Origin of the sequence: Nonomuraea sp. NPDC049309, assembly GCF_043196965.1 — a bacterium.
Classification (GTDB): Bacteria; Actinomycetota; Actinomycetes; order Streptosporangiales; family Streptosporangiaceae; genus Nonomuraea; species Nonomuraea fastidiosa.
In genome coordinates, this window is record NZ_JBICSH010000006.1 from 55,452 (window position 1) to 111,334 (window position 55,883).

General features: G+C 70.8%; 54 protein-coding genes (2 of these 54 cut by a window edge). 31 read left to right on the plus strand and 23 right to left on the minus strand.

From position 1 onward, the window contains the following. Positions 1-1,062: the 5' portion of a trypsin-like serine peptidase gene (locus ACGFIM_RS31970; protein ID WP_393207953.1), read on the minus strand. It extends 117 nt beyond the left edge of the window; 1,062 of the gene's 1,179 nt are visible here — the first part of the coding sequence; its start codon is at positions 1,060-1,062; its stop codon lies beyond the left edge, outside the window. 294 nt (positions 1,063-1,356) lie between these two features. On the opposite strand from ACGFIM_RS31970, the gene ACGFIM_RS31975 reads away from it, so the two are divergent. Together ACGFIM_RS31975 and ACGFIM_RS31980 are read left to right on the plus strand one after the other, a co-directional pair. Next, the gene (locus ACGFIM_RS31975) at positions 1,357-2,721 is read left to right on the plus strand and encodes a hypothetical protein (RefSeq protein WP_393207956.1); all 1,365 of its coding nucleotides are present in this window, start codon (positions 1,357-1,359) and stop codon (positions 2,719-2,721) included. 213 nt (positions 2,722-2,934) lie between these two features. After that, positions 2,935-3,891, plus strand: coding sequence for a zinc-binding dehydrogenase (locus ACGFIM_RS31980; protein WP_393207959.1), 957 nt, complete (start codon positions 2,935-2,937; stop codon positions 3,889-3,891). Between the two features lie 313 nt (positions 3,892-4,204). Here the strand turns inward: ACGFIM_RS31980 and ACGFIM_RS31985 are convergent, their stop codons facing one another. From ACGFIM_RS31985 to ACGFIM_RS32005, 5 genes are all read right to left on the minus strand, one after another. Further along, positions 4,205-4,957: a helix-turn-helix transcriptional regulator gene (locus tag ACGFIM_RS31985; RefSeq protein WP_393207962.1), complete on the minus strand. Its 753-nt coding sequence runs from the start codon at positions 4,955-4,957 to the stop codon at positions 4,205-4,207. Then, entirely contained in the window at positions 4,954-5,757 is an 804-nt protein-coding gene (locus ACGFIM_RS31990) for a DUF4097 domain-containing protein (protein WP_393207965.1), read from the minus strand. Before ACGFIM_RS31990 ends, ACGFIM_RS31985 begins: the two co-directional genes overlap by 4 nt. A 121-nt stretch (positions 5,758-5,878) precedes the next feature. Then, positions 5,879-6,058 carry a DUF6104 family protein gene (locus ACGFIM_RS31995; protein ID WP_364059351.1) on the minus strand — a complete coding sequence of 60 codons (180 nt, stop codon included), beginning with the start codon at positions 6,056-6,058 and terminating at the stop codon, positions 5,879-5,881. A 119-nt stretch (positions 6,059-6,177) separates the two neighbouring features. Then, entirely contained in the window at positions 6,178-9,804 is a 3,627-nt protein-coding gene (locus ACGFIM_RS32000) for a multifunctional oxoglutarate decarboxylase/oxoglutarate dehydrogenase thiamine pyrophosphate-binding subunit/dihydrolipoyllysine-residue succinyltransferase subunit (protein WP_393207968.1), read from the minus strand. A gap of 204 nt (positions 9,805-10,008) precedes the next feature. Then, the gene (locus ACGFIM_RS32005) at positions 10,009-10,653 is read right to left on the minus strand and encodes a B3/4 domain-containing protein (protein WP_393207971.1); all 645 of its coding nucleotides are present in this window, start codon (positions 10,651-10,653) and stop codon (positions 10,009-10,011) included. A gap of 74 nt (positions 10,654-10,727) precedes the next feature. Here ACGFIM_RS32005 and ACGFIM_RS32010 point away from each other — a divergent pair, with 74 nt between their 5' ends. From ACGFIM_RS32010 to ACGFIM_RS32020, 3 genes are all read left to right on the plus strand, one after another. Next, a complete protein-coding gene (locus tag ACGFIM_RS32010; protein WP_393207974.1) occupies positions 10,728-11,357 on the plus strand; it encodes a winged helix-turn-helix domain-containing protein in 630 nt (209 codons plus the stop codon). Beyond that, the gene (locus ACGFIM_RS32015; RefSeq protein WP_393207977.1) at positions 11,354-12,244 is read left to right on the plus strand and encodes an MFS transporter; all 891 of its coding nucleotides are present in this window, start codon (positions 11,354-11,356) and stop codon (positions 12,242-12,244) included. The genes ACGFIM_RS32010 and ACGFIM_RS32015 overlap by 4 nt, the downstream gene beginning before the upstream one ends. Before the next feature lie 109 nt (positions 12,245-12,353). Beyond that, entirely contained in the window at positions 12,354-12,512 is a 159-nt protein-coding gene (locus tag ACGFIM_RS32020) for a hypothetical protein (protein ID WP_393207980.1), read from the plus strand. A 136-nt stretch (positions 12,513-12,648) separates the two neighbouring features. On the opposite strand, the gene ACGFIM_RS32025 is transcribed toward ACGFIM_RS32020, so the two are convergent. Continuing rightward, on the minus strand, positions 12,649-13,494 hold the full coding sequence (locus tag ACGFIM_RS32025) for a glutathione S-transferase family protein (protein ID WP_393207983.1): 846 nt from the start codon (positions 13,492-13,494) through the stop codon (positions 12,649-12,651). A 46-nt stretch (positions 13,495-13,540) separates the two neighbouring features. Between ACGFIM_RS32025 and ACGFIM_RS32030 the strand changes: the two genes are divergently transcribed. From ACGFIM_RS32030 to ACGFIM_RS32065, 8 genes are all read left to right on the plus strand, one after another. Then, positions 13,541-14,599, plus strand: a complete 1,059-nt coding sequence (locus tag ACGFIM_RS32030) for an MBL fold metallo-hydrolase (protein WP_393207986.1) — start codon at positions 13,541-13,543, stop codon at positions 14,597-14,599. Positions 14,600-14,695: 96 nt separating this feature from the next. After that, positions 14,696-15,568, plus strand: a complete 873-nt coding sequence (locus ACGFIM_RS32035) for an SDR family oxidoreductase (RefSeq protein ID WP_393207989.1) — start codon at positions 14,696-14,698, stop codon at positions 15,566-15,568. Positions 15,569-15,802: 234 nt separating this feature from the next. Then, positions 15,803-16,960, plus strand: a complete 1,158-nt coding sequence (locus ACGFIM_RS32040; protein WP_393207992.1) for an ROK family transcriptional regulator — start codon at positions 15,803-15,805, stop codon at positions 16,958-16,960. Positions 16,961-16,972: 12 nt separating this feature from the next. After that, on the plus strand, positions 16,973-18,457 hold the full coding sequence (locus ACGFIM_RS32045) for a sugar ABC transporter ATP-binding protein (RefSeq protein WP_393207996.1): 1,485 nt from the start codon (positions 16,973-16,975) through the stop codon (positions 18,455-18,457). Next, on the plus strand, positions 18,457-19,464 hold the full coding sequence (locus ACGFIM_RS32050) for an ABC transporter permease (RefSeq protein WP_393207999.1): 1,008 nt from the start codon (positions 18,457-18,459) through the stop codon (positions 19,462-19,464). Before ACGFIM_RS32045 ends, ACGFIM_RS32050 begins: the two co-directional genes overlap by 1 nt. Continuing rightward, positions 19,461-20,510 carry an ABC transporter substrate-binding protein gene (locus ACGFIM_RS32055; RefSeq protein ID WP_393208002.1) on the plus strand — a complete coding sequence of 350 codons (1,050 nt, stop codon included), beginning with the start codon at positions 19,461-19,463 and terminating at the stop codon, positions 20,508-20,510. The genes ACGFIM_RS32050 and ACGFIM_RS32055 overlap by 4 nt, the downstream gene beginning before the upstream one ends. A 17-nt stretch (positions 20,511-20,527) precedes the next feature. Then, the gene (locus tag ACGFIM_RS32060; protein WP_393208005.1) at positions 20,528-21,679 is read left to right on the plus strand and encodes a Gfo/Idh/MocA family protein; all 1,152 of its coding nucleotides are present in this window, start codon (positions 20,528-20,530) and stop codon (positions 21,677-21,679) included. After that, entirely contained in the window at positions 21,676-22,683 is a 1,008-nt protein-coding gene (locus ACGFIM_RS32065; RefSeq protein ID WP_393209239.1) for a sugar phosphate isomerase/epimerase family protein, read from the plus strand. The genes ACGFIM_RS32060 and ACGFIM_RS32065 overlap by 4 nt, the downstream gene beginning before the upstream one ends. Positions 22,684-22,910: 227 nt before the next feature. Here the strand turns inward: ACGFIM_RS32065 and ACGFIM_RS32070 are convergent, their stop codons facing one another. The 3 genes from ACGFIM_RS32070 to ACGFIM_RS32080 all read right to left on the minus strand — a co-directional run bounded on the left by ACGFIM_RS32070 (position 22,911) and on the right by ACGFIM_RS32080 (position 24,713). Next, positions 22,911-24,002 carry a Zn-dependent alcohol dehydrogenase gene (locus tag ACGFIM_RS32070; protein WP_393208008.1) on the minus strand — a complete coding sequence of 364 codons (1,092 nt, stop codon included), beginning with the start codon at positions 24,000-24,002 and terminating at the stop codon, positions 22,911-22,913. Between the two features lie 70 nt (positions 24,003-24,072). Beyond that, positions 24,073-24,264: a ferredoxin gene (locus ACGFIM_RS32075; protein ID WP_138716482.1), complete on the minus strand. Its 192-nt coding sequence runs from the start codon at positions 24,262-24,264 to the stop codon at positions 24,073-24,075. Then, positions 24,261-24,713 carry a pyridoxamine 5'-phosphate oxidase family protein gene (locus ACGFIM_RS32080; RefSeq protein ID WP_393208013.1) on the minus strand — a complete coding sequence of 151 codons (453 nt, stop codon included), beginning with the start codon at positions 24,711-24,713 and terminating at the stop codon, positions 24,261-24,263. The genes ACGFIM_RS32075 and ACGFIM_RS32080 overlap by 4 nt, the downstream gene beginning before the upstream one ends. Positions 24,714-24,792: 79 nt before the next feature. On the opposite strand from ACGFIM_RS32080, the gene ACGFIM_RS32085 reads away from it, so the two are divergent. Beyond that, entirely contained in the window at positions 24,793-25,440 is a 648-nt protein-coding gene (locus ACGFIM_RS32085) for a class I SAM-dependent methyltransferase (RefSeq protein ID WP_393208016.1), read from the plus strand. 39 nt (positions 25,441-25,479) lie between these two features. On the opposite strand, the gene ACGFIM_RS32090 is transcribed toward ACGFIM_RS32085, so the two are convergent. The 4 genes from ACGFIM_RS32090 to ACGFIM_RS32105 all read right to left on the minus strand — a co-directional run bounded on the left by ACGFIM_RS32090 (position 25,480) and on the right by ACGFIM_RS32105 (position 29,653). Continuing rightward, positions 25,480-26,460 (minus strand): DUF1702 family protein, encoded by a 981-nt coding sequence (locus tag ACGFIM_RS32090; RefSeq protein WP_393208019.1) that lies wholly within the window; start codon positions 26,458-26,460, stop codon positions 25,480-25,482. 183 nt (positions 26,461-26,643) lie between these two features. Continuing rightward, on the minus strand, positions 26,644-27,693 hold the full coding sequence (locus ACGFIM_RS32095; RefSeq protein ID WP_393208022.1) for a prenyltransferase: 1,050 nt from the start codon (positions 27,691-27,693) through the stop codon (positions 26,644-26,646). Then, complete coding sequence (locus ACGFIM_RS32100) at positions 27,690-28,400, minus strand: class I SAM-dependent methyltransferase (RefSeq protein ID WP_393208025.1); 711 nt, start codon at positions 28,398-28,400, stop codon at positions 27,690-27,692. The genes ACGFIM_RS32095 and ACGFIM_RS32100 overlap by 4 nt, the downstream gene beginning before the upstream one ends. Further along, positions 28,400-29,653, minus strand: a complete 1,254-nt coding sequence (locus ACGFIM_RS32105; RefSeq protein ID WP_393208028.1) for a glycosyltransferase family 4 protein — start codon at positions 29,651-29,653, stop codon at positions 28,400-28,402. Before ACGFIM_RS32105 ends, ACGFIM_RS32100 begins: the two co-directional genes overlap by 1 nt. Positions 29,654-29,903: 250 nt before the next feature. Between ACGFIM_RS32105 and ACGFIM_RS32110 the strand changes: the two genes are divergently transcribed. Further along, the gene (locus ACGFIM_RS32110) at positions 29,904-30,929 is read left to right on the plus strand and encodes a GDP-mannose 4,6-dehydratase (RefSeq protein ID WP_393208031.1); all 1,026 of its coding nucleotides are present in this window, start codon (positions 29,904-29,906) and stop codon (positions 30,927-30,929) included. Between the two features lie 242 nt (positions 30,930-31,171). On the opposite strand, the gene ACGFIM_RS32115 is transcribed toward ACGFIM_RS32110, so the two are convergent. After that, positions 31,172-32,005: an AraC family ligand binding domain-containing protein gene (locus ACGFIM_RS32115; protein WP_393208033.1), complete on the minus strand. Its 834-nt coding sequence runs from the start codon at positions 32,003-32,005 to the stop codon at positions 31,172-31,174. Positions 32,006-32,057: 52 nt separating this feature from the next. On the opposite strand from ACGFIM_RS32115, the gene ACGFIM_RS32120 reads away from it, so the two are divergent. From ACGFIM_RS32120 to ACGFIM_RS32130, 3 genes are all read left to right on the plus strand, one after another. After that, positions 32,058-32,636 carry an ArsR/SmtB family transcription factor gene (locus ACGFIM_RS32120; protein WP_393208036.1) on the plus strand — a complete coding sequence of 193 codons (579 nt, stop codon included), beginning with the start codon at positions 32,058-32,060 and terminating at the stop codon, positions 32,634-32,636. Next, the gene (locus ACGFIM_RS32125; protein ID WP_393208039.1) at positions 32,629-33,465 is read left to right on the plus strand and encodes an SRPBCC domain-containing protein; all 837 of its coding nucleotides are present in this window, start codon (positions 32,629-32,631) and stop codon (positions 33,463-33,465) included. Before ACGFIM_RS32120 ends, ACGFIM_RS32125 begins: the two co-directional genes overlap by 8 nt. 193 nt (positions 33,466-33,658) lie before the next feature. Beyond that, the gene (locus ACGFIM_RS32130; RefSeq protein ID WP_393208042.1) at positions 33,659-34,069 is read left to right on the plus strand and encodes a DUF2000 family protein; all 411 of its coding nucleotides are present in this window, start codon (positions 33,659-33,661) and stop codon (positions 34,067-34,069) included. A 460-nt stretch (positions 34,070-34,529) separates the two neighbouring features. On the opposite strand, the gene ACGFIM_RS32135 is transcribed toward ACGFIM_RS32130, so the two are convergent. Beyond that, the gene (locus ACGFIM_RS32135; protein WP_393208045.1) at positions 34,530-35,129 is read right to left on the minus strand and encodes a hypothetical protein; all 600 of its coding nucleotides are present in this window, start codon (positions 35,127-35,129) and stop codon (positions 34,530-34,532) included. A 58-nt stretch (positions 35,130-35,187) separates the two neighbouring features. Between ACGFIM_RS32135 and ACGFIM_RS32140 the strand changes: the two genes are divergently transcribed. Next, positions 35,188-35,889 (plus strand): DUF559 domain-containing protein, encoded by a 702-nt coding sequence (locus ACGFIM_RS32140; protein WP_393208048.1) that lies wholly within the window; start codon positions 35,188-35,190, stop codon positions 35,887-35,889. A gap of 497 nt (positions 35,890-36,386) precedes the next feature. Here the strand turns inward: ACGFIM_RS32140 and ACGFIM_RS32145 are convergent, their stop codons facing one another. Then, a complete protein-coding gene (locus ACGFIM_RS32145) occupies positions 36,387-37,571 on the minus strand; it encodes a cytochrome P450 (protein WP_393208051.1) in 1,185 nt (394 codons plus the stop codon). A gap of 421 nt (positions 37,572-37,992) precedes the next feature. On the opposite strand from ACGFIM_RS32145, the gene ACGFIM_RS32150 reads away from it, so the two are divergent. From ACGFIM_RS32150 to ACGFIM_RS32180, 7 genes are all read left to right on the plus strand, one after another. Beyond that, a complete protein-coding gene (locus ACGFIM_RS32150; protein WP_393208054.1) occupies positions 37,993-38,838 on the plus strand; it encodes a fumarylacetoacetate hydrolase family protein in 846 nt (281 codons plus the stop codon). Then, positions 38,835-40,157 (plus strand): enolase C-terminal domain-like protein, encoded by a 1,323-nt coding sequence (locus tag ACGFIM_RS32155; protein WP_393208057.1) that lies wholly within the window; start codon positions 38,835-38,837, stop codon positions 40,155-40,157. The genes ACGFIM_RS32150 and ACGFIM_RS32155 overlap by 4 nt, the downstream gene beginning before the upstream one ends. Then, positions 40,154-40,894 (plus strand): SDR family NAD(P)-dependent oxidoreductase, encoded by a 741-nt coding sequence (locus ACGFIM_RS32160; protein WP_393208060.1) that lies wholly within the window; start codon positions 40,154-40,156, stop codon positions 40,892-40,894. Before ACGFIM_RS32155 ends, ACGFIM_RS32160 begins: the two co-directional genes overlap by 4 nt. Positions 40,895-41,109: 215 nt before the next feature. Next, on the plus strand, positions 41,110-42,132 hold the full coding sequence (locus tag ACGFIM_RS32165) for a sugar ABC transporter substrate-binding protein (RefSeq protein ID WP_393208063.1): 1,023 nt from the start codon (positions 41,110-41,112) through the stop codon (positions 42,130-42,132). Next, a complete protein-coding gene (locus tag ACGFIM_RS32170) occupies positions 42,132-43,610 on the plus strand; it encodes a sugar ABC transporter ATP-binding protein (protein WP_393208066.1) in 1,479 nt (492 codons plus the stop codon). The genes ACGFIM_RS32165 and ACGFIM_RS32170 overlap by 1 nt, the downstream gene beginning before the upstream one ends. Further along, on the plus strand, positions 43,607-44,596 hold the full coding sequence (locus ACGFIM_RS32175; RefSeq protein WP_393208069.1) for an ABC transporter permease: 990 nt from the start codon (positions 43,607-43,609) through the stop codon (positions 44,594-44,596). Before ACGFIM_RS32170 ends, ACGFIM_RS32175 begins: the two co-directional genes overlap by 4 nt. Beyond that, positions 44,596-45,537: an aldo/keto reductase gene (locus ACGFIM_RS32180; RefSeq protein ID WP_393208072.1), complete on the plus strand. Its 942-nt coding sequence runs from the start codon at positions 44,596-44,598 to the stop codon at positions 45,535-45,537. Before ACGFIM_RS32175 ends, ACGFIM_RS32180 begins: the two co-directional genes overlap by 1 nt. Before the next feature lie 15 nt (positions 45,538-45,552). Here the strand turns inward: ACGFIM_RS32180 and ACGFIM_RS32185 are convergent, their stop codons facing one another. From ACGFIM_RS32185 to ACGFIM_RS32210, 6 genes are all read right to left on the minus strand, one after another. Continuing rightward, a complete protein-coding gene (locus ACGFIM_RS32185; RefSeq protein WP_393208075.1) occupies positions 45,553-46,500 on the minus strand; it encodes a DNA polymerase ligase N-terminal domain-containing protein in 948 nt (315 codons plus the stop codon). Between the two features lie 420 nt (positions 46,501-46,920). Then, positions 46,921-47,601: a FadR/GntR family transcriptional regulator gene (locus ACGFIM_RS32190; RefSeq protein WP_393208078.1), complete on the minus strand. Its 681-nt coding sequence runs from the start codon at positions 47,599-47,601 to the stop codon at positions 46,921-46,923. 25 nt (positions 47,602-47,626) lie between these two features. Further along, positions 47,627-48,661: an MBL fold metallo-hydrolase gene (locus tag ACGFIM_RS32195; protein WP_393208081.1), complete on the minus strand. Its 1,035-nt coding sequence runs from the start codon at positions 48,659-48,661 to the stop codon at positions 47,627-47,629. Positions 48,662-48,709: 48 nt separating this feature from the next. After that, complete coding sequence (locus tag ACGFIM_RS32200) at positions 48,710-49,825, minus strand: steroid 3-ketoacyl-CoA thiolase (RefSeq protein WP_393208084.1); 1,116 nt, start codon at positions 49,823-49,825, stop codon at positions 48,710-48,712. 42 nt (positions 49,826-49,867) lie between these two features. Continuing rightward, positions 49,868-50,857, minus strand: a complete 990-nt coding sequence (locus ACGFIM_RS32205) for a sigma-70 family RNA polymerase sigma factor (RefSeq protein WP_393208087.1) — start codon at positions 50,855-50,857, stop codon at positions 49,868-49,870. A gap of 322 nt (positions 50,858-51,179) precedes the next feature. Next, on the minus strand, positions 51,180-51,830 hold the full coding sequence (locus ACGFIM_RS32210; protein ID WP_393208090.1) for a TetR family transcriptional regulator: 651 nt from the start codon (positions 51,828-51,830) through the stop codon (positions 51,180-51,182). Between the two features lie 350 nt (positions 51,831-52,180). Here ACGFIM_RS32210 and ACGFIM_RS32215 point away from each other — a divergent pair, with 350 nt between their 5' ends. The 5 genes in view from ACGFIM_RS32215 to ACGFIM_RS32235 are tightly spaced (each overlapping or abutting the next) and all read left to right on the plus strand, a layout consistent with a single transcriptional unit that may run on beyond the window. Continuing rightward, positions 52,181-53,158, plus strand: coding sequence for an acyl-CoA dehydrogenase family protein (locus ACGFIM_RS32215; RefSeq protein WP_393208093.1), 978 nt, complete (start codon positions 52,181-52,183; stop codon positions 53,156-53,158). Next, on the plus strand, positions 53,158-54,312 hold the full coding sequence (locus tag ACGFIM_RS32220; RefSeq protein ID WP_393208096.1) for an acyl-CoA dehydrogenase family protein: 1,155 nt from the start codon (positions 53,158-53,160) through the stop codon (positions 54,310-54,312). The genes ACGFIM_RS32215 and ACGFIM_RS32220 overlap by 1 nt, the downstream gene beginning before the upstream one ends. Further along, positions 54,309-55,211: a bifunctional MaoC family dehydratase N-terminal/OB-fold nucleic acid binding domain-containing protein gene (locus ACGFIM_RS32225; protein WP_393208099.1), complete on the plus strand. Its 903-nt coding sequence runs from the start codon at positions 54,309-54,311 to the stop codon at positions 55,209-55,211. The genes ACGFIM_RS32220 and ACGFIM_RS32225 overlap by 4 nt, the downstream gene beginning before the upstream one ends. Then, a complete protein-coding gene (locus tag ACGFIM_RS32230; protein WP_393208102.1) occupies positions 55,208-55,594 on the plus strand; it encodes a MaoC/PaaZ C-terminal domain-containing protein in 387 nt (128 codons plus the stop codon). Before ACGFIM_RS32225 ends, ACGFIM_RS32230 begins: the two co-directional genes overlap by 4 nt. Continuing rightward, positions 55,591-55,883, plus strand: partial view of a lipid-transfer protein gene (locus ACGFIM_RS32235; RefSeq protein WP_393208105.1) — the beginning only. It continues 865 nt past the right edge of the window; 293 of the gene's 1,158 nt are visible here — the first part of the coding sequence; the start codon lies at positions 55,591-55,593; the stop codon falls past the right edge of the window. Before ACGFIM_RS32230 ends, ACGFIM_RS32235 begins: the two co-directional genes overlap by 4 nt.

The following is a 55,883-nucleotide window of genomic DNA, read 5'->3' on the forward strand; positions in this document are numbered from 1 at the left end:
CGCGACGCTGTTGACGCCGGCGAGGTAGCCGGTGCGTGCGGCGCTGCTGTAGCCGACCAGCAGCGGGCCGCCGCTCGCGCCCGCGGTGAAGGCGCACTTGACGCCGACGTGTCCCTGGAGGTCGTACGCCGTGGACTCCGGCATCGGCCTGGTCCTGCCGTAGCACCACTTCATGGTCCGCCCGCTGTACGGCTTGTCGCCGTCGGGATGCGGGCCCGCCGGGTAGCCGAACGAGAACACGGTCAGCTTGGTGCTCCTGTTCCACGTGAAGCCCTGGCCGCCGACGTTGTCGCCGAGCCTGCCGACGTTCTCGACCGTCCAGCGCCAGCGCTTGCCGGTCTTCTGCCAGTCGACCTTGATGCCGTTGTAGACGTTGACGAACGCGTAGTCGTAGTCGTAGTCCGCCTTCACCACGAAGTCGTCGTGGGCGTTGAAGGTCTTCGCGGCGTAGATGCCGTAGGGGGCCTTGCCGGTCCAGGCGGTGTCGCCGTCCCAGTACGACGGGATGAAGATCCAGTTGTCGTAGAAGGTGTCGTGCTCGGTGTCGTACACGCAGTGGGCCGAGGTCGCCACGAGGTTGCGGTACGTGCCCTGCACGGACGTGGCCGAGCAGTAGCGCCAGTTCTTGGGGGCGCGCGGGTCGGCCTTCGGCAGTGTGAAGAACACCCGGCCCACGGTGGTGGGCAGGTCGACCTGTCTGCTCTTCGTGCTCTCGGCCTTCTCCGCGCCGATGGGCGGGACGGAGCCGGCCGGGCCGTCGGGGGCCTTGCCGGCGCGCTTGAGTCCCTTGGTGGTGAGGTCGAGGCCGTTGTCGTGGTCGGTGGCCCGCTTGACGCGGTCGGGGGTCCAGAACCGGACGGCCTGTTCGGCGGGGGTGGCCGCGTTCCTGGAGACGACCCTGGAGGCGACCCTGGAGACGGCGCCGGAACGCGCCGTGCCGCTGCTCGTGGTGCTCGTCGCGAGGGTGGTGCCGGCCGCGGCGCTGTCGATCGTCCCCGCCGTGAGCCCGATGGCCATCAGGCCGGCGAGGGGGATCGCGATGCGCCTTGCTCGGGAAGACATGGAGCTCCTCTCAGCTTTCGGCGGCCCAGAGCGGGATGCTGCGCCCCGGTGGGCCAGGAAAACGCTCGGAACGCTAATGAATGGCTGGAACGGGCTGCCGGAAAGCGGCGAGAAAAAGCATGAAGCGGTCCCGTACTGTTATCTGAATAGCGAATCCGTATGTATTCATGATGGGCATCACCGCTGGTCGAAGCCGGGTTTTATGATCGACGGCAGTGTCGGTAACGAGCTTTGCCGTGCGCCACTCGATATGCGGTGCTTATCGACAGAGCGATGTTCTGGTTAGTTGTGCTCATGGATTCATGCACCCCCTGTCTCATCGGCATCGCGCAGCGCACCATTCGCGAGCAGCCCGGCCCGGAACCGCTCGATCTGTGGGAGTCGGTCGCGCGCGAGGCCGCCGAGGACGCGCGGCTGCCCCTTCACCGGCTCGGCTCGATCCAGATCGTCTGGACCGACTCGTGGCAGTACGACTCGCCCGTCGGCCGCCTCGCCGAGCGCCTCGGAGCCCACCCGCGGCACCGCGCCTACTCGGCCGTCGGCGGCACCGCCCCCCAGCGGCTCATCGGGGAGGCGGCGGCCGGGATCGCGGCGGGCCGGTTCGACGCCGCGCTCGTCACCGGGGCCGAGGCGCTGGCCACGCGGCGGGCGTACCGGAAAGCGGGGGAGCACGCGCCGTGGAGCCACCCCGCCGACCCCAAGCCGCCGTACGGATGGGAGCGCCCGCCCCACCCGTCGGCGCTCGCGCACGGGCTGTTCCTGCCCGTGCACACGTACCCGATCATGGAGACCGCCCGCAGGGCCCGGCTCGGCCGCACCATCGAAGAGGAGGTGAGCGAGCGGGCCCGGATCATGGCGCCCATGACCGAGGTGGCCGCCGCCAACCCGTACGCCTGGCGCAGGACCGCGCGGACCGCCGGCGAGCTCGCCGCCGACCGGCGCTACGTCGGCTGGCCGTACACGCGCTCCGCGCCCAACGTCCTCATCGCGAAACCCGTCCGCAAGGGCGGCGACGAGGTGCTCAAGGTCGTCTTCCCCGACGGCACCCGCGCCCAGGTGCGCTACCCGGCCAAGCTGGGGCTCGCGAAGATGGGGTCGCGGCCGCTCTGGGGTGCCTGGGTGGACGGCCGGTTCCGGCAGTTCGTCGCCCCTTACGCCGGGGAGATCGAAATCACCCGGGGCGGGAAGCCGATCAGGCACTTCACGCCCAACGTCACCCTCTGGCCGCGCCCTGCGGGCAGCGGGACGCGCGGGCAGGTGCTGCTGTTCGCCTTCGGGCCGTGGCGGCTGGCCGTGTACGACGTGGGGCAGGGGCTGACGTTCGAGCAGCGGATGACGATGGCCCGCCAGGTGAAGGGGCGGGTGACCGAGGACGGCTACCTCGTGCTCTCGGCGGGCGAGGGCGTCCGGGCGGCGCCGCCGGGCACGGTCGTGCAGGACCGTCCCGCGGGGCCGCAGCTCTGGTTCGGCGGTCTGGGGAAGCAGCGGGTGGCGCTCGTTCCGACGCCTCACTGCGCCGGCAAGGCGCGGATGCCGGCGATCGACGGGCCGGGGCGGCGCGGCGAGATGGTGTGCCGGGGCGACGTCCTGGTCGCGGTCACCGGACCTCCCGAGTTCCGGCGCATGGTGCTCGACAAGCTCCGCGTCACGCTCACCTGAACGCATGTGGCGACGAGGGGTGCTCACCTGGGTTTGCTCACGCGGGCGCGGGCGGGTGGCCGCCAGGATGCGGGGCCGGGCGGGCGGCTCATGAGCGCGCTCACATGGGCATGGTCGCGGGCGCGGCGGTGCGGGTCTGTTCCAGGACGCGGTCCGGCCTGGCGCGGCGGTGCGGGGCTGGGGTGACGGGATGGGCTGAAGTAGGGTGCGGCCATGTTCGCCGTTACCGCCACACAGATCGATCCCGACAATCCGCTCACCGGGCTGACGCTGGGCGAGCACCCCGAGCCGAAGGTGCCGGACGGGTGGACGACCGTCACCGTACGCGCCGCCGCGCTCAACCACCACGACCTGTGGACGCTCAAGGGCGTCGGCATCACGCAGGACCGCCTGCCGATCGTGCTGGGCTGCGACGCCGCCGGCGTGGACGAGGACGGCAACGAGGTCATCGTGCACTCCGTGATCGGCTCGGGCCCCGACGAGACGCTCGACCCGAAGCGGTCGCTGCTGTCGGAGGTGCACGACGGCACGTTCGCGGACCGGGTGGCGGTGCCGCGCCGCAACCTGGTGCCCAAGCCCGCCGCACTGAGCTTCGAGCACGCCGCCTGCCTGCCGACGGCGTGGCTGACCGCGTACCGGATGCTGTTCGACAAGGCCGGGCTGCAGCCCGGCGCGACGGTGCTCGTGCAGGGCGCGGGCGGCGGCGTGGCGACGGCGCTGATCGCCCTCGGCCGGGCGGCCGGCTACCGCATCTGGGCCACCAGCCGCTCGGAGAGCAAGCGGCAGCGGGCCCTGGAGCTGGGCGCCGACCAGGTGTTCGAGCCGGGAGCGCGGCTGCCCGAGCGGGTGGACGCGGTGATGGAGACCGTCGGCCAGGCCACCTGGAGCCACTCGCTCAAGTCGCTCAAGCCGGGCGGGCGCATCGTGGTGTCCGGGGCGACCAGCGGCGCGGTGCCGCCGGCCGACCTGCAGCGGGTCTTCTTCCTGCAGCTGTCGGTGGTCGGCTCGACGATGGGCACGCTGGAGCAGCTGCGGCGGCTCGCGGTGTTCCTGGAGCAGACCGGGGTGCGGCCGGTGATCGACCGGGTGATGCCGATGACGCAGGCGCGCGACGGCTTCGCCGCCATGGCGTCGGGGGAGATCTTCGGGAAGATCGTCTTCACCCGGTGAGACAAGGGGTGGCTTCTCGCGTCGCCCGCTCGCGCGCCGTCCGCCTCCGGGCGGACGGCGCGGGCGGACGCGGGCGGGCGGCTTGCGGCGCGTCCCCGGCGGTCAGCGGGGCGCGAGCGGCCCTGGCCTGTAGTGAGTGGTGCTTCGCGCGCCGATCGCTCGTGCGCCGACCGGTCGCACGCTGACCTCGCGGGCCGATCGCTCGTGCGCTGACCGCTCGTGCGCTGACCGCTCGTGCGCTGACCGCTCGTGCGCTGACCTCGCGGGCCGATCGCTCGTGCGCCGACCACCCGGGGCGGAGCGGGTCCGACGGTCAGCGTTCGAGGATTTCCTTGACGTTGCGGGAGGCGGCGTCGAGGGCGGAACGGAGGTCGGCGAGCTTCTGCGGGGTCAGCCGGGCCTGCGAGGCCTCGCGGCGGGCCTGCCCGACGAAGTCGGCGAGGAGCTCGCCCAGCTCGGCGTCCAGGGCGGCGCGGTTGGCGGGGCCACCGGACGGCGGGCCGCCGAGGAGGCTCCACGTCTCCTGCCAGATCCTGCGCCACTCCCTGCTGAGCCGCTCGCCCTCGTCCTGCCAGTGCGCGGCGTGCTCCATCCACTGCCGCTTCTGCTCGTCGCGCAGCCGCTTGAGCGCCTCCTTCTGCCGCTGGCGCTGCCGGCGGGCGTCGTCGGCGGTCTCGGTGCGCACGTCCCGCGCCATCCGGGTCAGCTCTTCGCGCAGCGACTTGACGGTGTCGCGGACGTCCTCCTTGACCTCGCGGGCGATGTCGCGGACGGAGGCGGAGATCTCCTGTTCGAGGTCGGCGAGTTCGTCGAGCCGGTCGTTGAGCTCGTCGCGCCCCTTGTCGGTGATGGAGAAGACCTTCTTGCCGGAGACCACCTCGTGGGTCACCAGGCCCTCTTCCTCCAGCCGGGCCAGGCGCGGGTAGATGGTGCCGGGAGAGGGCGAGTAGACGCCTAGGAAGCGGTCTTGGAGCAGCCGGATGACCTCGTAGCCATGGCGAGGGCTCTCGCTCAGCAGCTTCAGCAGGTACAGCCGGAGCCGGCCGTGACCGAAGACAGGGCTCATGACCTCTCTCCCTTGAGCAGCGCGACCTCGCCGTTGACCGTGATGGCGGACAACGAGGCCATGCCGCCGCCGAGCCGTCCCGACATCGACTTGCCGCCGGGAGTGCTCTTGGTGGACAGTTCCTCGAACGTGCTGACGAGTCGCCCGGAGGTGGACTTGACGCTGACGTCCGCCTCCACGTTCTTGGGCAGCCGGACCAGGATGTCACCGGAGACGCTGTTGAGCGTCACGTACCCGGTGGGGCGGAGCTCGAGGTCGGCGGTGATGCGGCCGGAGACGGTGTTGGCCTTCAGCCGCCGTGGCGTGCCCTTGGCCACGGTGAGGTCGCCCGAGACGCTGATGAACGACAGGTCGCCCTCCATGGCCCGGCTCTCGACCGCGCCGGAGACGGTGTTGGCCAGCACCTCGCCGCTGACGCCGTCGAGCACGATGTCGCCGGAGACGCTCTTGACGTTCGTGACCCGCTCGAATCCGGCGACCACGGCCGGGGCCGTCACGACGCCCGCCTTGACCCGGCAGGTCCTGGGGACGGCGATGGACAGCACGGTTCTGCGTTTGTCGCGGCGCAGCCAGCCGAGCAGGCCGTCCCAGGTGAGGTCGCGGTAGGCGACGGTGAGGCTGCGGGTCTCCTCGTCGTAGGTGACGAGCAGCGGGGATGCCGAGTCGATCTCGGCGACCTCCAGGGTGGAGGAGCCGTCGCTGGCCAGGACGTCGAGCCGGCCGGCGACGATGCGTACGTCGAGGTTGTCGACCTGGTCGAACGTGAGCCGGTCAGGCGCGTCGATCGTCCATTGCGGCATGCTTCCCACCCCTTCTCCACGGGCATCGCCTCTATACGAAACACGATATGTCGCGTCCGCGGCAAACTCAAGATGTATCGCGTTCTGCTTCGAGGCTACCGCCCAGGCCCCCGGCGTGCGGTCACTCGTCCTCGTCGTCGTCCAGCCGCGCCAGCCACGTGGCCAGCCGCTCGATCGGCGTCTCGAACTCGGGGTTGAGGTCGACGAACTCGCGCAGCCGCTCGCCCAGCCACAGCAGGCTGACCTCTTCCTCGCCGCGCCGCTCGACCAGCTCTTCGATCCCCCGATCGGTGAAGTACATCGTCCTCCCTCGCATCTTCCCGGGGCGCGCCCCGGCGCCCCGCCTGACTTTAGCCTGCCGTGACAGCAGTGAGCCCCCGGCCACGAGGGCAGGGGGCTCACATGCGGTCACGCGAGTGATCAGCCGAAGATCTGGCGCAGGATCTCCTCGGACTCACGGTCGTGCTGCTTGTGCGAACCGGTCGCCGGCGAGCTGTTGGGCGTGCGCGACACCCGCCGGATCGCCCGGCCGCCCAGCGTCTGCGGGTCCTCGGCCAGCTTGAGCGTGAGGTACGGCCACGGGCCCATGTTGACCGGCTCGTCCTGAGCCCAGACCAGCTCGGCCTGCGCGCCGTAACGGCCCAGCTCGGCGGCCAGCTCCTCGGACGGGAACGGGTAGAGCCGCTCCAGCCTGACCAGCGCCACGTCGTCGCGCTCGAGCTTCTCGCGCTGCGCCAGCATCTCGTAGTAGATCTTGCCGGAGCAGAGCACCACCTTGGTCACCTTCGCCGGGTCGACGATGGTGTCGCCGAGGACCGGCTGGAAGGTGCCCGAGGTGAAGTCGGACGCCTTGGACGTGGCCGCCTTGTGACGCAGCAGCCACTTCGGCGTGAAGACCACCAGCGGCTTGCGCCGGCCCGACTGCACCTGCCAGCGCAGCAGGTGGAAGTAGTTGGCCGGCGTGGTGGGCTGGGCGACGGTCATGTTGTCGAGCGCGCAGACCTGCAGGAAACGCTCGATGCGGGCCGAGGAGTGGTCGGGGCCCTGACCCTCGTAGCCGTGCGGCAGCAGCAGCACGACCGAGGACTTCTGGCCCCACTTCTGCTCGCCCGAGGCGATGAACTCGTCGATGATCGTCTGGGCGCCGTTGACGAAGTCGCCGAACTGCGCCTCCCAGCAGACCAGGGCGTCGGGCCTGACCACGCTGTAGCCGTACTCGAAGCCCAGCGCCGCGAACTCGCTGAGCAGCGAGTCGTAGACGTAGAACTTCGTGGTGCCCTGGTTGAACGCCTTGAGCGGGGTGTGCTCGGCCCCGGTCATGCGGTCGACGAGGACGGCGTGGCGCTGGGTGAACGTGCCGCGCCGGGAGTCCTGGCCGACCAGGCGCACCGGGTGGCCGTCGATGAGCAGCGAGCCGAAGGCCAGCGTCTCGCCCATCGCCCAGTCGATCGCGTCCTGCTCCACCATCTGGCCGCGGCGCTGCAGCACCGGCGCGAGGCGCGGGTGCGGCGTGAAGCCCTCGGGCAGGTTGAGCTGGGTGTCGACGATGCGCTTGAGCGTCTCGTCGGTGATCGCCGTGTGGGTGTCGGCGTGGGACCACTTGACGACCTCGGCCGGCGGCACCCGCATGGCGGCCGCCTCCTGAGGCTTCTTCGCCGCCTCGCGGACCTCGGTGAACGCCTGCTCCAGCTTGGCCTGGTAGTCGCGCAGCGCCTGCTCGGCCTCCTCGACCGTGATGTCGCCGCGGCCGATCAGGGCCTCGGTGTAGAGCTTGCGGGTCGAGCGCTTGGCGTCGATGAGGTCGTACATCAGCGGCTGGGTGAAGGCGGGGTTGTCGCCCTCGTTGTGGCCGCGGCGGCGGTAGCAGATGAGGTCGATGACGACGTCCTTGCGGAACGCCTGCCGGTACTCGTAGGCGAGCCGGCCCACGCGCACCACGGCCTCGGGGTCGTCGCCGTTGACGTGGAAGATCGGCGCCTGGATCATCCGCGCGACGTCGGTCGCGTAGACCGACGAGCGGGACGAGGCGGGCGAGGTGGTGAAGCCGACCTGGTTGTTGACCACGATGTGGACGGTGCCGCCGGTGCGGTAGCCGCGCAGCTGCGACAGGTTGAGCGTCTCGGCCACGACGCCCTGGCCGGCGAAGGCGGCGTCGCCGTGGACGAGGACGGGAAGGACGGTGAAGCCCTCCTCGCCGCGCTCCAGGAGGTCCTGCTTGGCGCGGACGACGCCCTCCAGCACCGGGTCGACCGCCTCCAGGTGGGAGGGGTTGGCGACCACGGACGCGGTGATGGTCTTGCCGCTCGGCGCGGTGAACGTGCCGGTGGCGCCCAGGTGGTACTTCACGTCGCCGGAGCCGTGGGCGGTGCGCGGGTCGATGTTGCCCTCGAACTCGCCGAAGATCTGCGCGTAGGACTTGCCCACGATGTTGGCCAGCACGTTGAGGCGGCCGCGGTGGGCCATGCCGATGACGACCTCGTCGAGGTCCTCGTCGGCGGCCTTGCTGATCACCGAGTCGAGCAGCGGGATGAGGGACTCGCCGCCCTCCAGCGAGAAGCGCTTCTGGCCGACGAACTTCGTCTGCAGGAAGGTCTCGAACGCCTCGGCGGTGTTGAGCCGCGACAGGATGTTGAGCTGCTCGTCACGCTCGGGCGACTTGTGCGGCTTCTCCACCCGCTCCTGAATCCAGGCCCGCTCCTCGGGGTTCTGGATGTGCATGTACTCGATGCCGACCGTACGGCAGTAGGAGTCGCGCAGCACGCCCAGGATGTCGCGCAGCTTCATCAGCGGACGGCCGCCGAAACCGCCCGTGGCGAACTCGCGCTCCAGGTCCCACAGCGTCAGGCCGTGGCTCTGGATGTCGAGGTCGGGGTGCTTGCGCTGCTTGTACTCCAGCGGGTCGGTCTCGGCCATCAGGTGGCCGCGCACGCGGTAGGCGTGGATCAGCTCCAGCACGCGGGCGGACTTGGCCACGTCGTCGTCGTGGGAGGCCGAGATGTCCTGGACCCAGCGGACCGGCTCGTACGGGATCCGCAGAGCCTCGAAGATCTCGTCGTAGAAGCCGTCCTCGCCGAGCAGCAGCCGGTGGATCTGGCGCAGGAAGTCGCCCGACTGGGCGCCCTGGATGATCCGGTGGTCGTAGGTGCTGGTGAGCGTCATGACCTTGGAGACGGCCAGGCGCGACAGCGTGTCGGGCGATGCGCCCTGGTACTCGGCCGGGTACTCCATGGCGCCGACGCCGATGATGGTGCCCTGTCCGGGCATCAGGCGGGGGACGGAGTGGACGGTGCCGATGGTGCCGGGGTTGGTCAGCGAGATGGTGGTGCCGGTGAAGTCGTCGACCCCGAGCTTGCCCGCCCGGGCCTTGCGCACGATCTCCTCGTAGGCCATCCAGAACTGCCGGAAGTCCATCTGCTCGGCGGCCTTGATGGAGGGCACGAGGAGCTGGCGCTCGCCGTTGCTCTTCTGGACGTCGATCGCCAGGCCGAACCCGACGTGCTCGGGCTTGACCAGGGTGGGCTTGCCGTCGATCTCCGCGTAGGAGTAGTTCATCTCCGGCATGGTCTTCAGCGCCTTGACGATCGCGAACCCGATCAGGTGCGTGAAGGAGACCTTGCCTCCGCGACCCCGCCTGAGGTGATTGTTGATCACGATGCGGTTGTCGATGAGCAGCTTGGCCGGGATGGCCCGGACGCTGGTCGCGGTCGGCACCGACAGCGAGGCGTCCATGTTGGCGGCCGTGCGCGCCGCCGCGCCGCGCAGCCTGACCTCTTCGGCGCCCTGGGGCACCGGCGTGGCCGGCTGCTTCGGCTTCTCGGCCGGTGGCGCCTTCGGCGCCTGGGGAGGCGCGGTCGCACTGCCGTTCGCCGCCTCCCTGGCCGGGGATCGGCCCGGTCCATAGTCAGGGTTGTAGTCAGCGAAGAAGTTCCACCAGGCCTTGTCGACAGACTCAGGATCTTGGAGGTACTTCTGGTACAGCTCGTCGACAAGCCATTCGTTCTGACCAAAGCTTGCCAGCGGGTTTGTCCGCGACGACTCAGACGACACGGCGGAAATCGCCCTCTTCCGCAGATCGGCGTTGATGTTAGAGAACCTGTCCAAGGCTACTCGCCCAGACCGGTAGCGCGCGCCCAGGAGGGCGTGCCGCCTCGAACGATCGTCTCAGGACCGCCCACGGACGTCACGCCCCCCTCGTCGATCTGGGTGGTGCAGCCTTTATTACTCTTTGATATCAACATCGGCGGCAGAGGTTTATTTCCTGGATGTCAACACTCTGCGCGCGATGCGGACGTCCGGCGACAGCTCCCTGAGGAGAGCGGCCAGCTCATCGCCGGCCTGCTCCAGCTCGTCCAGCGTCATGGGCTCGAGGCGTTCGAGCAGGAAGATCGCGTTGGTGGTCTCCTCGGTGAGCCGGGTGCGCACGACCTGACGCCAGTTCCAGCGGCGGCAGGTGACGCCGATGTCGTCGCGCCAGATGACCTCGCCGGGCTCGGGCTGCCCGAGCGCCTCCTCCGACGGCTCGTCGCCGGTGGCGCGCACCAGCCGGGCGGGGCCGGAGTAGCGGTCGAGGTCCTCGCCGCCGATGGGCAGCGCGTGCTTGACGCTCACCGAGTTGTACGCGTCGACCGCCTGGTTGATCTCCGGCAGCGGCATGCGCCGGGTGAGCGCGTCGACCGAGGGCCTGGTGCGCGACGGCTTGGCGCCGAACGCGCGGTAGGCGTCCTTCCAAGCGTCGATCTTGGCCGTCTGGACCTCCACCTCGGCCGCCTCTTTCAGCCAGCCGCGCGACCTGTCGTCCGTGGGCCCGTTGCGCAGGCCGTGGGCGGTCATGGCGAGCACCGCGAAGTCGGGGCGAAGTGCGAAGACGGAGTCGTCAACCCAGATGTCGTCGAGCATTCCCACAGTCTAGGAGTGCGCAAAATCGCAAAAGTACCTTTGCAAAATCACTTTTGCGGTTTATCGTCGGTGGCATGGAGGACCGGTACAAGATCAGCGATCCGCAGGCGCTCAAGGTGGTCGCGCACCCGCTGCGCGGCCGGCTGCTCGGCCTGCTGCGCACCGAAGGACCCGCCACGGCCAGCGAACTCGGCCGTAAGACGGGGGAGAGCTCGGGCTCGACCAGCTATCACCTGCGCGAGCTGTTCAAGTACGGCTTCATCGAGGAGGACCCGGGCGGCCGCGACGGCCGCGAGCGCCGCTGGCGGGCCCGCCACCGCTACACCTCGTGGAACACCCGCGAGATGCTCGGCGTGCCGGGCGGGCGCGAGGCGGTCGAGGTCATCAGGACCCGGCAGGCCGAGGTGCTGGCGGAGCGGATCCTGGGGTTCCGCGAGGACGACTGGCCGCCGGAGTGGGTCGAGGCGGCGGGCGTGGACGACCACTTCGCCGAGCTGCCGCCGCAGGCGCTCGCCGAGTTCATGAGGCGGGCCGAGGAGCTGCTCGGCGAGCTCGCCGCCCGGTACGAGGGCGCGCCGGACAGCCGCCCCGTCCACCTCTTCGTGGGCGGCTTCCCGCGGAAACCGGAGGACGTCTCACAGGGACGGGAGGACGTCCCGCAGAAGCGGGGGGACGTCCCGCGGACAGGGCGGGGGCGGACGTGACCGCGCGCTCCGCCCTGCGGCGTTACATGCTCGTCGGCTTCCTGACCTGGCTGCCTCCCGGGCTCCAGATGACCGTCATGGTGCTGCTGATGAGCGAGCGCGGGCTCGGCCTGGCGGAGATCGGGTTGGTCACCATGGTGTTCTCGGTCGTCACCGTGAGCCTGGAGCTGCCCACCGGCGGGCTGTCCGACGTCGTGGGGCGGCGTGTGGTGCTGGCGGTGTCGGCGGCGTTCACCGTGGTGGCGCTCGTGCTGATGAGCGTGTCCACGACGTTCTGGATGTTCCTGGCGAGCGGCGTGCTGAAGGGCGTGGCGCGGGCGCTGTCGAGCGGCCCCGCCACCTCCTGGTACGTCGACACGCTGCACGCCGTCGAGGGCCGCGAGGCCGACATCAAGCCCGGCCTGGCCAAGGGCGCGATGATGGAGTCCGCGGCCCTGTGCGCCGGCGTGTTGGGCGGCGGCTGCCTGCCGCTGCTGGTGCCGCCGTCGCTGATGTTCCCGCTGGCCGCGCCGCCGCTCGCGGGAGCGGTGGCCGCGGGGGCGCTGTTCGTCGTGGCGCTGTTCGCGCTGCCCGAGCCGGCCGGCCCGCGCGGATCGCTCGGCGGCGTGCTGCGGGAGGTGCCCGCCACGGTCGCGGGCGGCGTCCGGCTGGCGGCGGGAGCGCCGGTGCTGCGCCGCATGATGGGCGCCGCCCGCCCGGACGGCGACGGACGGACGGCGGATCGACATCGAGTGGACGTCCCCACCTCCGGCCAAGCGGCCCCGCCCTGTCCGCATGGTGGCCCGAATGGTGGCGATCGCCCCGGGTTCGCCGCTTTGTGTCTCCAGGTTGGGCCACGGATCGGGAAAGATTTCTTGCGCCTTTCTTGCGACACGCCGATCACGTGAATGCATCGGTCCTGGTCGATGCGCGATGATCCTCGGCATGCCAGGAATACCAGGGAGAGTGCAGCGCCCCAAGGGGACGGGTGGGGGCAATGTGCCCCTGCAGACCCGTGTGCCTGAAGTGCTCAAGAAGCGATTCGACCTGGCCGCCAAGCGGCGCGGGATCTCGTTGTCGCTCTACATGGAGTGGCTGATCGATCTGGACCCGGAGGCCCCCACGCCCGCCGAGGTTCTGGACGAGGAGGGCGGCGACACGCTTCTGACCGCATGAGCAGGCAGGCCCCGGCGTGCCGGCGGCGCACGCCAGAGGGAGCGGCCTTGCCACCCGCTCCTCTGGCGGAGAGCACGGCGTCAGGGGCGGCCGCCTCTTCCGGGCGTGCGGCATCGCGGCGCCGCGGTGACCCGGGCTAGAGGCTCCAGTCCAGCTCGGGGCCCACGGGCACGATCCGGCTCGGGTTGATGGTGGTCTGCGTCATGTAGTAGTGGCGCTTGATCTGGTCGAAGTCGGTGGTCTCGCGGAAGGCCGGGATGGCGTAGAGGCGGCGCGCGTACGCCCACAGCGCCGGATAGTCCACCAGCCGCCGGACCGAGCACTTGAAGTGCGAGTAGTAGACGGTGTCGAAGCGGGCCAGCGTGGTGTAGAGGCGGATGTCGCTGTCGGTGAGCGTGTCGAAGAGGAACTCCGACTCCGCCAGGCGCACCTCGAGGAGGTCGAGGGTGGTGAAGACGCGGGCCACCGCCTCCTCGTACGCCTGCTGGCTGCGTGAGAAGCCCGCCTCGTAGACCGCGTTGTTGAGCCCGTGGTAGAGGCGGTCGTTCATGATGTCGATGTCGGGGCGCAGGCGCTCCGGGTAGAGGTTGGGCGCGGTGCCCCAGAACATCTCCAGATCGAGGGTGATCTGAGGGAAGTCGTTGGTGACGATGCGCTTTTCCTTGATGTCCCAGATGCAGGGGACGGTGTAGCGGCCCGTGTAGCCGGGGTCGGTGGCGTGGTAGAGCTCCGACAGGTATTCGGGGTCGCCGCCGGGGATGCGCCAGCCCTTCTCGTCGCGGATGGGGTCGGTGATGGCGACCTCCAGCAGCTCCTCCAGGCCGAGGAGCTTGCGGACGATCAGTACGCGCTGGGCCCACGGGCAGGCGTAGGAGGCGTAGAGGCGGTAGCGGCCGGGCTCGGGCGGGCCGAGCCGTTCCGTGAAACGGTTCGGCTGGCGGACGAAGCGGCCATCATCGGAGATCTCGCGGCTCGGCTTCATGACCCCTAGTAGAACACGATTCTGTGACAGAACTATATTCGGGCGTGTGGCGAAATTTGTGGTGACACCCGCGAACGCGGCGCAGCGGGAGGCATGGGCCGGTGGGGGCGTTCCCGGCGTCGAGCGCGTACGCCCCGGCCTGTGGTCCATCCCGGTGCCGATCCCCATCAACCCCCTCAGATACGTGCTGGTCTACGCGCTCGAACTCCCCGACGGCGTCGCGATCATCGACGCCGGATGGAACACCGACGAGGCGTACGACGCGCTCGTGGCCGGCCTGGGGACGGCCGGGTACGCGATCACCGACGTCAAGGGGGTGCTCGTCACCCACATCCACCCCGACCACTACGGCCTGGCCGGGCGGGTCCGCGAGGTGTCGGGCGCCTGGATCGCGCTGCACCCCGCCGACGCCCGCCTGATCCGCGAGCGCTACGACGACGAGGCGATCGACACCCTGGTGGAGCGGGAGCGCGCGCTGCTGCGCCGCTGCGGCGTGCCCGAGCTGACGCTGGACGAGCTGGCCGGCGCGTCCATGATGATCAGGCGCGTGGTCGCCATGGCCAAGCCGGACCGCCTGGTCGAGGACGGCGACGACCTGGGGCTGCCCGGCTGGGACCTGCGCGCCGTCTGGACCCCGGGGCACTCGCCCGGCCACCTGTGCTTCGTCTCGCCCGAGCGGCGGGTGCTCTTCTCCGGCGACCACGTGCTCGCGAAGATCACGCCGATCGTGGCCGTGCACCCGCAGTCCGGGCCGAACCCGCTCGCCGACTACCTGGACGCGCTGGCCGCCGTCCGCAAGCTGGAGGTCGACGAGGTGCTGCCCGCCCACGAGTACCGCTTCCTTGAGCTGGCCGAGCGGGTGGACACCGTGATGGCGCACCACGACGAGCGGCTGGCCGAGATCGAACGGGTGCTCGCCGAGGGCGGAGCGGCGGCCTGCTGGGACGTCGCCACCAGGCTCACCTGGTCGCGGCCGTGGGAGACGATCCCGCCGTTCATGCGACGCTCGGCCAACAACGAGACGCTGGCCCACCTGGTCTGGCTGGAGGCCAAGGGCAGGGTGGTGCGCGAGCCGGGCGAGCCGGACCTGTGGCGCGCGCCCTGAGGCGGTTGCGACCGGGGCGAGCCGGATCTGTGGTGCGCGCCCCAGGGCGGCTATCGTAGGCGTACTAGAACGATGTTCTCCTGCCTGGGAGGTTCGATGCTTCGGTTCGACGACAGGGTCGCGATCATCACGGGGGCCGGGCACGGCCTCGGCAGGTCACACGCGCTGCTGCTGGCAGAGCGCGGGGCCAAGGTCGTGGTCAACGACCTCGGCGGCGCGCTCGACGGCACCGGCGCCTCCGAGGGGCCGGCCGCCGAGGTCGTCGATCTCATCACCAAGAACGGCGGCCAGGCCGTCGCCAGCACCGACAACGTCGCCACCCCCGAGGGTGCGCGGGCCATCGTGCAGACCGCCGTCGACGCCTTCGGCAAGGTGGACATCGTCGTCAACAACGCGGGCATCCTGCGCGACAAGTCGTTCGGCAAGATGACGGTCGACGACTTCGACGCGGTGCTCGCCGTCCACGTCCGTGGGTCGTTCCTGGTCAGCCAGGCCGCGTACCCGCTGATGAAGGCCGCGGGCTACGGCCGCGTCGTCAACACCTCGAGCCCGGCGGGCCTGTTCGGCAACTTCGGCCAGGCCAACTACTCCACCGCCAAGATGGGCCTGGTCGGCCTGACCAAGACGATCGCCATCGAGGGCGCGCGCAACGGCATCAAGGCCAACGCCATCGCGCCCATCGCCTGGACTCGCATGACCGAGGCGCTGCTGCCGGCCGAGTTCGAGGCCAAGTTCACCCCCGAGCGGGTCAGCGCGCTGGTCGCCTACCTCGTGCACGAGTCGTGCGAGGCGAGCGGCGAGGTGTTCAGCGTCGGGGCCGGCCGGGTGGCGCGGGTGTTCGTGGCCGAAGGGCCCGGCTGGAAGACCGACGACATCACGCCCGAGGCGATCGCGAGCAACTGGGAGTCGGTGATGGCCGAGCAGCCGTACGTGCTGACCGCGGGCGACTCCATGAAGGCCATGCTCTAGCGCCGCACGTTCCTCGGGGGCCCCGTCGCCGCGCACCGGCGACGGGGCCTTTGTGTCCGTCCGCTCTCCGGGCGCTCGCCTTTGCGTCCCTCCGCTCTCCGGGCGCTCGCCTTTGTGTAAGAACGGTGGATTTCTGGAGACAAACAGGTCTTTGTTCGATCTTCGACGGAAGTAAGGCGAGTTTGGTCGATTCAGCCTCTTGATTTGCCGCATGGCTGATCTTATTGTCGCGGCATGACCCCCCAGCCGGGTTCCGCCGGCGACGTGCTGACGCTGATCAGCGCGGGTTCGGCGACGACCCGTTCCGACCTGGCGAGGCTCACCGGCCTGGCCAGATCCACGATCTCCCAGCGCGTGGACGCCCTCATCGAGCGCGGCCTCATCGAGGAGACCGAGAGCGGCGAGTCCACCGGCGGCCGGCCGCCGCGCCAGCTCCGCCTGCACACCGAGGACCACGCCTTCGCGGGCGTGGACCTGGGCGCCACCCACTGCCGGATCGCGCTCATGGACATCTCCGGCAACGTGCTGGCCGAGTGCGAGGACCCCCTGCTCATCAGCGACGGCCCGGAAAGCGTGCTGGCCCACGTGGACCAGCGCATCGACCACCTGCTCGGCCAGGCGGGCCGGCCGCGCAGCGCGCTGCGCACGATCGGGATCGGGGTGCCGGGACCGGTCGAGTTCGCCACCGGACGGCCCAACAACCCGCCGATCATGCCGGGCTGGAACGACTACCCCATCCCCGAGTACTTCGAAGGCGTCGACGTCCTGGTGGACAACGACGTCAACGTGATGGCGCTGGGCGAGCACCGCAACGCCTTCACCGACATCAAGCACCTGCTGTTCGTCAAGGTCGGCACCGGCATCGGCTGCGGCATCATGGCCGACGGCAAGCTGCACCGCGGCGCCCAGGGCTCGGCGGGCGACATCGGCCACATCCGGGTCAGCGGCCACGACGAGGCCGGCTGCCGGTGCGGCAACAGCGCCTGCCTGGAAGCCGTGGCCGGCGGCGCCGCCATCGCCCGCCGGCTGAGCGAGCTCGGCCTGCCCGCCGAGTCGGGCGCCGACGTCGTGGCGCTCGTGCAGTCGGGCAACACCCAGGCGCTGCGCCTGGTCAGAGAGGCGGGCCGGCTCATCGGCGAGGTGCTGGCCAGCCTGGTCAACTTCTTCAACCCCGAGGTCATCGTCATCGGCGGCGCGCTGTCGCGGGTGCACGAGCACCTCGTCGCCGGCATCAGGGAGACCGTCTACCGCAGGTCGCTGCCCCTGGCCACCCATCACCTGTCCATCACGCCGAGCCGTACGGGGATCAACGCCGCCGCGCTGGGCGCCGGGATCCTCGCGATCGAGCACTACCTGTCACCGGAAAACATCAACCGCATCGTCAACGCCTGAAAGGGACTCCCGATGCTGGTCATGAAGGGCATCGTCAAGCAGTTCCCCGGCGTGCGCGCGCTGGACGGCGTCGACCTGGACGTGCGGGCGGGCGAGGTGCACTGCCTGCTCGGCCAGAACGGCGCCGGCAAATCCACCCTGATCAAGGTGCTGGCAGGGGTGCACCAGCCGGACGAGGGCACGATCACCTTCAACGGGACCGAGGCCCGGCCGAGCAGCCCCATCGACGCCATCAGGCTCGGCATCGCCACCATCTACCAGGAGCTCGACCTGGTCGACGGGCTCACCGTGGCGGAGAACATCTTCCTCGGCCACGAGCACGCCCGCTTCGGTTTCGTCAACCGGGCGGCCGGTCGCCGCGCGGCCGCCGCCGTGCTGGCCCGCCTCGGCCACCCGGAGATCCGCCCGTCGGCGGAGGTCGGACGGCTGTCGCCGGCCGCCAAACAGGTGGTCTCCATGGCCCGCGCGCTCTCCCACGACGCCCGCCTCATCATCATGGACGAGCCGTCGGCCGCGCTCGCCCACGACGAGGTGGAGAACCTCTTCCGCATCATCCGCGAGCTGACCGCCCAGGGCGTCTCCGTGGTCTACATCTCCCACCGCCTTGAGGAGATCCGCGAGATCGGCGACCGGGTGACCGTGCTCAAGGACGGCCGCACGGTCGCGGTCGGCCTGCCCGCCCGCGACACGCCGACCTCCGAGATCGTCTCGCTCATGACCGGCCGCAACGTCGAGTACGTCTTCCCGCCCAGGGCCGGGCGCGCGCCGGGCGAGGAGGTGCTGCGGGTGGAGGACCTGAGCTCGCCCGGCGTCTTCTCCGGGGTGTCGTTCTCGGTGCGGGCGGGCGAGATCGTGGGGCTGGCCGGGCTCGTCGGCTCCGGCCGTTCGGAGATCCTCGAAGCCGTGTACGGCGCCCGCCCCGCCACCGGCCGCGTCCTGCTCGACGGCCGCCCGATGCGGCGCAGCGTCGTCGGCACCGTACGCGGCGGCATGGGCCTTGCGCCAGAGGAGCGCAAGGCCCAGGCGCTGCTGCTCGACCAGAGCGTCACCGCGAACATCACGCTGGGCACGCTGCCGGGCTTCGCCAGGTTCGGCTGGCTCGACCGCAAGCGGGAGCGCGCCGAGGCCCGCCGCCTGGCGGAGATGCTCGACATCCGCCCACCCGACCCGGAACGCCCGATCAGGACCCTGTCGGGCGGCAACCAGCAGAAGGCCGTGCTGGCCCGCTGGCTGCTCGGCGGGCGCAAGCTGCTCCTGCTCGACGAGCCGACCAGGGGCGTGGACGTGGGCGCGCGGGCCGAGCTGTACGCGGTCATCCGCGACCTGGCCGAGCAGGGCATCGGCGTGCTGCTGGTCTCCAGCGAGGTGCCCGAGGTGCTGGGCCTCGCCGACCGGGTGCTGGTTCTGCGCGAGGGCCGGGTCATCCACGAGGGCGAGGCGGCCGAGCTGGACGAGCATCGCGTACTCGACATGATCATGAATGGGAGGGCGGCGTGATGAGCGAGCCCGCAACAGACCAGCCCGCCGCGAAGGCGGTGCTGCCGGTGCGGCCGTCGATACGCGGAGTGACCGAGATGCGCCACCTCGGCCTGATCGGCGCGCTGGCGCTGCTGGTGATCGTCGGCATGGTCACCCGGTTCGACAACTTCTGGACCGCCTCCAACCTGGTCAGCATCCTGTCGCTGGCCGCCACGATCGGTGTCATCACCGTGGGGGCGACGTTCGTCATCATCGGCGGCGGCATCGACCTGTCGGTGGGCGCGGTCATGGCGCTGGCCAGCGTCTGGGCGACGACGCTCGCCACGCAGTCGTACGGGCCCGCGGTGATGGCCATGTGCGCCATCCTCGTCGGCACCGGAGCGGGGCTGGTCAACGGCATCCTCATCGCCTACGGGCGGCTGGTGCCGTTCATCGCCACGCTGGCCATGCTGGTCGCCGCCCGCGGCCTGGCCCAGCGCATGTCCGACCGCAAGACGCAGCTCATCCAGCCCGAGAACACCGCCATCGTGGAGCTGTCGACCACCCGCCTGCTCGGCATCCCGCTGATGGTCTACATCTTCGCCCTGGTCGTCGCCCTGGGCTGGATCGTGCTCAACCGCACGACCTTCGGGCGGCGCACGTACGCGGTGGGCGGCAACCCTGAGGCCGCCCGCCTGGCCGGCATCGACGTACGCCGGCACACGATGCTGCTGTACGCCCTGTCAGGGCTGTGCTGCGGCATCGCCGCGATCCTCATCATGGCGCGCACGACGACGGGCTCGTCCACCCACGGCGACCTGTACGAGCTGGACGCCATCGCGGCCGTCATCATCGGCGGCACGCTGCTCACGGGGGGCAGGGGGACGATCATCGGCTCGATCCTGGGCCTGCTGATCTTCACCCTGATCACGAACCTCTTCATTCTCAACGGGCTCAACACCAGCGACCAGTTGATCGCCAAGGGCCTGATCATCGTCGTCGCCGTCCTTCTCCAGCGGCGGAACCTGAAGGAGAGAGCACCATGAGTGACAACGTCGCGCGCAGGGGATTCCTCGTCGGCGGAGCCGTGCTGTTGGCGGCGGGCTGCACCAGCAACGAACCGGCGGCGGCGCCGAGCAGCGCGGCGCCCGCGCCGTCCGCCGCGGCCACCGGCGGCAACGACCAGCCGGGCGAGAAGGTGACGATCGGCTTCTCCGCCCCCGCCGCCGACCACGGCTGGATCGCCGCCATCGCCAAGAACGCCGAGGCGACCGCGAAGCAGTACTCCGACATCGACTTCAAGCCCGTCGAGCCCACCAACGACATCAACCAGCAGATCTCCGCCGTGGAGTCGCTGATCGCGGCCAAGGTGGACGCGCTGGTGATCCTGCCCAACGACGGTCAGCAGCTCAACCAGGTGGCGCTGCAGGCCACCGAGGCGGGCATCCCGGTCGTCAACCTCGACCGCATCTTCCCCGACAAGCTGGCCTACCGGACGTGGATCGGCGGCGACAACTACGGCATGGGCGTGGCCGCCGGCCACTTCATCGGCAAGCAGCTCAAGGACAAGGGCGTGTCGAACCCGGTGATCGTGGAGATCCAGGGCATCGCCACCCTCCCACTGACCCAGGAGCGCAGCAAGGGTTTCGAGGACGCGCTGAAGACGTACGGCTTCAGCGTCACCGCCAAGCAGGACGCGCAGTTCACCGTGGAGACCGGCAACGAGGTCGCCACCTCCCTGCTGCAGGCGCACAAGAAGATCGACGCGATGTGGAACCACGACGACGACCAGGGCGTCGGCGTGCTGGCCGCGATCAAGGAGGCGGGCCGCGACGAGTTCATCATGGTCGGCGGCGCCGGCTCGCTGAACGCGATGCGCGAGATCCAGTCGGGCACGTCCGTGCTCAAGGCGACGGTCACCTACAGCCCGACCATGGCCTCCTCGGCGATCAAACTGGCGCGTCTGATAGCACAGGGGAAGGGCATGAGTGATCTGGTGGAAAACCAGGTGCCCCAGTCCATCACGCTCGCGTCCGAGACCATCACCAAGGACAACGTCGAAAACTACCTGGCACTCGGCTTCGAATCCTGAACCTGATCGGGGGTTGCATGTCAGACAAGACAACCATCGGCGTGGGCATGGTCGGCTACGCCTTCATGGGCCGCGTCCACTCCCAGGCGTGGCGCAGCGTCGGAGCGTTCTTCGACCTGCCGCTCGCACCGCGCATGGCGGTGCTCGCGGGCCGGTCGAAAGAACGCACCGAGGCGGCCGCGGCACAGCTCGGCTGGGCCGACGTCGAGACCGACTGGAGAGAGCTGGTCAGGCGCGACGACGTGCAGATCGTGGACATCTGCACGCCCGGCGACTCGCACGCCGAGATCGCCATCGCCGCGCTCGAGGCCGGCAAGCACGTCATCTGCGAAAAGCCGCTGGCCAACACCGTCGCGGAGGCCGAGGCCATGACGCAGGCGGCGGCCAAGGCGCCGGGCAAGAGCATGGTGGCCTTCAACTACCGGCGGGTGCCCGCGGTCGCGCTCGCCCGCCGGTACGTCGAGGAGGGCCGCGTCGGCGAGATCCGCCACGTCCGCGCCGTCTACCTGCAGGACTGGATCGTCGATCCGGAGTTCCCGCTGGTGTGGCGGCTGCAGAAGGACAAGGCGGGCTCGGGTGCGCTGGGCGACATCGGCGCGCACATCGTGGACGCCGCCCAGTTCATCACCGGCCAGAACCTGCTGGGCGTCTCCGCGCTGACGGAGACGTTCATCAAGGAGCGGCCGCTGGCCACCGAGTCGGCGGGGCTGGGCGCCACCGGCTCGACCGAGCGCGGCCAGGTCACGGTCGACGACGCCGCGCTGTTCATCGGCAGGATGTCCGGCGGCGCGCTGGCCTCCTTCGAGGCCACCCGCTTCGCCACCGGGCGCAAGAACGCGATGCGCATCGAGATCAACGGCTCGCGCGGCAGCCTCGCGTTCGACTTCGAGTCGATGAACGAGCTGTGGTACAGCGAGGGCGGCGGCGGGTTCGAGCGGATCCTCGTCACCGAGCCCGACCACCCGTACGTCGGCGCCTGGTGGCCGCCGGGCCACGGCCTCGGCTATGAGCACACGTTCACTCACGAGGTCAAGGACTTCTTGGAAGCGATCGCCAACGGGACCGACCCGTCGCCGTCGTTCGCCGACGGCCTGCGGGTGCAGCGGGTGCTGGAGGCGGTCGAGCGCAGCGCGGCAGACAACAGCCGCTACACGGAGGTGGAGGACTGATGAGACCGATCACGCTGTACACCGGGCAGTGGGCCGACCTGCCGTTCGAGGAGGTGTGCAGGCTCGCCGCCGAGTGGGGCTACGACGGCCTGGAGATCGCCTGCTCGGGTGACCACTTCGACGTCGAGCAGGCGGTGTCCGACCCCTCCTACGTGGAGCAGAAGCGCGCCCAGCTCGAAAAGCACGGCCTGAAGGTGTGGACGATCTCCAACCACCTGGTCGGCCAGGCCGTCTGCGACCACCCCATCGACGAGCGGCACAAGGCGATCCTGCCGGCCCGCATCTGGGGCAACGGCGACCCCGAGTCGGTGCGGCAGGCCGCGGCCGAGGAGATGAAGAACACCGCCCGCGCCGCGGCGGCGCTCGGCGTGAAGACCGTGGTGGGCTTCACCGGTTCGTCGATCTGGCACACGGTCGCGATGTTCCCGCCCGTGCCCGCCTCCATGGTGGACGCCGGCTACCAGGACTTCGCCGACCGCTGGAACCCGATCCTCGACGTCTTCGACGAGGTCGGCGTGCGCTTCGCCCACGAGGTGCACCCGAGCGAGATCGCCTACGACTATCACACCACCGTGCGCACCCTCGAGGCCATCGGCCACCGGCCGGCGTTCGGCCTCAACTGGGACCCGTCCCACATGGTGTGGCAGGACATCGACCCGGTCGGGTTCATCCTCGACTTCAAGGACCGCATCTACCACGTCGACTGCAAGGACACCCGGGTCCGCGTCGGCGACGGCCGCAAGGGCCGCCTGTCCTCGCACCTGCCGTGGGCCGACATGCGCAGGGGCTGGGACTTCGTCTCGACCGGCCGCGGCGACGTGCCGTGGGAGGACTGCTTCCGCGCCCTCAATTCGATCGGCTACGACGGGCCGATCTCGATCGAGTGGGAGGACGCGGGCATGGACCGGCTCGACGGGGCCAAGGAGGCGCTGGCCTACATCCGCAGGCTCAACGCCATCACGCCGCCGAGCCAGGCCTTCGACGCCGCCTTCTCGACCACCTGAGCGGCGGGGGACCGACCCGGCCGGCGCCCCTGCGGGGGCGCCGGCCGGCCCACGTCCACCGGCGGGCCCACGTCCACCGGCGGGGACACGTCCACCGGCGGGGACACGTCCACCGGCCGGGACACCCGTCGCTGACCGCGCCCCGCGTCTCCTTGCGGCGCATTTCCTTTTCTCGTGAAAAGGGAAGCCCCGAACACGCCGGTGTCTCTGTGCGGCGCGTCCGGTTGTCAGTCCATCACCACGATCTGCCGCAGCACCTCGCCCGCGCGCAGCGCCTCGACGGCGTCGTTGAGGTCCCCGAGCCGGATCCTGGCGCTGATCAGCGATTCGAGGTCGAGCAGCCCGGCCTTGTAGAGCTTGGCGAAGTACGGGAAGTCGTGCCGCACGTCGGCCTCGCCGTACAGGCTGGACAGCAGGTTCTTGCCGTCGAAGAGCAGGTTGAACGCCGAGATCGAGACCATGTCGTCCAGCGCGCCCGCCCCCACCACGATGACGTCGCCGCCCGCGCGGGCGAGCTGCCAGGCGCTCTGGATGGTCGCGGACTTGCCGACCACCTCGAAGGCGTAGTCGAAGCCCGCGCCGCCGGTGAGGTCCTTGACCGCCTCGGCCGCCTGCTCGGGCGTAACGGTGTGGGTGGCGCCGACCTTCCTGGCCAGCTCGTGCTTGGACACCAGCGGGTCCACGGCGAGGATCGTTCGCGCACCGCTGACCCGCGCGCCCTGGATGACCGACAGGCCGACGCCGCCGCAGCCGATCACCACGACCGTGGAGCCGGGCCGCACCTTCGCGGTGTTGATGGCCGCGCCGACGCCGGTCGTGATGCCGCAGCCGATCAGCGCCGCCACCTCCCACGGCACGTCGTCGTCGATCTTGATCGCGCCCTGCCAGGGCACGATCACCTCCTCCGCCCAGGTGCCGCATCCGGCCATGCCGAACGCCGTCGCGTTGTCGCCGCCGAAGCGGAAGTTGCCCTTGCTGAAGGACTCGACCAGATACTTCATGCACAGGAACGGCTGCCCGCCCACGCACAGGTCGCACTCCCCGCACGCGGGGCGCCAGCTGATGACCACGTGGTCGCCCGGCTTGACCGAGGTGACGTGCTCACCCACCTCGACCACCTCGCCCGCGCCCTCGTGGCCGGGGATGAGCGGCACCGGCTGCGGCAGCACGCCGGACATGGCCGACAGGTCCGAGTGGCAGACGCCGGTGGCCCGGATGCGGATGCGGACGTCGGCCGGCCCGACGGGGGCGAGCGTGACGTCGTCGCGGAGGTCGAGCTTGCTGTCGGTGCCTACGGCGTGCAGGACTGCGGCGCGCATGGATGTTCCTCCTCGTGCCTGGGGGGTGGTCCGCCGTGTACGGCTGTTCCTCGATGGACCGATCGGTGGACTATTCCTCGATGGACAGGGCGGCTTTCGGGCAGGACCTGACCGCGTGGCGGACGCGGTCCTGCAGCTCGGGGGGTGGTTCGGGGAGCAGGATGTGCAGCTGGTCGTCGTCGTCCACCTCGAACACCTCGGGCGCGAGCCCCATGCAGACGGCGTTGGCCTCGCAGACCAGCTCGTCGACCTTCACCTTCATCTGAGCCTCCTGTGATCCCATGAGACCACCTTGGTGCGCTCGACGACGTACGCGACCCGCTTGAGCCCGGTTTTCTCGACGTAGGGGAGCAGCAGCTCGTCGGCCACTCCCGGGGTGGTGCGGCGGGCGACCTCGAGGCCGATGGCCATGACGCGGTCGCGGTCCTCCACGAGCGTGGCGGTGCCGTAGACGAGTACGCCGCGCAGCTCGTCGTAGCTCTCCCCGGCCTCGATCAGGCAGCTCACGCGGGGGTCGCGGGCGATGTTGCGCGCCTTCTGGGATTTGCGGTAGGTCCAGAACGCGATCCGGCCCTCGTCGAGGCCGTAGAACATGGTGACGAGGTGCGGCGTCCCGTCGGGGTTGATGGTGGCCAGCTGCAGCTTGCCGGAGCTTTCGAGGAACGCGGCGATCTCGTCCTCCGGCATCGCGATGCGAGCGCGCTGATTCACGTGCCAAGTAGAACAGGTTGCAGAACGGCCCGGCAAGAGCCCGGCGGAATGTTATTCGGTTCGGCTAGGGTGCAGGGCTATGACGATGCCGCCGAGGATGCCGCCAGAGCTGCTGCGCGCGGCCCAGCAGGCCAAGGGTTTCATGCCGGACGACGAGGGCCTGGCGCTCTACGAGACGGCCTGCCGCTACGGCAACCTCGGGCCCATCGGCGAGATCGGCACCTACTGCGGCAAGTCGGCCGTCTACCTCGGCGCGGCGGCCCGCCAGATCGGCTCCGTGGTCGTCACCGTCGATCACCACCGGGGCTCGGAGGAGATCCAGCCCGGCTGGGAGCACCACGACCCCAGCCTCATCGACCCCCGGTTCGGGAAGATGGACTCGTTGCCGTTCTTCCGCGAGACGATCGCCGCCGCCGGCCTGGAGGACGAGGTGATCGCCATCGTCGGGCGCTCCGAGCAGGTGGCCGCGTTGTGGAACACCCCGCTCGGCATGCTGTTCATCGACGGCGGTCACTCCGACGAGCCGGTCACCCGCGACTACGAGGGCTGGGCGCCCCACGTCATGACCGGAGGCGCGCTCGTCTTCCACGACATCTACCCCGACCCGGCCGACGGCGGGCAGGCCCCTTACCGGGTCTATCTGCGGGCACTGGCCTCCGGCGCGTTCGCCGAGGTGGCCGTGACGGGGTCGCTGCGCGTCCTGGAACGTGTCGCACCCGGCATCTGATCCGCACGCATGTGATCGGCATCTGGCACCCCCGGAACGTCAGTAGCGGTGCCTGCGGGTCCACGCCTGGCGGATCCGCGACTGCCAGCGCTGGAAGTCCTCATGCGTGTGCGCCTCGTGCCCGAGCGCGATGAGCGCCTCGTCCGTCCAGGAGGCGGCCTCGTCGGGCTCGGCGCCCGCCAGGATCGGCACGGCCTGCGCCAGATGGTCGGGCAGCAGTCCCGAGCGCAGCCGCGCGCTCACCGCGAACGCGCAGCCCTGGGCCAGGTAGGCGCGGAACCCGTCGGCCGACGCGTGCTCGGTCAGCCACCACAGCTCGTCGGCCTCGGCGCCGCCGGTGTAGGTCGCCGCGAACCCGACTCCGCTCCACAGGTCGGCCCGGCGCGATGGCGGGTAGCTCGCGATCCGCGCCGCCACGTCGTCGGGCGAGGCGCAGTCGTGGTACCACAGCAGCCGCCCCAGGCCCTGGTCGAACACCGCGCAGTGCGCCCTGGTCAGCAGGTCGGGCATGATCCGCTCGCCCACCATGCGGTCGGTCCGGGACAGCCCCCACTGGAAGCCGAAGCCGTCCACGGCCAGCCAGCGCAGCAGCGGATGCGCCCGCCGCGCGCCCCAGAACGGGCGCAGCCGCAGCAGCGCGTAGCCGCGCCCGGCGCCGAGGTAGGCGGCATGGCGGTGATGTTGGGCGGGGCCGGCCAGTAGCTCGTGAAGGCGCCGGCCCCGGGTCAACGTGAGCAGGTCGAGCACGGTGCACGCCGCGGCGGCGCCCTCGTAGCCGAAGGGCCGCTGCTCCCGCGGGATCTCCTCGACCTTCTCGATCTCACGGGAGATCGCCGCGTTGTAGCCGAAGACGTACGACTGCTCGGCCTTGCCGAAGACGGTACGGGCGGCGCCGCCCCTGAGCCGGAACCTGCGCCGGCTCAGATCGGATTCCAGCGGGTCCTTCGCCAGCAGCCTCAGCAGCCCTTTCGGGCGCGACAGTGCCGGCAGGGTTGTCGGCTCGGTCCTGACCTGGTCCAAGAACGAAGTTGTGCCCGTGTCGCCCACGCTTCCCCCGAAGACGCCTCGTACGGCCAGACACGAAGCTAGTAACCGCATTACGGCCTTCGGCGGCGGCGCACCGGATTTCCCGGGCAAAGAACCGGCAAAAGCGCTTGTGCGGCGGCCGGAGAGTCCCTCGTGGAGGTGCGGCTCAGGCGGCGGTCAGCGGCCGTCCTCGGCCCCGCGTACGGCCGCGCATCCGCACACGTCGGGCTCGGACACGGCGGTCCCGTCCACGTCGCGGAAGATCCCCGACCCACCCGACAGCCCGAGCAGCGCGTCGGCCGCGAGCACCGCCGCCGCGGCGGTGTAGCCGGAGCGCTCGTGCGGAAAGTGCCTGCGGTTGGCGAACTGCCAGCCCGTCCAGTACGAGCCGTCCTCGTGCCGCAGGTGCTGCACGTCGGTGAAGAGCGTCTTCGCCCGCTCGGCGTCGCCCAGCGCGTCCAGCGCCAGCACCAGTTCGCACGTCTCGGCCCCGGTGACCCACGGCTGGTCGGAGACGCACCGGATGCCGAGCCCCGGCACCACGAACGTCTCCCACTCGCGTTCCAGCAGCTCGAAGGCCTGCCGCCCGCGTACGGCGCCGCCCAGCACCGGGTAGTACCAGTCCATCGAGAACCGGCTCTTGTCGGCGAACGCCTCCGGATGCGCCGCCACCACGTGGGCCAGCCGCCCGGCCGCCAGCTCCCAGTGCGGCTGCGGGTCGTCCAGCTCCTCGGCGAGCAGCACGCCGCAGCGCAGCGCCTGGTGGATGGATGAGCAGCCGGTCAGCAGCGCGTACGAGGCCGCCCTGCCCTGCGCGTCGCGCTCCCAGACGATCTCGCCTCGCTCGGTCTGCAGCCCCGCCACGTAGTCGAGCGCGGCCTTGACCATCGGCCAGTGCTCCTCGGTGAAGTCCCGGTCGCCGGTGACGAGGTGGTGGTGCCACAGGCCGACCGCGACGTAGGCGGCGTGGTTGCTCTCGCCGCCCCGCTCGACGGGCTCGCCGTTCACCAGCTTCATCGGCCAGGAGCCGTCGGAGCGCTGGTGGCGGGCCAGCCAGGCGTAGCCGCGGCGTACCGGCTCGCGCAGCCCCGCCACGGACATGGCCATCAGGCACTCGACGTGGTTCCACGCGTCGACGTGACCCTCGGGCCACGGAACGCCGCCGTCCTCCTGCTGGATCGCGGCGATGCTCTCGGCCGTCCGCACGACCTCCGGGCGGGAGATCATGGCTTCCTGATGTAGAGGACCACGCTCTTGCCGATGATCGGGTTGAGCAGGCTCTCGGCGATCCTGGTCGCGGCCGGGCGCTTCATGATGTCCCACACCAGGAGCTGGTGGTAGGCCTTGGCGAGCGGGTGGTCGTCGTTGTTCACGCCGACCGCGCACTTGATCCACCAGTACGGCGAGTGCAGGCCGTGCGCGTAGTGGTGCGGCCCGATCTCGAACCCGACGGACTTCAGCTTCGCCGACAGCTCCGCCAGCGTGTAGATGCGCACGTGGCCGCCCGGCGCGGTGTGGTACGCCTCGCTCAGCGCCCAGCAGATCCGCTCGGGCAGGAAGCTCGGCACCGTCACCGCCGCCGTGCCGCCGGAGCGCAGCACGCGGAAGATCTCGCGCATGGCCGTCATGTCGTCGGGGATGTGCTCCAGCACCTCGGCCGCGATCACCCGGTCGAAGCTGCCGTCCTCGAACGGCATGTCCAGCGCCGTGCCCTGGACGATCTCCCCGGTGGCGCCCTCCGGCACCTCGCCCGCCTTGTCCATGGCCGTGAACATGGCCGCGACGCCGTCCAGCTCCGACTGGTCCATGTCGAACGCCGTCACGTCGGCGCCCCTGCGCAGCGCCTCGAACGCGTGCCTGCCACCGCCGCAGCCCAGGTCGAGCACGCGCACGCCGGGGCCCACGGGAAGGCGGGCGAAGTCCACGGTCAGCACTACTTGCCTCTCCTCTTGTGGTTCTCGATGGCCTCGTGATACGCCTCGACGGTCCGCTTGGCCACGACGTGCCAGGTGTAGCGCTCCATGACACGGTCGTAGCCCGCCTTGCCCACGCGTTCGCGCTCCTCGGGCGAGTCGTGCAGGCGGCGCAGCACCGCGGCCAGCTCCTCGGCGTCGCCCGGCCGCACCTGCACGGCCGCGTCGCCGACCACCTCGGGCAGCGCGCCCGTACGGCTGGCGACCAGCGGCGTGCCGCAGGCCATGTGCTCGACGGCCGGCAGGGAGAAGCCCTCGTACAGGGAGGGCACGACGGAGATCTCCGACGTGGCGATCAGCTCGCCGAGCTCGTCGTCGGAGATGCCGTGCACGAAGCGCACCCTGTCGTGCAGCGACAGCTCCTGCACCAGCTGCTCGGTCGGGCCGCCGGGGGTGGGCTTGCTGACGACGGTGAGGTGCACGTCGCGTTCCGTGGCCAGCTTCGCCACCGCGCGCAGCAGCGTGGCCACGCCCTTCATGGGCGAGTCCGCGCTGGCCACCGCCACGATCGAGCCCTTGCGCCGCGGCTTTTCCGGGCGGGGGTGGAAGTAGCGGGTGTCCACGCCGAGCGGGATCAGCCGCATGTTGGCCTGGGGGACGTTGAAGTCCCGGTGGATGTCGGCCAGCGACGACTCGCTGACCGTGAGGATGGGGCTGAGCCTGGGGGCGACGCGGGCCTGCATCTTCACGAAGCCGTACCAGCGGCGCAGGCTCAGTCTCTTGGCGCCCTCGGCGGCCTCCAGCTCGATGCGGCGGTCCACGCTGATCGGATGGTGGATGGTCCCGACCACGGGGAACAGCCGCTTGATGCCGAGCAGGCCGTAACCGAGGGTCTGGTTGTCCTGGACGACGTCGAAGTCGCCGACGCGTTTCTTCAGCTCGCGGTAGGCCCGCAGGGTGAACGTCAGCGGCTCCGGGAAGCCGGCCGTCCACATCGTGCCGACTTCCAGCCAGTCGATCCAGTCGCGGTACTCGTGCAGTTTGGGAGTGCGGAACGGGTCCTCGTCGCGGTAGAGGTCGAGGCTCGGCACCTTCTGGAGGATGACGCCCTCGTCCAGCTCGGGGTACGGCTGGCCGGAGAAGACCTCGACGTGATGCCCGAGCGCGACGAGTTCCCTGCTGAGATGACGGAGGTAGACACCCTGACCACCACAGGTGGGCTTGCTGCGGTAGGACAGAAGCGCGATCCGCAGCTTTGGCTCCCGCACGGACACCCCTTTCTCCGCCGGTAGGGCCCAGGATCGGGCGTGTACCGTGAAAGATGACCTTAGTCCGAAAAGGCTACCATTCGGTAGGTCGGCTGGAATTGTTCACAAACACTGTCACAGGGCGTGCGAACTGCGACATCTTCGTGACCGAGCGTGGTTCGGTGGAACGTGTTCTAGACGACGTAGTGCCTCATAGGGGTGCTTGGCGGTACATTCCGTCCCTGAAGGATGGGGCAGGCGATCGTGGGAGGACCCCTTGGCCAGGCGCGCTCTGATCACCGGAATCACCGGCCAGGATGGTTCCTACCTGGCGGAGCACCTCCTGGAGCAGGGGTACGAGGTCTGGGGTCTGGCCCGCGGCCAGGCGAACCCGCGCGTGTCGCGGATGCGCAAGCTGCTCTCCGACGTCCAGGTCGTGCGGGGCGACCTGCTCGACCAGGGGTCGCTGATCTCGGCCGTGGAACGCGTTCAGCCCGATGAGGTCTACAACCTGGGCGCGATCTCGTTCGTGCCGATGTCGTGGGAGCAGGCGGAGCTCACCGCCGAGGTGACCGGGATGGGCGTGCTGCGCATGCTGGAGGCCATCCGGGTCTGCTCGGGGGTGTCGCGGGGCGGCTCGGCCTCCGGCGGACAGATCCGCTTTTATCAGGCTTCGTCCTCCGAGATGTTCGGGCAGGTCAGCGAGACCCCGCAGAACGAGCGCACCGCCTTCCACCCGCGCTCCCCGTACGGCGTGGCCAAGGCGTACGGCCACTTCCTCACCCAGAATTACCGCGAGTCCTACGGGATGTTCGCCGTCTCCGGCATCCTGTTCAACCACGAGTCGCCGCGCCGCGGCGCCGAGTTCGTCACCAGGAAGGTCTCGCTCGGCGTCGCCAGGATCAAGCTCGGGCTGGCCAGCGAGCTGCGGCTCGGCAACCTGGAGGCGCGGCGCGACTGGGGCTTCGCCGGCGACTACGTCAAGGCCATGCACCTGATGCTGCAGGCCGATCACCCCGAGGACTACGTCATCGGCACCGGGACCATGAAGTCGGTGCGCGAGCTCGTCGAGACCGCCTTCAGCGCCGCGGGGCTCGACTGGGAGCGGTACGTCGTCACCGACCAGACCCTGCACAGGCCCGCCGAGGTCGACCTGCTGTGCGCCGACCCCAAGAAGGCGCGGGCACAGCTCGGCTGGGAGCCCAAGGTGTCGTTCGACGAGCTGGTGGCGATGATGGTGGAGTCCGATCTGCGGCTGCTCAGGGACGGCGGCGACCCCCACGACGACGGCTCCTGGCCCTGACCCTGAGGTCTCCCGGCGGCTCCCCGCCGCTCGCCGGCCCCCTTCCTGCGCCGCCCGCCTCCTTCTCGGCGCTTTCCCGGCACCTCCGGGTTCCTTTCCGGTGACGTACTCCGGCGTTCGCCGTGTCTCCTGGCGTCGCCTTCGGTCAGGAGGCGCGAGGCGGCACCCGCGCCCTGGCACCGCCTTCGGCCGGGAGACGCGAGGCGGCACGCCCGGCCGCGACCGGGGTGTCCGGAGGGCGCTCAGCGGCCGGTGGTGATGGCGGCGCGGTAGGCCCCCGGCGTCAGGCCGAAGCAGCGGGTGAACCACCGGGTCAGGTGGCTCTGGTCGGCGAAGCCCGCAAGTGCGGCCGCCTGCGCGATCGGCGTGCCGGACGCGATCAGGTCGCGGGCCCTCCTGAGCCGGAGCTGGCGCTGGTAGTCGCTGGGGGCGAGGCCGTAGGCGTCGTGGAAGGCGCGATACACCGCGTACCGGCTGGCCCCCGCCGCCCTGGCGAGGTCGTCGATGGTGAGGTCGTCGGTCAGGCGGTCGTGCAGGACGCTCCTGGCGCGGGCGGCCACCGCGGGGTGGCACACGCGGGCGGCCGTGGCGGGGGAGGCGGCGGCACGCCGTACGATCTGCGCGACCGTGGCGGCGAGCAACTCGTCACGGCGCAGCGCGGTCGCGCGGCCGGTCTCGTCGAGGAGCGCGGCATGCAGGGCGCGCAGCGCGCCCGCGAGCGCCGGATCGTCCACCACGGGGGTGGGGAAGAGCGGCAGGCCCGTACGGCGTCCCGTCGCATCCTCCAGCGCGTCGGCCACCAGCTCGGGGCCGATGTGCACCATCCGGTACGTGAACCCGAGCGCGTTGGCCGCGTGCCCGTCGTGCGGATCCTCGGGGTTGAACGCCATGACCATGCCGGCCGCGCTCGTGTGCGCCGCGCCCCGGCACGTGAACGACTGCGCGCCGTGCTCGGTGACCCCGAACGAGTACGTCTCGTGGCTGTGCCGGTGGTAGACGTGCCGCTCGAAGTGGGCGTGCATGGCCTCCAGGGGCCGGTCGGGCGACCTCCAGTAGCGGGACCAGTCGTGCGTCACCCTCCCCATGCTATTGACAAAGAGGATTTTTATGTAAAGCATGTTTTTTGCAATGAGAGACGTCCTGTACCTGGAAGAGATCGAGCAGGCCGAAGCCCTGCTCAAGCCGCAGCGCGTGGAGGTGCTGCGGCAGCTTGCCGAGCCCCGCACCTGCTCAGAGGTCGCCGAGGCGCTCGGCCAGACGCCGCAGCGGGTCTACTACCACGTCAAACGGCTGGTCGAGGCGGGGCTGGTGGACCAGGTGGCCGAGCGCAAGGTGCGCGGCGTCCACGAGGGCATCTACCAGGCGGGCGCGCGGTCGTACTGGCTGTCGCCGCGCCTCGTCGGCCGCATCGGGCTGCGCAAGGCCCGCGACGAGCTGAGCCTCGGCTACCTGCTCGACCTCATGGAGCAGGTGCAGGCGGACATCGCGGCGCTCGACCGCAGCGCCCCCGAGCTCCCGTCGATCGGCCTGTCCGGCGAGATCCGCGTGCTCCCGGAGCGGCGGCAGGAGTTCCTGAACGAGCTTCAGACCACGCTGCAAGACCTTTTCACCCGCTACGGCGGCAGCGAGGGCGACGCCTTCAAGCTGGCGGTCGCCTGCTACCCCCACGCCGTACCCCAGCCAGAAGGAGAGGCAGACGATGACTGAGCCGATGATCCTCCGCGCCCGCATCCCCGCCACCGCCGACCAGGTGCGCCGCGCGCTCACCGACCCCGCCGCGCTGCGCGTCTGGCTCGCCGAGCACGTGGACGCCGACCTCGAGGCGGGACGTTTCGCGTTCTGGGGGCGCACGACGCCCGAGGGCGACGCGCCGCACCAGCGGCTGCTCCACGCCGGCGAGCGCACGCTGCGCTTCGCCTGGCTGCTCGACGGCGAGGAGACCACCAGCGAACTGACCTGGGAGGCCGACGGCGACCACACCGTGGTGACGCTGTCGCAGACCCACTTCGACTTCCAGGACGTCATCACCGGCAAGAGCATCAGGGGCGTGCTCCAGACGTACTGGTGCCTGGTGCTCGCCAACCTCGCCGAGTACCTCGAAGGCCGCCCGCTCACCGAGAAGACCGACTTCACCTCGGCCGAGCTGCGCACCAGCGTCGAGATCGCGGCCTCGCCCGAGCGGATCTTCGAGTCGCTGACGTCGTCGGAGGCGGTCACCAAGTGGTTCGGCTACCCCATCGAGATCGAGCCGTACGTCGGCGGGCGCTTCGCCATGGGCGGCTTCGACAACGACCCCGACCCCGCCAAGATCCTGGAGCTGGAGCCCGCCCGCAAGCTCTCCATCGGCTGGGGCGAGAACGGCATCGGCACCTGGGAGCTGGAGGGGTCCGGCGGCAAGACGCGGCTGACGCTGGTGCAGAGCGGGTTCGACGAGTCCCGGCCGCCGTACGCGGCGTGGGGCGGGATCGTGGCGGGGCTGGCCGAGCTGCGCCGCTACCACGAGGTCCCGAACTGGCAGCCGATCCTGGCCGCGTAGGGCACGCCCGAGTCTTCGAAGGCCGGGTCTTTGAGGGCCGGGCCTTTGAGGGCCGGGCCTTCGGGGACCGGCTCTTTGGCGGCCGGGTCTCGGGGCGGGGGAGAGGCGGCCGGTGAGCGGCGCCGGGGCGACGCCGAGTCGGGCGCACGAGCGTTCTATACGGAGGCCACCCACCCCCGGAATGCTGCCGAACATGCGTTTCGACACCAAAATCGGCATCGTCGTCCGCTCCGACCTCGCCGCCTGGCAGCGCCTGAACGTCACCGCCTTCCTCGCCAGCGCCATCGCCGGTGGGGCGCCCGAGGTGATCGGCGACGACTACGAGGACGGGTCGGGGAACCCGTACCTGCCGATGTTCCGCCAGCCCGTGGTCATCTACCAGGCGGACCTCGACGAGCTGCGCAAAGTCCGGGAGAAGGCGAAGGCGCGGGACCTGCGCGTGGCGGTCTACACCGAGGAGATGTTCAAGACGGGCAACGACGAGGACAATCGTGCCGCCGTACGGGCGTACTCGGCCGAAGACCTCAACCTGGTCGGCGTCTCCGTCTACGGCCCCAAGACCCCGGTGGACAAGTCCCTCAAAGGCCTCACTCTCCACCCCTGACGCTCAGCAGCCCCGCTGACCGGCCTCATGAGCGACTCGGACGGAGCCGAAAGGTGAACCGAGCGGCCCGGATCGGGCCGAGGGGCGAGCCGAGAGGGCTCGGACGGAGCCGAAAGGTGAACCGAGCGACCCGGGGCCGGGCCGAGGGGCGAGCCGAGACTAAGGAACCGGCCCGGCCCGACCAAAGGGATCGAGCCGGGCCGAAGGGAGGACGCCGAGCCATCGGCGGAAGGGGGGCCAGCCGGCCGTCGGAAGGGGTCGAATCAGTCATCGGAGAGGCACCGCGCCGGCTGACGAAGCCGACGGACTGGCTGACGAAGCCGACGGAAGGACCGAGGTGGCCGACGGAAGGGAACCGAGTCTCTGACGGGGGAAGGCCCGCACAGCGGCCCTGTGGACAGGCCACCTCATCCACAGAACCGCACTCGGCCCCTCCGCAACCGGCCACCTTCCGCCACCCTCAAACCATGGCCCACCCCACCAAGCCTTTCAGCGGCTCCAGCACCCCGCACCCGCTCGCGCCCGCACCCGTTCCCGCCACCAACGCGACCGTCCCATCGGACCGCGAAACAGATGTGTCCACAGGCACCGGAACGACCATGCCCTCAGCCTTCGGCACTGCCGAGTCCTTGGACACGCGACCAACCGCGCCCTCAGACCTCGGAACGACCGACCCCTCAGCTCTCGGTGACACTGTGTGCTCGGATTTCGGACCGTCGGAGTCCTCGGCTTTCGTGAGCGCGGTGTGCTCGGCTTTCGATACGGCCGGGCCCTCAGACTTGGGAACGGCCGGTCTCTCAGCTCTGGGTGACACTGTGTGCTCGGATTTCGGACCGTCGGAGTCCTCGGCTTTCGTGAGCGCGGTGCGCTCGGCTTTCGATACGGCCGGGCTCTCAGATCCCGGGCCGATCGAGTCCTCAGCTCGCGGGAAGAACGTGCCTCCAGATCCCGGAACGACCGTACCCTCAGCTCTCGGGAAGAGCGCGCGCTCAGTCTTCGGAACGATCGGGCCGTCCGGTGCGAGAACGACCGTCCCCCTGATCGAACGCGCCCGCCGCATCACCTCGGCCGTTCCTCAAGCCGTGGCCTGCGGGCGGACAGCCGCTCACATCTGGGGCTTGCAGGCGCTGACCACCCCCGAGCCCGAGTGGCCCGTCGAGGTGATCGCTCCCGCCTACCTGGCGGTCGCCGACTGCGTGACGTACCTGGCCCCGCTCCCGCGTGAGGACGTCACCGACCACAAGGGCGTCCGCCTCACGACCAGGGAGCGCACGGCTCTCGACTGCGCCCGCCGGCTGCCTCGCACGGAAGCGGTGGCCATCCTCGACCAGTTCGCGCGGCGGGGCGTCGACATGGAAGCGCTGTGGCACCGTCCGCTCAACTCCTGGCGCCTGCGCGACACGCTCAGCCTCGTCGACAAGGGATCCGGCTCCCCTCGGGAGAGCTGGCTGCGGGTCATCCTCGTGGACGGCGGCCTCCCCAGACCCACCACCCAGATCAAGGTGCAGCTGGACGAGAACCGCTGCGCCTATCTCGACCTGGGCTGGGAGGAGTTCAAGGTCGCGGTGGAGTACGACGGGCGCGAACACCACACCTCGCCGGCCGACCAGCAACGCGACACCGACCGCAGAGAGGAGCTGCGCCGCCAGGGCTGGCGGGTGATCGCCGTCCGCCGAGACGTCATCCCCGCCCAGATCGCCGACCTCCTCCACCAGGTGGCCGACACCCTGATCGAGCAAGGCTGGCGCCCCGGCCCCCAGGTCACCAGCCGCATCCTCGCCCGCATCCGCGCGGCCCGCCGAAGATCCCGCTACCGCTGACCCACCCATCGCCACCCTCCCACACCGGGTGGTTGGCTGGTCGTCTCTCGTCTCGGGTGGTCGGCTGGCCGCCTCTCGCCCCGGTCGGTCAGTTGGCCGTCTCCGGCCTCGGCCGGTCAGCTGGCCGCCTCCTAGCCCGCGAGCTCATCCTGCCCACGTTTGCCTTCCGGGTCGGCTCGGCGTCCGTGTGGGAGCTGCCCTCAGAGCATGGCCGCTGAGCTGGCGTGCCTGGTCTGTGAGGCGCTCGCTGTCTGGGGCGCCCAGCACACGCCAGCCCAGCGCGGCGGTGCAGGCGCGTCTGTTCAGGTGTGCGATCGCTCCGGCTTACAGGCGGTTCTGGGGCTCAGGTTGTCCCGTCTTGCTGTGTGCGCTGTGCTGCTCGGGTCGGCACCCCGTGCCGGTGCCTGGGGCAGGCCCCGCACGGGCCGTCCTCGGGGTTGGTTGTGTTGTGTGCGGGCGTCCTTTGTGTGCTTTGCCGTGTGCGGGGGGCGCAGGGGTCAGTCGATGTTCACGGGGAGTTCTTTGATGCCGTTGATGAAGTTCGAGCGGAGGCGGCGGGCGGCGCCGGTTCGGCGGATGCGGGGGCGACGGCGGGCCAGTTGTTCGAAGAGGACGCGGAGTTCGAGCCGGGCGAGGTGGTTGCCGAGGCAGAAGTGGGCGCCGCCGCCGCCGAAGCCGATGTGAGGGTTCGGGTCGCGGCCGATGTCGAAGACGTCGGCGTCGGGGAAGACGGAGGTGTCGCGGTTGGCGGAGGCGTAGAAGACGACGACCTTGTCGTTCTCCTTGATTCGTTGGCCGCCGAGCACCTGGTCGGTGGTGGAGGTGCGGCGGAAGAGGTTCACGGGCGAGACCCAGCGGACGATCTCGTCGGCGGCCGTCTTGGCGAGGGAGGGGTCGGCGACCAGGCGGTCCCACTGGTCGGGGTGTTCGAAGAAGGCGAGCATGCCGCCGGAGGCCGCGTTGCGCGTGGTCTCGTTGCCGGCCACGACGAGGAGGAGGACGAACAGGTCGAACTCGTCTTCGCCGAGGGTTTCGCCGTTCTCATGGGGCTGGAGGAGCCGGGTGACGATGTCGTCCCTGGGGGCGGCGCGGCGCTGCGCGGCGAGCTGGTTGGCGTACGCGTACACCTCCATGGCCGCGTCGGAGCCCTCCCCAGGGCCGGGGGCGTAGTCGGGGTCCTGGGCGCCGATCATGCGGTTGGACCAGTTGAACAGCTTGTCGCGGTCGGCCACGGGAGCGCCGAGCAGTTCGCAGATCACGTAGAGGGGGAGGGGCGCGGCGATCTCGGTGACGAAGTCGGCCTCGCCGGACACCTTGTCGAGAAGGTCGTCGCAGATATCGCGGATGTGCTGTTCGAGTGCGCCGATGGTGCGCGGGGTGAATCCCCGGTTCACCAGGGCGCGCCGCCGGGTGTGCTCGGGCGGGTCCTGGTTGAGCATCATGAGGCGTTGCAGCGCGATCTGGTCCTCGTCGAGCTCGTCGAACAGGGCGAGCCTGCGGTGGGAGGAGAAGAGCTCGGAGTGCCGCGACACGTGGACGACGTCGTCGTAGCGGGTCACGGCCCAAAAGCCCGGCTCGCCGTCGTGCCAGTGGACCGGTGAGTTCGCGCGCAGCCAGGCGAGCTGGGCGTGAGGGGGTCCTGCGGTCGCGTAAAGGTCCCTGTCGACCAGGTCGATGTGCACGCGGTCACCTCGTAGGTCAAGCGCTTGGTCAAGCGATTCCTGAAACGTGTTCTATTACGTGGCTGTACGCCCGTCAAGGACGGCCGCCGGTCCTTCCCGCTGCATTCCCGTTCGGCGGCCGATTTCGCGCGAAAAAGCTCGGAGGCCGACCTAAGAAAGGGGGGCGAAGGTTTCGGTCAGGGGCTTGGTGGTTTCCGGCTCGGGAATGGCGTCGCCGGTGGTGTGAAGGGCTGGGGCGGGCGCATTCCCGCCGCTGGGGCTTCCGGCTGGCCCCAGTTCCCGTGGTGTCGCGAAACATCGGACGACACCTGTGTCCAGGGCGTGTGGAGAGGGCGTCTCGGAGGCTGGCCCTTGACACGTTGCACAAGGCCGGACGAGCATCGTGAGGCGAGACATCCGATGTATAGGCGAAGGATGCGGTGTGAAGCTGCTGCGAGTAGGACCTGTCGGCCAGGAGCGACCGGTGGTCATGGACGACGCCGGCAACCTGCGTGACATTGGCGAGCCCGAGATCGACGGGGCTTTTCTCGCCTCCGGCGGTGTGGCGCGGGTGCGGGAGGCGCTGGAACGAGGTGACCTGCCCGTCGTCGAGGCAGAAGGGCTGAGGGTCGGAGCTCCGATCGCGCGGCCGGGAAAAATCGTGTGTATCGGGCTTAATTTCAGCGACCACGCCGCCGAATCGGGGGCCGCGGTGCCGGCGGAGCCGGTGGTGTTCATGAAGGCGAGCAACACCATGGTCGGCCCGTACGACGAGGTGCTCGTACCTCGCGGCAGCGTGAAGACCGACTGGGAGGTGGAGCTGGCCATCGTCATCGGACGCAAGGCGCGCTATCTCGGCAGCCGGGAGGAGGCGCTGGAGGTCATCGCCGGGTACGCGATCTCCAACGACGTCTCCGAGCGCGAGTTCCAGCTTGAGCGCGGCGGCCAGTGGGACAAGGGCAAGTCATGCGAGACGTTCAACCCGCTGGGCCCCTGGCTGGTGACGGCGGACGAGGTGGGCGACCCGCAGGACCTCGCGATGCGCCTGTGGGTGAACGGCGAGCTGCGCCAGGACGGCAACACCAAGAACATGATCTTCGACGTGGCGGAGATCGTGCGGTACCTGAGCGGGTTCATGGTGCTGGAGCCGGGCGATGTGATCAACACCGGTACGCCCGCCGGGGTCGCCATGGGCCGCCCCGACCAGCCGTACCTGCGCGCCGGCGACGTCATGGAGCTGGAGATCGAGGGGCTGGGCCGCCAGCGCCAGACGGTGGGCCAGGCATGACGGGCGCGACGACGGCGTACCGGATCGTCGAGATGGAGACGCACGACGTGCGCTTCCCCACCTCCCGCCACCTCGACGGCTCCGACGCCATGAACCCCGACCCCGACTATTCGGCCGCGTACGTGGTGCTCAGGACCGACGACGGCCACGCGGGCCACGGCTTCGCGTTCACCATCGGCCGCGGCAACGACGTGCAGACGGCGGCGATCGGCGCGCTGCGGCCGTACGTGATCGGCAAGGACGTCGAGGACCTCGGCGCGCTCTACCGCGAGATGATCAACGACTCGCAGCTGCGCTGGCTGGGCCCGGAGAAGGGCGTCATGCACATGGCGATCTCCGCCGTGGTCAACGCGCTGTGGGACCTCAAAGCGAAGCGGGCCGGCAAGCCGATCTGGCGGCTGCTTGCGGACATGTCGCCCGAGGAGATCGTTGAGCTGATCGACTTCCGCTACCTGAGCGACGCGCTGACCAGGGGCGAGGCGCTGGCGATCCTGCGGGCGGCCGAGAGCGGCAAGGCGGAGCGCATCGCCCGGCTGCGGGAGAGCGGCTACCCGGCGTACACGACCTCGCCCGGCTGGCTCGGCTACGACGACGAGAAGCTGCGCAGGCTCTGCAAGGAGGCCCTTGAGCAGGGGTTCGGCCAGATCAAGCTCAAGGTCGGCGCGGACCTCGACGACGACCGGCGGCGCTTCAGGGTCGCCAGGGAGGTCTGCGGCGACGGCTTCCCCATCGCGATCGACGCCAACCAGCGCTGGGACGTCGGCTCGGCCATCGCGTGGGTGAACGCGCTGCGCGAGTTCGACCCCCACTGGGTCGAGGAGCCGACCAGTCCCGACGACATCCTCGGCCACGCGGCCATCGCGCGCGGCATCGCGCCGATCCCGGTGGCGACCGGCGAGCACGTCCAGAACCGCATCGTGTTCAAGCAGCTGCTGCAGGCCGGGGCGCTGTCGTACCTGCAGATCGACGCCGCCCGCGTCGGCGGGCTGAACGAGAACCTCGCGATCCTGCTGCTCGCGGCCAAGTTCGGGGTGCCGGTGTGCCCGCACGCGGGCGGCGTGGGGCTGTGCGAGCTGGTGCAGCACCTGGCGATGTTCGACTACGTGGCGGTCAGCGGCACGATGGACGGCCGCGTCATCGAATACGTCGACCACCTGCACGAGCACTTCGTCGACCCCGTCGTCATCAAGGACGGCAGGTACGTGGCGCCGTCGCGGCCGGGCTTCAGCGCGGAGATGCGCCCGGAGTCGATCGCCGCCCACACCTTCCCCGGCGGCGAGGTCTGGAGGACGGACTCCCATGGAGGTGACGACGCATGAGTGACGGCCTGAAGGCGATCGTGACCGGCGGCGGCTCGGGCATCGGCCTGGCGGCGGCCTCGGCGCTGCACGACCGCGGCATGCGGGTCGCCTGCCTCGACCTCAACCCGCCGGGCGAGCCGTTCATCGGGATCAAGGCGGACGTCACGGACGACGCTGCGGTGCGGGCCGCGGTCGCCGAGGCGGCCGAGCGGCTCGGCGGCATCGACGTGCTGGTGAACAACGCCGGCATCGGCGCGCAGGGCACGATCGAGGACAACCCGGACGAGGAGTGGCACCGGGTCTTCGACGTGAACGTCGTCGGCATGGTCAGGGTGGCCCGCGCGGCGCTGCCGTACCTGCGTCGATCCGAGCACGCCGCGATCGTCAACACCTGCTCGATCGCCGCCACCGCCGGGCTGCCGCAGCGCGCGCTCTACAGCGCCACCAAGGGCGCGGTGCTGTCGCTGACGCTCGCGATGGCCGCCGACCACCTGCACGAGGGCATCCGCGTCAACTGCGTCAACCCCGGCACCGCCGACACCCCGTGGGTGGCCAGGCTGCTGGAGGCGGCCGACGACCCCGAGGCCGAACGCGCGGCGCTCAACGCCAGGCAGCCCATGGGCCGCCTGGTCACCGCCGAGGAGGTCGCCGCGGCGATCGCCTACCTCGCCGGTCCCGAGTCCGCCTCGACCACGGGCACGGCGCTCGCGGTGGACGGCGGCATGCAGGGCCTGCGGTTGCGCCCATCCACCTGAAGACCGCGAAGTACCTCCACCCGCGTCCATCCACCTGACAGGCCCGCGACCCCGAAGGCCCGCCGACCGGGCGGCGGGAGGCGTGCGAAGGCCCCGACCTGTGGCCGGCGACCCGCGAGGCCGCCGGCCGACCGGTCCTCCGTCCTGAGGGCCGGGCGACGAAGAGCCGGCGGTCCTCCGACCGGAGGGCCAGGCGACTAAGGAAGGTACCCCCCATGAAGTTCGGACGGGCGGTCGCGGCAGCGGCCCTGTTGGCGGCCGTGACCGCGTGCGGTTCAGGCGCCACGACGGCAGAAGGAGGCGGCGGCGGAAAGGTCGGCATCGACCACCCCCGCGCCGACTCCGACTTCTGGAACTCCTACATCAAGTACGTCCCCCAGATGGCCGAAGAGCTCGGGGTGGACCTCATGCCCGCCACGAACTCGCAGAACGACGTGGCCAAGCTGGTCAACAACGTGCAGGCGCTCATCGGCCAGGGCGCCAAGGTCATCGTCATGGCCCCGCAGGACACCGGCGCCGTCGCCAACATCCTGCAGCAGCTGGAGAACAAGAAGATCCCGGTCGTCAGCGTGGACACCCGTCCCGACAAGGGCAAGGTCTACATGGTCGTACGCGCCGACAACCGCGCGTACGGCACCAAGGCCTGCGAGTTCCTCGGCGAGAAGCTCGGCGGCAAGGGCAAGGTGGTGCAGCTTCAGGGCTCGCTCGGCTCGATCAACGGCCGCGACAGGTCGGAGGCGTTCCTGGACTGCATGAAGACCAGGTTCCCCGGCATCACGGTGTTCAGCGAGCCGACGGAGTGGGAGGGCACCAAGGCCGCGTCGATGCTGCAGACCCGCCTGGAGCAGAACCCCGACATCAAGGGCATCTACCTGCACGCGGGCGGCGTGCACCTGGCGCCGACGCTGCAGGTGCTCAAGCAGAAGGGCCTGCTGGTCCCGCCGGACGACCCCAAGCACATCTTCGTGGTCTCCAACGACGGCATCCCGCAGGAGTTCGAGTCGATCCGCAAGGGCGAGATCGACGCGACGGTCTCGCAGCCGGCCGACCTGTACGCCAAGTACGCCCTCTACTACGCCAAGGCCGCGGCCGAGGGCAAGACGTTCGAACCCGGCCCGACCGACCATGACAGCACGATCATCCAGCTTCCGAACGGCCTGGAGGACCAGCTCCCCGCGCCGCTCGTGACGAAGGAGAACGTGGACGACAAGGCCCTCTGGGGCAACCAGGCCCAGTGATGAACGTTCACGTCGAAGCCAGGAACGTGGTCAAGCGCTTCGGCCCGACGACCGCGCTCGACGGCGCGCACATCGCGATCGCCGAGGGCGAGACGCACGCGCTGGTCGGCAGGAACGGCGCGGGGAAGTCCACGCTGGTGTCGATCCTGACCGGGCTGCAGCGCCCGGACGAGGGCGAGGTGCGCTTCTCCGGCGAGCCCGCGCCGCCGCTCGGCGACCGTGACGCCTGGCGGCGGCGGGTGGCCTGCGTCTACCAGAAGTCCACGATCATCCCGGCCCTGACCGTCGCCGAGAACCTGTTCCTCAACCGCCAGTCCGACAGGCAGAAGATCAACTGGCGGGCGCTGCGGGCCAGGGCCAGGGAGCTGCTGGACACGTACGAGGTGGACGTGGACGCGCAGGCGCTGGCCGGCGACCTCGGCGTCGAGCAGCGCCAGCTCGTGGAGATCGCCCGTGCGCTGTCGTTCGGCGCCAGGTTCATCATCCTGGACGAGCCCACCGCGCGGCTCGACGGGCCGGCGATCGAGCGCCTGTTCGCGCGCATGCGCTCGCTGCGCGAGCAGGGCGTGACCATGATGTACATCTCTCACCACCTCGACGAGGTCTACGAGATCTGCCAGAGCGTCACGGTGTTCCGCGACGCCCGGCACGTCCTGACCAGGCCGGTCGCCGACCTGCCGCACGACGAGCTGGTGGCGGCGATGACCGGCGAGGCCACGAGCGAGTATCAGGCCCGCGAGCACACGCCGGGCGAGCGCGTGGTGCTGGAGGGCAAGGGGCTGTCGCTGGACGGCCGCTACTCCGCCGTCGACCTCGCGGTCAGGTCCGGCGAGGTCGTCGGCCTGGCCGGCTCGGCGAGCAGCGGCAAGGTCAGCCTCGCCGAGACCCTGGTCGGCCTGCGCAAGGCGGACACCGGCACGGTCACCGTCAACGGCACCCGGGTCAAGCCCGGCGACGTGCCGGCGGCGATGCGGGCCGGGCTCGGGTTCGTGCCGCAGGACCGCCACCGCGAGGGCTTCGTGCCGCTGCTGTCGGTGGGGGAGAACGCCACGTTCCCGATCGCCCGCAAGCTCGGCCGCTTCGGCGTCGTCTCGCCCGCGCGGCGGCGCGCCACGACCGAGCGGCTCATCGCCTCCCTCGACATCAAGACGGAAGGCCCCGATCAGCCGGTGGGCGACCTGTCGGGAGGCAACGCGCAGAAGGTGGTGTTCGCGCGGGCGCTGGTGGACGACCCGGACGTGCTGGTGGTGATCAACCCGACCGCCGGCGTCGACGTCAAGGCCAAGCAGGCCCTGCTCGGCGCCGTCGAGGACGCCGTCGAGCGCGGCGCGGGGGCCGTGGTGGTCTCCGACGAGCTCGACGACCTGCGGATCTGCGACCGGGTGCTGGTGATGTTCCACGGCAGGGTCGTCAAGGAGGTGCCGCGTGGCTGGAGTGACCACGAGCTCGTGGCCGTGATGGAAGGCATGGAAGAGTGACTGCTTTGACGGCTCCGGCCCCTCGGGTGCGGCTGGCCAGGTTCCGCGATCTGACGCTCGTCCCGGTGATCGTGCTGCTGCTCATCGTCGGCGCGTTCCTCGACCCGACCTTCCTGACGCCGGGCAACCTGACGAACGTGCTCCAGCAGCAGGCCGCGATCTCGCTGCTGGTGCTGGCCGAGGCGATGATCCTGATCGCCGGCAAGTTCGACCTGTCGCTGGAGTCGACGGTCGGCACCGCGCCCGCGCTCGCGGTGATGCTGGTGATCCCGGTGTCGGCCGGCGGGTTCGGCATCGGGCTGCCGGGGGCGCTGGCGATCCCGCTGGCGCTGCTCATCGGGGCCGCGATCGGCGCGTTCAACGGTTTCCTCATCATCAGGTTCCAGCTCTCGGCGTTCATCGTCACGCTGGCCATGCTGATCATCGTGCACGGGCTGCTCCAGGGACCGACCGAGGGCAAGACGCTGTTCCAGCTCCCCGACTCGATCCTCTACCTGGGCAGCGCCACGTGGCTCGGCCTGCCGGCCTCGGTCTGGATCGCCGGGGTGCTGTTCGCGGCCGGCATCTTCGGCCTCGGCTACCTGCGGCTCGGCCGCGCCCTGTACGCGATCGGCGGCAACCTCGACGCCGCCCGCGCCGCCGGCATCAGGGTGGACCGCGTCCTGTACGGCGTGTTCATCCTCGGCGGCACGCTCGCCGCGCTGGCCGGCGTGCTGGAGACCGGCAGGCTCGGCGCCATCGGCAACAACCAGGGCGTCGGCTGGATCTTCATGGTGTTCGCCGCGGCCGTCATCGGCGGTGTCAGCATGGACGGCGGCAAGGGCACGATCCTCGGCGCGCTCACCGGCGTGCTGGTGATCGGCCTGGTGCAGAACATCCTCACGCTCATCGGCGTCTCGGGCTTCTGGCAGCCGGTCATCTACGGCTCCATCATCCTCGTCGCGCTCATGATCAGCAGAATCGCCGGAGGAAAGGCACAGGATTGATGGTCCGGATCGAGCTGCCCCGCGTCGGCTTCGGCGGCGCTCCCATCGGCAACCTCTACGACGCGGTGGACGAGGACCAGGCGCGCGCCACCGTCGAGGCCGCCTGGGAGAGCGGCATCCGCCTGTACGACACCGCCCCCCACTACGGCCTCGGCGTGTCGGAGCGGCGGATCGGCGCGGCGCTGGCCGGCCGGTCGGGTTACCTGCTGTCGACGAAGGTCGGCCGGCTGCTGCGGCCGGCCGGCTCGCGATCGGGTGACGCGCCGGGCGGGCGCGAGGAGCTGGGCTTCGCCGAGCCCGACGACCTGGAGCGGGTGTGGGACTTCTCCGCCGACGGCGTACGGACCTCGCTGGCCGAATCCCTCGGCCGCCTCGGCCTGCCCGGCGTGGACATCGCCTTCATCCACGACCCCGACGACCACGCCGACCAGGCGATCAAGGAGGCGTACCCGGCGCTGGCCGAGCTGCGCGCCGAGGGCCGCATCCGCGCGGTCGGCGTCGGCATGAACCAGTGGCAGGTGCCGCTGCGCTTCGTCCGCGAGACCGACATCGACGTGGTCATGCTGGCCGGACGCTACACGCTGCTCGACCAGTCCGGCCTGCCGCTGCTGGAGGAGTGCGCGCGGCGGGGCGTCAAGGTGCTCGCCGCCGGGGTGTTCAACAGCGGGCTGCTGGCCACCCACGAGCCGGGCGGCACCTTCGACTACCTGCCCGCACCCGAGCATGTGGTCGCCAAGGCCCGGCGGATCGCCGCCGTGTGCGAGCGCCACGGCGTCACGCTGCCGCAGGCGGCGATGGCGTTCCCGCTGCGGCACCCGGCGGTCGCGACGATCGTCGTGGGCGCGCGCAGCCCGCAGGAGGTGCGGGAGAACGCGGCCCTGCGAGAGCGGCCGGTCCCGGACGAGCTGTGGGAGGACCTGGCGTCGGAGGGACTGCTGTAGCCGGGAACCGGTCGTTCAGGAGGGGATGAACAGCCAGGACTGCGACGGGCCCGGCTCGTACGGGGAGTCGAGCCGCTTGGCCACCACCCCCGGCAGCCCCTGCTCCTTCGCGGCCTGCCGGACCGGCGCGAACTCGCCCGGCCACGACGGCGCGGTCTGCCAGCGCCCGCCGGTCAGGCCGAGCGCTTGCAGGGCGGCCCGCCGCACGGTGTAGGGCTCGGCGGTCAGCGCGTGGCCGTCGTCGTACAGCAGGTCGTAGAAGACGAGCAGCTCCGCGCCGCCGAGCGTGACCAGCTCGCCGTCCAGCACGGCGGTGCGGCTGCCGAACGACTCGGCCAGCTCGCGCAGCCACGGGTGCTCGCGGGCCGCCTCGGTACGCCCGCCGTCGATCGGCACCAGCAACCGCCGCCCGCCCCAGGCGAACTCGAAGGCGTAGCCGGCGGCGTTCCTGGGCGGCCTGGCCCGCTCGGTCGGCTCCATGGGCTCAAGACCGGGGAACGGATCACGGACCGCCGCGCCCATCCGGTGGATCATCCAGTTGTCGCCCCGGGTCTTGAACAGCACGAACCGTCCGCCGGCCCGCTCGCCGTTCAGCACGATCTTGACCTCGCGGTCCGACCACTTCTCGGTCTCGTACGTGCCGGTGTCCCAGACGGTCATGGTGCCGCCGCCGTACTCGCCCCTGGGGATCTCGCCCTGGAAGGTGAGGTACTCCATCGGGTGGTCCTCGGTGTGCACGGCGAGGTGGTCGGTGCCGGGGTCGGCGGGCAGGCCTTTGGGCACCGCCCAGGAGACGAGCACGCCGTCGCGTTCGAGGCGCAGGTCCCAGTGGAGGGAGCGGGCATGGTGCTCCTGGATGACGAACGCGTTGCCGCCCGGGGTGGCGGATGGGGCGTCGGGGACGGGCTCAGGTGTGCGGCCGGGGTCGCGTTTGCTCCGATACTTCGTCAGTTTGTCGGGCACATGACCGGACCTACCCGCAATGACGCCCCCCGATCGTCCGCGTCTCGCCGTCGTGGGCATGCACCGCCGTCCGCACTTCGCCGCACTCCGAGCACCTTGCCGGCTCGTCGCGGAGGGAGTGGGGTGAGGGTGTCGCGGAAGCGCCTAGAGCGGGACGGCGCGGGAGGAGCGGGGATCCGTTGGGGGAAGGGGCGGGCGTCGCGGGGAAGGTCGCGGCGGGGCGACCGGGGAAGCCGGGGGTGGGTGGTGCAAGGGGCTGGGGCCGGGCGACGGGGAGAGCCCGGGGTGGGGCCGGGAAAGGAGCCGGGGTGTTGTTGTGCAAGGAGCCGGGCTGGGCGACGGGGAGCGCCCGGGGTGGGTGGTGGGTGGACCCTCCCGGGCTGATCCACTACGGGGGATTCCTCCGATGTGTCGGCGGTGTCAGTCCATCTCCAGGGCCCGGCGCAGCCAGGCCTCGACGCCCGCGATGTGGACGGTCGCCCATGAGCGCGCCACGTCGGCCTGGCGGGCGGCGATGGCCTCGTAGATCGCGGTGTGCTGCTCGCGCGTCTTGTCCATCGCGCCCTCCTGGGTGAGCCCGCGCCAGATCCTGGCCCGGGTGGTCGGCCCCGACAGGCTCTCGATGAACGAGCACAGCACGCTGTTGCCCGAGCCCTGCGCGATGCGGTGGTGGAACTCCAGGTCGTTGGCCACCAGCTCCTCGACCGTCGGCTCGTCGGGCAGCTTCTCGAGGATCACCCGCAGCTCTTCGATGTCGGCGTCGGTCATCTGCTCGGTGGCCATCGCGGTGGCGGCCGGTTCGAGGATGCGGCGTACCTCGAAGAACTGCAGCACGGTGTCGTCGCGGTGCAGGTCGAGCACGAACGACATCGTGTCCAGCAGCAGCCGGGGCTCCAGGCTGGTGACGTACGTGCCGTCGCCCTGGCGCACGTCGAGCACGTTGATCAGGGACAGCGCGCGCACGGCCTCGCGCAGCGAGTTGCGCGACAGGCCGAGCCGCTCGGCGAGGTCGGCCTCCTTGGGCAGGCGGTCGCCGGGCGCCAGCTCGCCCGAGACGATCATTTGCTTGATCTTGTCGATGGCCGCGTCGGTGACCGCCACATTCTTCTCCCTAGACATCGGATGTCTAGGAGTTTAGGGCCTGGAAGCGGACCGGATCGACCCCTGCGTGCCGGCGCACTTGGCCGCGTGCCTCCAGCGTACGCAGGTGGGCGGCGGCCTCCCCGGCCGCCATGCCTCGCAAGGCCGGGGGCAGCTCGTCCCACGGCCGGTTCCACGTCATCATCGCGGCGACCTCCCAAATGGTCAGCGGCTGCGCCTGCCGGGCGAGCAGGTCGCGCAGCCGTTCCAGTTTCTCCTCGTGATGGTGGCGGATCTCGGCGGCGCGCGCCGCAACATCCGGAAATATCCACTCATGCGCGGGGAGCGCGTCGAGCGGGCCGCACGACGCGGAGAGGTCGGCGACGCGATCGAGCGAGGCCAGGAAGTCGCTCAGGGGATCGACGTCGTCGCGATCGTAGGGGTAGATGCCCACGTGCGGGGTGATGCCGGGCAGGACGTGGTCGCCGGTGAACAGCCGGTCCGCGTCCTCCAGATGCAGGCAGATGTGGCCGGGCGTGTGGCCCGGCGTGTGCACGGCCCGCAGCGTGCGGCCCGGCAGGTCCACCAGGTCACCGTCGCGCAGCTCGCGGTCGGGCATGGCGGGCGGCGCGGGCCTGGGGCCCGTGGCCTGCCTGGCCTCGCCCGGGTCGGCGCCCGCCCGGCGCAGCATGTCGCTCTGGAAGTCGTCGTGCTCGCTCGCGGCGTACTCGGCCATGAGCCTGACCAGCGCCGCGTCGTCCTCGTGCATGGCGATCCAGCAGCCGGACGCCTCGCGGACCTGCCCGGCGAGGCCGGCGTGGTCGGGATGGAAATGGGTGACGACCACCCCGCTCACCGTGCTCACGTCGATGCCGAGCAGGGCCAGGCCGCCGGAGAGCGCGTCCCAGGCGTCGGGGTGGTTCCAGCCGGCGTCGATCAGCAGGGGACCTCTGGGGGACTCGACGGCGTACACGAGGGTGTAGCCGAGCGGGTTGCCGGGGATCGGCACCGGCACGCTCCACACACCACCGCCGAGGTCCTGCGGACGCTGCTCCGCGTACGGTCTGCGCCTGGTCTTCATGTGCCCCCGATCCGTGGTGCTCCGTGGTGCCTCGTGGTGGACGTGCGGTCAGCCGATGCGTTCCAGGACGGTCGCGGTGGCCAGCGCGCCGCCCGCGCACATCGTGACGAGCGCGGTGCCGAGGCCGGCGCGCTCCAGCTCGTGCAGCGCCGTCGTGATCAGGCGGGCGCCGGTAGCGCCCACCGGGTGGCCGAGCGCGATCGCGCCGCCGTTGACGTTGACCCGGTCGAAGTCCGGCTCGTGCACGCTCGCCCACGACAGGACGACCGACGCGAACGCCTCGTTCACCTCGAACCTGTCGATGTCGCCGATCGTCATCCCCGCCGTCGCGAGCGCCTTCGCCGTCGCCGCCACCGGCCCGTCGAGGTGGTAGTACGGCTCCGCGCCCACCAGCGCCTGCGCCAGGATCCGCGCCCGGGGACGCAGCCCGTGCCGCCGCGCCGCCTCCTCGCTCATCACCAGCACGGCCGCCGCGCCGTCGGAGATCTGCGACGAGGTGCCGGCGGTGTGCAGCCCGCCCTCCACCACCGGCTTCAGCCCGGCCAGGCCCTCGACGGTGGTCTCGCGCAGGCCCTGATCCCTGCGTACGTCGCCGACCGGCACGATCTCCCGCTCGAACCGCCCGTCCGCCCACGCCTTGGCGGCGAGCCGCTGCGAGCGCGCCCCGAACCAGTCGAGCCGCTCGCGCGTCAGCCCGCGCCGCCGCGCGATGCGCTCGGCCGCCGTGAACTGGTCGGGCAGGTCGATGCTCCAGTCGTCGGGACGCGGCTCGGCCGGGTGGACGTTGCTGCCCAGCGGCGCCCGGCTCATGACCTCGACCCCGCAGCCCACGCCGGCCTCGATCACGCCCGCCGCGATCAGCGCCGCCGCGAGGTGCACCGCCTGCTGCGACGATCCGCACTGGGCGTCGACCGTGGTGACGCCGGTCTCGTGGGGGAGGCCCGCATAGAGCCAGGCGTGCCTGCCGACGTGGCCGCCCTGCTCGCCCGCCTGCGTCACGCAGCCGGTGAACACCTGCTCGACGCTCGCGGGGTCGATGCCCGCGCGGTCGATCAACCCGTTCAGCGCCGTGGCCAGAACCTGTTGCGGTTTCAGGTGCGCCAGCCGGCCGGCCCGCTTGCCGATGGGGGTGCGCACGGCCTCGACGATCACGGGTGTGCCCATAGCCGCCTCCAGACGGATGCTCTGGCGCGACTGTAATCGGTTCTAGTTTGTTTCGGAACCCTCCCACTTCGGCGGCAGGCCGAACGCGTCGAACAGCTTCTCCTCGAAGAACATGCCGACGTGGCCGACGCGGTCGCCCGACAGGGTCAGCACCATGATGGCGAACCGGCCGTAGACGCCGTCTTCGCGGAGGTAGACCGCGAAAGCCGGCTGGCCGTTCGCCGCCACCGGCACCAGGCGCAGATCGCCCGCCCGCTCGGCCGGGCACTGCGTCCTGGTGAGCTCGGCGATCGTCTTCGGCCCTTGGTACCAGCCGACGAAGGGCGGCATCTCCCAGACCGCGTCCTCGGTGAACAGGTGGACCAGGCCGTCGACGTCGTAGTTCTCGAACGCGGCGACGTAACGGTCGAGCAGCTCCCGCTGCTCCGGCGTCAGCGGCCCCACCGGGTCGTCGAGGCTCGGCGCCACCTCGTCGAGCTGGGCGCGGGCCCGCTGCAACAGGCTGTTGACCGCCGCCGTCGAGACTCCCACCGCCTCGGCCACCTCGGCCGCCTTCCACTTGAGCACGTCGCGCAGCACCAGCACCGCGCGCTGGCGGGGCGGCAGATGCTGCAGTGCGGCGATCAGCGCGAGCCTGATGCTCTCGCGCGAGGTCACGATCGCCGCCGGGTCGTCGGCCCCGGCGCCCAGCAGGTCATCGGGCGCCGGCTCCAGCCACGGCACCTCCTCGTCGCGGACGAGCGGCGCGGTCGCCTCCTGGCTGGGCGCCCCGAGCCCGGTCGGCAGCGGGCGTCTGTCACGGCTGTCGAGCGCCGTCAGGCACGTGGTCGTCGCAATGCGGTAGAGCCACGTGCGCAGCGACGAACGGCCCTCGAAGCCCTCGTACGCCTTCCACGCACGCAGGTACGTCTCCTGCACGAGGTCTTCGGCGTCGTGCACCGAGCCCATCATACGGTAGCAGTGCGCGAACAGCTCGCGCCGCATCGGATCAGCCAAGCGGAGGAAGTCCTCGCTCGTCGGCTTGTCGGTCATACACCCCTGTATAGCCGCCGCCACCGACAGAACCGCCCCGCCCCGCCTCCCCTACGGCCTGGACGCCGCACGCCCGGGGCGCTCACCGCGCAGGGGCTGCTGCCCGCTCGCAACCCACCCGACTGCTGCGGAGCGCGCGTGATGGGGCGACTCGCTGCTGGGGCGCCCGCCCGTTTGGGGGTGCCGTCCCGCTCGGCTCCTGCGGGCTGCGCGCGGTGGGGCGGTGGCCGCTGGGCGGCCGGAGCTCCGGGGGGCTGTGGTGGCGCGCCGCGCCGCTGCTCGGGGCGTCCGTCGGGCAGAGGCGTCGTGCCGGTCGGGCGGGTCAGATGTCGGCGAGGAGGCGGGTGGCGGCGGTTTCGATGCGGCGCTGGATCTGGTCGTACGTGCGCCGCCCCCGCAACATCTCCAGCAGCTCCTGCACCCACACGCTGGCCAGCGATCCCGCGAGGTCGATCTGCTCCTCGCCGGCCTCCTCCAGGGTGAGCCCGTCGGCGGAGACGCGCAGGAGCAGGCCCGTCATGCGGTCGCCGAAGGGGGTCTGCACCTCGGCCATGATCAGCGAGCGGATGAGCGCGTCGGCCAGCTCGGGCTCGCGCATGAGCCCCCGCGTGGCGCGCATGAGCACGTCGACCGCGCGGCTGGCGGGGGTGGCGGCGCTCGGTGGGCGGCGCTCGATGCTGCTTTCCAGCAGGTCGAGCTCCTCGCCGACGACGGCCACGACGAGGTCCATCTTGGAGGGGAAGTAGCGGTAGAGCGTGCCGAGCGCCACGCCCGCGCGTTCGGCCACCGTACGCATCTGCATGGCCTCGACGCCGCCCCGCGAGGCCAGCGCCGCCGCGGCCTGGATGATGCGCTTGCGGCGTTGGTGCTGGCTGCGCGTGCGTACGCTGTGCCCGCCCGGGGCGGAAGGGTTTTCCATGGTGCCCTCGGAGTCGCTGGGGGGCGCTGCGATGGTGGCCTGCGTGGAACGCATGAGAACACGTTACTTGATTCGGTGACGGTACCGCTTGTTACTCGCGGGTCAACAAAGCGGCCCTATCGGCCCATGTCCACGGCGTTACATGGACATCTCATGCCATATCGCGGAGGGCTGCCGCTGGACACTCATTGGAATCTGTTCTAGTTTGCAGGTCAGCGTACCTAGCGCTTGCTGGGGGAGCGTCGGCGTGCTCAGCGAGAACCCTCCCGACCTGGGCCTCCTCATCGGCGGTGGGACGCCGGCCGGGCACCCCCTCGCACAAGGTCGTCAAGCGGCGCGGACGTCAAGGACATGGAGGAGGACCTCGTACGGCACGGCAGGCGACACCTCTTGGAGATGCGGACGTGGATTTCAACCTGGACGAGACCCAGCGGGAGCTGCAGCGGCTCGCCGCCGAGGTGCTGGCGAAGGATGTGGACGAGGAGCGGCTGTCCCAGGCCGGCCTGCTCAGCGTGTGCGTGCCGGAGGAGGCGGGCGGCGCGGGGCTCGGCCCCGTGGAGATGGCCGTGGTGCTGCGTGAGGTCGGCGCCCGCGCGGCGGCGCTGCCCGCGCTGCCGCTGCTCGCCGCCCAGCTCATCATGGCCCGCCACGGCGCACGGGACCTGCAGCGCCCGCCGGGCGCGCGGCTCACCCTCGCCGTACGCGAACCGGGCGCACCCTTGCACGCCCCGCCCCGCACCACCGCCGTGCAGGCAGGGGACGGCTGGACGGTGACCGGGCGCAAGACGCGGGTGCCGTATCCGGACGGCGCCGCGGTGCTGGTGACGGCGGAGCAGGGGCTGTTCCTGGTGGAGAGCCCGGCGGGCACGCCGGAGCACACCTCGACGGGCGAGCCGGCCGCCACGATCGCGCTGGAGGCGGCCCCGGCCGAGCGGATCGCCGGCCCCGAGGCGGCGCACGACGCGGCGCACGTGTTCACGGCGGCGGTCGCCGCCCAGGCGAGCGGGGTGCTCGCGGGCGCGCTGGAGCTGACCACCGGCCACATCAAGCGGCGCAGGCAGTTCGGGCGGGCGCTGGCCGAGTTCCAGGCGGTGACGATGCAGATCGCCGACGTCTACATCGCCGGCCGGGCGCTCGACGTCGCCATGTGGTCGGCGGCCTGGCGGCTGTCGGAAGGGCTGCCGGCCGGGCGGGACGTGGCGCTCGCGGCGTACCACGTGGGCGAGGCCGTCAAGGCGCTCTACACCTGCCAGCACCTGCACGGCGGGCTCGGCCTCGACGCGACCTACCCGCTGCACCGCTACTTCGCCCAGGCGGGACACCTGTCCCACCTGCTCGGCGGCGCGGACGCCCAGCTCGACCTGATCGGAGCGCTCGTCTGATGTACATCGACCTGACTCCCGAGCAGCGCAGGCTCCGCGACGAGCTGCGCGAGTACTTCGGCTCCTGCCTGACCGCCGAGGACCGGGCCGAGATCGCCGCCGATCCGTTCGGCGAGGCGTACATGGAGCACTGCCGCCGCCTCGGCAGGGACGGCAAGCTCGGCATCGGCTGGCCCAAGGAGTACGGCGGAGGCGGTTACGGCCCCCTGGAGCAGCAGATCTTCGCCAACGAGATCGCCCGCGCCGGAGTGCCGTACCCGATCATCACCGTGCAGACGGTGGGCCCCACGCTCATGCACTACGGCACCGAGCGGCAGAAGGACTTCTTCCTGCCCCGCATCCTGGCCGGCGAGTGCCACTTCGCGATCGGCTACAGCGAGCCGGAGGCGGGCACCGACCTGGCCGCGCTGCGGACGACGGCGGTGCTCGACGGCGACCACTACGTCGTCAACGGCCAGAAGATCTTCACCAGCGGCGCGCACCGCGCCCGGTACATCTGGCTCGCGGCCCGCACCAACCCGGAGGCCAAGCGGCACAAGGGCATCACGATGATGATCGTCGACACGACCGATCCCGGCTTCTCGTGGACGCCGATCGTGACCATGGACGGCCGCCACCACACCAACGCCACCTACTACTCCGACGTGCGCGTCCCCGTTGACATGGTGGTGGGCGAGGTGGACCGCGGCTGGGACCTCATCGTCGACCAGCTCAACCACGAGCGGGTCACGCTCGGCCCGGCGGGCAACCTCGGCCAGGTCTACGACCGGTTCCGCGCCTGGGCACGCCGTACGGGGCTGGACGCCGAGCCGGGCGTGCGGCGGGCGCTGGCCGCCGTGTGGGCCGCGTTCCGCACCAACGAGCTGCTCAACTGGCAGGTCGCGGCCACCATGGACCTGGGCTGGCTGGGCGCGCCCGACGCCTCCGCCACCAAGATCTACGCCTCCGAGCGCATGCAGGAGGCGGGCAGGATCGTCGGCGACGTCCTGGCGCGATACGGCGACCCCTCCGACCCCGAGACCGCCGAGCTGATCGAGCGCACCGACAGCGCCGCCAAGGGCGCGGTGGTGCTGACGTTCGGCGGCGGCGTGAACGAGGTGCAGCGCGAGCTGATCGCCATGCTGGGCCTGAGCCTGCCGAGGCCGCCCCGATGAGGTCCCCTTCCCTGAGCGACGCGGAGCTGCACGAGCTGGCCGCCGGGCAGGCGGCGCTGGGGGAGGTGCGCGGCGCCCCCGCCGACGACCCCGTCAACGTCCCCATGATCCGCCACTGGCTGGCCGCCATGGGCGACGCCAACCCCGTCTACCTCGAACGCGGCCTCGCCCCGCCCGCCATGGCCCAGGTGTGGACGATGCGCGGCCCAGGCGCGGGCAGGGAGCGCTCCCCGGTGGACGAGCTGCTGGCCGCGCTCGACCGCAGCGGCTACACGGGCGTGGTGGCGACGAACTGCGAGCAGACCCACCACCGGTACGCGCGGGTGGGCGAGCGGCTGACCCCCGCCACCCGGCTGTCGGGGCTGTCGGGTCCCAAGCGCACCGCCCTGGGCGTCGGCTACTTCGCCACCTGGAACGTCACCTGGTACACCGACGAGGACGAGCCGGTCGCCACGATGATGTTCCGCGTCCTGAAGTTCCGCCCGGAGCCGAAGGAGGAGCAGGGGCCGTACCCGCTGCGGCCGGCCGTCAGTGACGACACCGCGTTCTTCTGGGACGGCGCCAAGAAGGGGGAGCTGCGCATCCAGGCGTGCGCCGACTGCGGCGAGCTGCGCCACCCGCCGGGGCCGCTGTGCCGGCGCTGCCGCTCGGCGAACCGTGGCTACACGGTGGCGAGCGGCGATGGCGTGCTGTTCAGCTACGTCGTCCATCACCATCCGCCGGTGCCGGGGCGCGAGGCGCCGTTCGTGGTGGGGGTGGTCGAGCTTGCCGAGGGCGTCCGTGTCGTGGGCGACGTCGTCGGATGCGCGCCCGGTGACGTGGAGGTCGGAATGCGGTTACGCGTACGGTTCGACGCGATGGACGCCGAGCTGGTGCTGCCGAGATGGGAGCCCGCATGATCGGCACGGAGCTGCCCGAGCTGACCATCGAGCTGACGCCGACCATGGTGATCTCGACGGCGCTGGCCACCAGGGACTTCACACCCGTGCACCACGATCCCGCGCTGGCCCGTGCGCAGGGCTCGAAGGACATCTTCCTCAACATCCTCACCACGATGGGCCTGGTGCAGCGGTACGTCACCGACTGGGCGGGGCCCGGCGCGGTCATCAGGTCGACCGACGTGCGGCTCGGCGTGCCCGCGTACGCGGGGGACCGGCTGACCTTCACCGGCACGGTCGTGGAGGGCGCGGACGGCGAGCCGGTCGTGCGGGTGCGCGGCCGGGTCAGCCTGGGCGACCACGCCACGGCCACCGTCCGCTTCACGCCGGGGGAGGCGTCGTGACCGCCGCGATCGCGGGCATCGGCGCCACCGAGTTCAGCAAGCGGTCGGGACGCACCGAGCTGCGCCTCGCCGCCGAGGCCGTGCTGGCCGCGCTGGACGACGCGGGACTGCCGCCCGCCGAGGTGGACGGCCTGGTCACCTTCACCCAGGACGTCAACCAGGAGATCGCCGTGGCCAGGGAGACCGGCATCGGCGAGCTGACCTTCTTCTCCCGCGTCGAGTACGGCGGCGGCGCGGCCTGCGGCACGGTCGCGCACGCGGCCATGGCGGTGGCGACCGGCATGGCGCG

Bases quoted from the DNA above. Each gene is read 5' to 3' on its own strand.
- ACGFIM_RS32005 (WP_393207971.1), bottom strand. From the start codon at position 10,653: ATGCTCGACGACATCTGGGTTGACGACTCCGTCTTCGCACTTCGCCCC.
- ACGFIM_RS32085 (WP_393208016.1), top strand. From the start codon at position 24,793: ATGACGATGCCGCCGAGGATGCCGCCAGAGCTGCTGCGCGCGGCCCAG.
- ACGFIM_RS31990 (WP_393207965.1), bottom strand. From the start codon at position 5,757: ATGCCGCAATGGACGATCGACGCGCCTGACCGGCTCACGTTCGACCAG.
- ACGFIM_RS31975 (WP_393207956.1), top strand. From the start codon at position 1,357: ATGGATTCATGCACCCCCTGTCTCATCGGCATCGCGCAGCGCACCATT.
- ACGFIM_RS32095 (WP_393208022.1), bottom strand. From the start codon at position 27,693: ATGATCTCCCGCCCGGAGGTCGTGCGGACGGCCGAGAGCATCGCCGCG.
- ACGFIM_RS32230 (WP_393208102.1), top strand. From the start codon at position 55,208: ATGATCGGCACGGAGCTGCCCGAGCTGACCATCGAGCTGACGCCGACC.
- ACGFIM_RS32010 (WP_393207974.1), top strand. From the start codon at position 10,728: ATGGAGGACCGGTACAAGATCAGCGATCCGCAGGCGCTCAAGGTGGTC.
- ACGFIM_RS32120 (WP_393208036.1), top strand. From the start codon at position 32,058: ATGAGAGACGTCCTGTACCTGGAAGAGATCGAGCAGGCCGAAGCCCTG.
- ACGFIM_RS32225 (WP_393208099.1), top strand. From the start codon at position 54,309: ATGAGGTCCCCTTCCCTGAGCGACGCGGAGCTGCACGAGCTGGCCGCC.
- ACGFIM_RS32075 (WP_138716482.1), bottom strand. From the start codon at position 24,264: ATGAAGGTGAAGGTCGACGAGCTGGTCTGCGAGGCCAACGCCGTCTGC.
- ACGFIM_RS32125 (WP_393208039.1), top strand. From the start codon at position 32,629: ATGACTGAGCCGATGATCCTCCGCGCCCGCATCCCCGCCACCGCCGAC.
- ACGFIM_RS32195 (WP_393208081.1), bottom strand. From the start codon at position 48,661: ATGAAGACCAGGCGCAGACCGTACGCGGAGCAGCGTCCGCAGGACCTC.
- ACGFIM_RS32035 (WP_393207989.1), top strand. From the start codon at position 14,696: ATGCTTCGGTTCGACGACAGGGTCGCGATCATCACGGGGGCCGGGCAC.
- ACGFIM_RS31980 (WP_393207959.1), top strand. From the start codon at position 2,935: ATGTTCGCCGTTACCGCCACACAGATCGATCCCGACAATCCGCTCACC.
- ACGFIM_RS32220 (WP_393208096.1), top strand. From the start codon at position 53,158: ATGTACATCGACCTGACTCCCGAGCAGCGCAGGCTCCGCGACGAGCTG.
- ACGFIM_RS32045 (WP_393207996.1), top strand. From the start codon at position 16,973: ATGCTGGTCATGAAGGGCATCGTCAAGCAGTTCCCCGGCGTGCGCGCG.
- ACGFIM_RS32205 (WP_393208087.1), bottom strand. From the start codon at position 50,857: ATGACCGACAAGCCGACGAGCGAGGACTTCCTCCGCTTGGCTGATCCG.
- ACGFIM_RS32160 (WP_393208060.1), top strand. From the start codon at position 40,154: ATGAGTGACGGCCTGAAGGCGATCGTGACCGGCGGCGGCTCGGGCATC.
- ACGFIM_RS32130 (WP_393208042.1), top strand. From the start codon at position 33,659: ATGCGTTTCGACACCAAAATCGGCATCGTCGTCCGCTCCGACCTCGCC.
- ACGFIM_RS32165 (WP_393208063.1), top strand. From the start codon at position 41,110: ATGAAGTTCGGACGGGCGGTCGCGGCAGCGGCCCTGTTGGCGGCCGTG.
- ACGFIM_RS32170 (WP_393208066.1), top strand. From the start codon at position 42,132: ATGAACGTTCACGTCGAAGCCAGGAACGTGGTCAAGCGCTTCGGCCCG.
- ACGFIM_RS32025 (WP_393207983.1), bottom strand. From the start codon at position 13,494: ATGAAGCCGAGCCGCGAGATCTCCGATGATGGCCGCTTCGTCCGCCAG.
- ACGFIM_RS32180 (WP_393208072.1), top strand. From the start codon at position 44,596: ATGGTCCGGATCGAGCTGCCCCGCGTCGGCTTCGGCGGCGCTCCCATC.
- ACGFIM_RS32200 (WP_393208084.1), bottom strand. From the start codon at position 49,825: ATGGGCACACCCGTGATCGTCGAGGCCGTGCGCACCCCCATCGGCAAG.
- ACGFIM_RS32040 (WP_393207992.1), top strand. From the start codon at position 15,803: ATGACCCCCCAGCCGGGTTCCGCCGGCGACGTGCTGACGCTGATCAGC.
- ACGFIM_RS32155 (WP_393208057.1), top strand. From the start codon at position 38,835: ATGACGGGCGCGACGACGGCGTACCGGATCGTCGAGATGGAGACGCAC.
- ACGFIM_RS32070 (WP_393208008.1), bottom strand. From the start codon at position 24,002: ATGCGCGCCGCAGTCCTGCACGCCGTAGGCACCGACAGCAAGCTCGAC.
- ACGFIM_RS32210 (WP_393208090.1), bottom strand. From the start codon at position 51,830: ATGCGTTCCACGCAGGCCACCATCGCAGCGCCCCCCAGCGACTCCGAG.
- ACGFIM_RS32055 (WP_393208002.1), top strand. From the start codon at position 19,461: ATGAGTGACAACGTCGCGCGCAGGGGATTCCTCGTCGGCGGAGCCGTG.
- ACGFIM_RS32050 (WP_393207999.1), top strand. From the start codon at position 18,457: ATGAGCGAGCCCGCAACAGACCAGCCCGCCGCGAAGGCGGTGCTGCCG.
- ACGFIM_RS32060 (WP_393208005.1), top strand. From the start codon at position 20,528: ATGTCAGACAAGACAACCATCGGCGTGGGCATGGTCGGCTACGCCTTC.
- ACGFIM_RS31995 (WP_364059351.1), bottom strand. From the start codon at position 6,058: ATGTACTTCACCGATCGGGGGATCGAAGAGCTGGTCGAGCGGCGCGGC.
- ACGFIM_RS32135 (WP_393208045.1), bottom strand. From the start codon at position 35,129: ATGCGGCGGGCGCGTTCGATCAGGGGGACGGTCGTTCTCGCACCGGAC.
- ACGFIM_RS31985 (WP_393207962.1), bottom strand. From the start codon at position 4,957: ATGAGCCCTGTCTTCGGTCACGGCCGGCTCCGGCTGTACCTGCTGAAG.